The sequence below is a fragment of the Legionella stuttgartensis genome (assembly GCF_977063405.2).
Genome location: NZ_CDRUHA020000061.1, coordinates 115,344 through 157,649, shown reverse-complemented (window position 1 = coordinate 157,649; position 42,306 = coordinate 115,344). Strand labels below are relative to the sequence as shown.

The following is a 42,306-nucleotide window of genomic DNA, read 5'->3' as shown; positions in this document are numbered from 1 at the left end:
AATACACTCTGAGGAGAGAGAGGCTAAGCTATTAGGGATGTTTACAATTTCCTATCTAGGTATTGCGCGTTCTATCTGAACGATTTCCCGCAAATTTTTTCAGCCTACGTACCGTGCTTTATGCACGGTATCCAGGGCTTTTAAAATAAAAAAATATCTCAACCATTCTAGATACCGCGCATAAAGCGCGGTACGTAGGGAGATTACAACGAATATATTCTAATCTCAGTAAATTTATTTTCGTTTATGAGATTTTGTATGATGCTTTACTGCTTCACTGACCGTTGTTTTGGGATGCTTTTTCGCATATTCCTCGCTAACATAACGTCCAGAACCTGCATCTCTATATTTCCTATTGTTCATTTGCTAACTCCGTATATTAATCATTATTAATATAGGACAAGATTGTTGATTGCACAAAATGCGCAATAAAAAGGTTGTGAATGTGCAGCAAGCATCAGTTGATTTTGCTCAACTGATGCGTCGCTACATGTTTTTTTTTGCTTCCTACTGAAATTGATACGCAGTATTTTGTTCGTATTGAGTATTGATGTCTACACCGTAGGTGTCCTTACCAAATTTTCTTAATGTTTCCCATGAGTTGGGGAATTTATACGGATCAAAATAATGAAAGAAACGATACATTGTTGAACCACAGCTTATCACTTCTCCTTTGGTATTGGTTGTTATATTGAAATGAAGTTGTAATGGTTTTTTTAAGTATTCTACTTTCGCTAAAAAGTCTTCTAATGAGGTGGCTCCTTTGACGTGGGTCACAAGTGATTGTTTAAGCTCTTGCCAATCGCTTTGATTTTGTTGAGTTCTGGCATTGATTAATTGAGCTTCAAAGCTTTTTGGATCCAAGTCCATAACAATCAAAGGTGTTACAACAGAATCATCATTCGCAACGGAATTTTGCTTTTTCAATTTTGAAGTGGCCATTTTCCTAGAGTTAGGTAGCCCCGCGTACGGTAATGGTTTTTCTCCAGATAAGACTCGCTCTAAATTTCTAAAGTTGTGAAATTTTTTGTGTAGGCTTGTTTGCTCCTCTGAGGGATAATAGTCTATATTCATTAAAAATTCATTCTCATCTCGATAAGTCTTGATCAAAAGACCTGTGCCAAAATCATACCGATTTATGATTTTATCTGCGATTTTCCTCGCGAATTGCGCCGCGGTAAGTTCTAGTTTGGTTTGGACTTCTTTAGTCTTACGGTATGAAGACTCATCGCTTACTTCTTCAGTTAGGATAAAAGTTGCTTTCGCATTAACATCTGCCCCATGTGCGATTAGAGCTTGAATTATTTCAAGATGTTTATCTATTGATTGAATCGGATCGTCCATTGACTGCATCCTATCGAGATAGAAATGCAATATAGTCATGTCTTTTGCCGATACCTTTATCTTACTGATATATGGATCATTGAACGGATCGGTATAAAAAGTACGATCAATGGTTTTATTAAACTCCAGTCCCTTCTCTTTTAGCGTGGATAAGAGTTCTTGAATAACTAATGGTCTTAATTTGTTCTCTTCAAATAACTGAAAAATTAAATAACAGGGTGAAAGTTTAGCTCGATGGTTTAATGTCGTGGCATCTGCCTTGTCCAATAAGAAATAAAATAGATTTGTAAAACCTATATTCATTGCGGACATCAAGGGTACGTGGCCATTATTCGGATTCGTTACATTAAGGGTAGCTCCGTGTTCGAGCAGTGTTTTTACGAGCTGTAATACGGCATCTTCTCTTGCATTCTCACGATACAAAACCCGAGCAGATATCGCCTGCATGATTGCAGGTAAACCGAGCTCATCCGATATTTGAGGATTGGCTCCTTTTTGTAGTAAATATTTTAATATGGGTAAGGAATTTTCTTGGCGATCAAGAACGGCCATAATTGCTGGGTGAAGAACACTCATTCGACAGATATCACCCGCTTTTTGAATGCCACCTGCAGCAAAAATTACATCCTGTACTAAATCCATGCGTCCTGCTTTAATTGCAACATGGAGGGGAAGTTCATTGATATATATTTTTTTAGGGATTAAATTTGCTTTTTTAAATTTTTCAAACAACTCTTGATGTTCATAGAGTTTTTCCCAGGTAAACACAGGACTTTCGTTGCTTTTCATCACCCATTTGAAAAGCGGTGTTTTTTCCTTAGTGGAAGTTAGAGAAAAATAGTCATTTGCGAGCAGCTCCAAGGCAGAAGGAATTTCTGGTTTGGGTTTGTAAAATGGACTGGCTCCGAGTTGTATTAATAATTGGAACACGGCGACAGATCCTGAGTTTATTGCTGCTTCCAGAGGCGTATGTCCGTAAAAAGAATATTCATCAAATAGATCGAGAGTTTTGTGTTTTTTAAGGATTTTCTGCGCTTGTTCTTCAATGACTTTTAATTGCATCTTTTGGTTTTTTTCATCTACAGTTCGTTCACTGATTGTTTTTAATAATTTTTTTAAGGACTCGCTCATGAATTTTCCTAACCGTTCACGTTGATAGAAATTTAGATTTTAAAAAATCATTTTTTAATCTTCATGTGCATTTTATCACCGAAAATTGGGTGGCTCAATGAGGATTGAATTGCATATAGAAAACAGGTTGGAGGCCAAAACAACAAAATGCACCAAACTCAACTATACTAACTGCAGAAGTGTATTATTAATGACCATAATTAGGGGTGGTTAGAGGAGAGGCACATGTTAGTAAAGAATATTCAAAAGATTTTAATGATTCTCATTATGAGCAGTTTTGTATCGAGTTCTTTTGCTGCTTGGGGATACCATAAAAGCTATACTGCGTGCTATAAGGGTAATTGCCATCATACAACTGTTAATAAAGGTTGCGCTAACGGTAAATGTGGTAAGGTTCGAACTGGAACCACCTGGCACCGATAAAAGAAAATTTATTTACGTTAGCTGACCTTCTGTGTGGAAGTGAGCCGGTCCTATTTTATAAAACGTGCTGTGGGTACTATACCTTTAATCCATTGTGTTACCCGGCTCACACGAGGAAACCAAGAAAAATCTCCGTAGGCTGCATTACCACTGCCATTTGAATTAACTCCAGCAATGGCCCAACCATTTTCTGTTTGTATCCATGCAGGACCCCCACTATCCCCTGAACCTAGAATGCCACATAGTGGTGACACGGGTTTTGTCGAGTCTTTGCTGTTAAAAGGGTTGGGTAGTTTCCCATTTTCTTTGGGTAACCATATTCCCAGATAATTTCCTGCATCTCCTTTTGAAGGTATGGGGGAAACCGCCGCTACCACGGATTCAATTAAACCTTCCGCAGCAGCGGGTTTATCCTTGGTGTCGATTGAGGTATTTTGTCCTTTCGTACCGGTACCCCGCCATCCATAACCAATAAAAGTAATTATTTTACCTAGTTCAGCTGTTCCCTCATAAAGTGCGGGTTGTGTTCCTGCATGGAGTACTTCTTTTTTTAAGCGCACAATTGCAAAATCATAACCTGTGCGATCATCTAGGTTTTTATTCCATAGAGGATGTATAAACAGTGCCTCACCTTGGTAAAGAGTATGATCGATGGTCTGATACGAATAGCTATTGGCCTTAATTCCGGGCGTAAACAAATGTGCTGCGGTTAGAATATACCCATGTCCTGCATAATTGCCAATCCAAGCCCCAGAACCTGATCCTGAATCATTTTGAAGATAGATTAATGATGCAAACTGTGGAGCCAATGCCAAAGCTTCTGCTTTTTTAAAGCCAAATTGTTTAAAGGTACTGTCAAGGATAATGACCGCCCTGGCTGTTGTAACCCACATAAAAGTAAACATACACAGCGCAACGGAGACATGTAGATGCTTGGAACGTTTCAGCTTAAACTCCCGGGCTCAATCCTATTTCATTTTGATTATAGCGTATAACCAAATTTGGATTTCTTTGTACGCCCCGCCCCTATAATACGAACTCTGCTACTACTGCACAAAACAAGACAACAACCCATGCTTGAACACGCCAAAATTGCAACAAAAGGAACGCAGTCATTGCCAACAAATAATCATTCAATGAGAAAATTGCACTTGACCAAACAGGTTGGTAAAAAGCGGTTAATAACAAGCCAACTACTGCAGCATTAATTCCTAATATTGCTCGTTGCATGGATGGATGTTGACGCAAATTTTCCCATAAAGGTAATACTCCAATTATCAATAAAAATGAAGGCAAGAAAATGGCAACTAGAGCCATAATGGCACCAAGCCATCCATTCGGAGTATTAGCTGACACCGCACCAAGATAGGCTGCGAAGGAAAAAAGAGGACCAGGTAATGCCTGTGCAGCACCATAACCAGCAAGAAAAATAGAATTATCAACCCATCCAGTAGGAACAACTTTCGCCTGTAATAAAGGTAAAACGACATGTCCTCCACCAAAAACTAAAGAACCTGTCTCATAAAATGCATTAAATAATTGCAAAGGGTAATTTGCGATATAAAAAGAGAACCAGGGTAATAAGGTGAGGACAATAAAAAAAACGAGCAATATGATGATGCCAGCGCGTCTACTAAGATTAACGGTTAATTCACTTGGGGGAAGTGATTGTTTGGGGGAAAGAAAAAGTAAGCCGAAAAGTCCACCCAAGACGATCATGAGTATTTGTCCACTGGCATGAGGGATAGCGCTTGAGCCAATGCAGGCCAATACTGCAACACTTGCTCTGATTTTATCAGGGCATAAAGAGAGGCTCATTCCCCAAAGAGCTTGAGCAACAACAGCCACCGCTACAACTTTTAAGCCATGCAGCCAAGGAGGACTATTATGAAGCCCCAACTTGATAAGAGCATAGCCAAAAAGCACCATCAATAAAGCTGAGGGTAGGGTAAATCCAAGCCAGGCAGCGGTTGCACCACGAATACCTCCTTTGGATAGTCCAAGAGCAATACCCACTTGGCTACTCGCAGGCCCCGGCAAAAATTGACATAATGAGACTAAATCGGCATAAGCATGGTCACTTAGCCATTTTAATCGACCGACAAATTCATCCCGGAAATAACCCAGATGCGCTATTGGACCACCAAAGCTAATGCATCCCAGTTTCAGAAAAATTAGAAAAATTTTTGATGTTGCGAGTTGTTCTTTTTTATACTTTTGGTCAATCAATGACTTCTCCATAAGTACATAAGATTATTGTTATTTTTAAAATTTAGCAGAGAAAGAGCCTATCATTAAATGATGAGAATGCACAACGAATAGGAATTTTTCCCCTTCCCTCTCTACGGCCTGCGGTTTGTCCGCGGAGGGTCGAAGTCCACAGATTAAACATATTAAAAGGGTAATGGGACTTCAAGGCCCAACCTCGTTTGGAAAGGCCAGATGTCTTAAAAGATGATTACAAAGAACAGTTTAGGTTGCATTAAAAATTTTTATAGCAAGAGCGCTTCTGGGATATTCTGTTCTCTTGCGCATATCTTCCAAACTGGTAAAGAAATTGAATGTCCAATTGCAATCTTGATAAGCACTGGTATGGCGCCCAGATGTTGTCCCTGCGTCTCGCTCAAGGAATCCTTTTTCAGAGTTTGAATCTGCAATATTAACTAAAGCATGAATTGGATTGGATGCATCTCTCTTAACCAGGCAGATTCCTTGATTTAAACCGATCTCTTTAAAGGAGCAATCAATAATTTTATATTTCTTTTCGCTTGTTAAAGCCCGAACAAGTAATTGAATATCTACCACTTGTGTACTGGCCTTAATTGTAAAAACAGCTTTTCTTTTATTATAGAAAATCCTGATATTATTCTTATTCAACGTATCATCATATTGATGAATGAGGCTTAGAATCGCTTTTTTTTCATCGCGAGCATTCATTTTTTTAGTACTGCAGGATAATTGAATGAGATACATCACATTCTGTTTTGATTTGGGTTCAGATTCTGATTTGAAGTCCGCGACTTTATCCTGCATGGCAATGACATGCTCTGTTGATGCCAAACAAGAAACCGGTAAGGTAGGGGACTTAGATGTTCTTGAAATAAGATAGTGATTTTTATCTATCTTTTGTTTTTTTACCATAGAAGTATTCACTTCAACGTTGCTTCCAATAAACATATAGGATGAATAACCAGATTCCCGGGAGGTACGGGGAGGAGTGGTGGAGTGCCGCTTCATGAACTGATCAATTTTTCTTTGTTCTTTTTCATCATCTATGCAAACAAGGCGCTTGCCAACTTCTTTATAATAGTGCTGTTCCTGCTCACTTGATGGATATTTTCTTTTCATGGTCACCTTGGTAAAAACGAATCAAAAAGAGTAATTATAACTCAATATTGTATGGAAATTAAATGAAGAAACAATAAAAAGTTTATTTTTTAAACACTATTATTGGTATTTATTTGCTCAATTGGTTCTATAATAAAATAGATAAGGAGGTGATCTGCTATGATTTTGAATATTACTGCAGTGCAATTTCCGGATAGGACGCTTGATGATATTGAATACAGTCGAAATATCTATAAAAGTATTGATTTCAATTTCGGCAAAGATGCTAATCTTGTATTAAATAAAGCCAATATAGATAGCTTTACACGTAGATTTAAGGAAATTCATAGCACTCATGCCAAGCCTCTTGAGGGAATGGTTACGTTAGGAAGAATGGGAAATATTTCTTCAGATATCATAAAATTGCTTCTGGCTTCGGAAGATTTCGTTAATATGCTGGATCATCGAAGTTTTTTAAAGCTCGTAGTAAGCTCAGATGAAATTGCACAATTTGTACTCGATAATCCTAAACTTAAAGCGAAACTTGATAGTATCGAACCTGCGATAGACACACAAAAATTTAAAAGCTCATGTACAGCAAGGGCGATAATGAAAATACTTCTTGAACGCGGGATTATTAAGCCAAGTGATTACACTGCAAGCAAAGAATTGGAAATATATAAAGAAATCTGGTTAGAACCTGGAAAAGTTGCCTCCCCCGAAAAGATTGTGGAGTACTTCCGTAAACATAATCTTGGTGCAGTTGGCGTTGAAATTAGGGAGTTATCTAAAAACTCACTCAATAAATACTCCAAAGATACAGTAGTAACCTCACTCTACTCACTGTTTAAGACAGAGGTTCCCACGAGAAAAAAATTAACTCTTGTAGGCATGAGCGAATCTGATTTTCCTGAAGGAATGACCACACTGATTGTCATCAATGTAGGAGTGCTCCACACTTTGTTGGGTAAGAAATGCGATGGGAAGTTTGAGGTGGTCGATCCGCAATTTGGCGATAAAAAAATATATAATGGATTCATGGATTTTCTTGAAAAAGAGCGAAGAAATCTCGGTGTGTTTTTTGAGATTTCTTCAGAGCCTGATGAATCTTTTAGGCCATGAAAGCACACTTTTTGTAGCATGCCTGAAGGCAAAGATGTACCCGGGGAGTAGCAAACCCGGGATTTCGCTATGATATCACGTGGCTGTTTTGCTCTTGTGCGAGAAGATAATCGTGTTCGAATTTTTCTATGGCTTGCAGCGTGTCTGTTTCTAATACTTTAGCTGTTCTAATGATCTCCTGTTTTAAATCGAGTAAGGTTGTAATGCTTGTCTCTTTACCTATTCTTGAAAGATGAAATGAAAGACGATTTAACTCACCCATAGGGGTATGTAGATCAATTTCCAAAATTTGTTTTTTTAAGTCACGATATTCATTATTTATGGTTACTATTTCTTGTAATAAATGACAATAGACTTCAAAAAATTTAAGTTTCAACTCGCTGTGCTTGAGGAACAACATATGGGCTTGATGCATTTCGGGAGCGAAAAGACGCATTGCATCCAATTTAGAGGGTGCCACTGCAAATATACCGTTATAAGTGCATCGGAATAAAAGGGCCATATCACAAGTTAGCTCTTTATACACAGACTGATACACTTCATCGATTACGCCACAAAATGCTGGGTCGTCCGAATTTAAAGAGATCATTTCATCTTTAAATAAAGTTTGAAATTGAGTATGAGCTTGTAAATTGGGGATTGATTTTGGAAAAAATGCAACATCACTTAAAGGGCATAGTTCAAGTGTCATGCCGTCATGTTTAAGTGTTTTTTTGAGTTCGGGATAATTTGCAACATTTCTTCCATGGGCAAATCGATCAAGATATTTTTTTGCAATTTCGAGGGTATGCTCTTCTGCCTCTGGTTCGATATGGGCAGTAATGAAATACCAAGGATTAGCAACTTGCTGCCTATAATGATTGAGTTCATCAAAAAAATAAAAAAAATTCTCTAGAGGGAACCCTTCTTCTGCTCCTGCAAAGCCTATAGTAGTTACCATAGGATTGGGAAATTGTTGAATGTTCTCCCATGTGTTCTGGAAATCTTTTGGGTCTATATGTCGTTCTTGATAATAGCGTAATCTTAAAGTGGTAACCTCTCCAAATTCTTTGACCCCTCGCGCAATGCCCCGATTATAGGCGAGGTTAAAATCAATAAAAGTCATATGTTCTTTACATTGAACCCAGGATATTCCTGGCAAAGCGAAGATGACATTATGTTGATAACAATATTTATAAAATGCATAAGTAATGTCTTCGATATCTTGTGGTGTTTTCAAAAGATTCGAAATACGTCGAAAGTCGTTGACAAATTGATCCAGATCATCTGAACCAGTAAATTTCCATTGTTGGGTCTGTTCATCGACTAAATCATAAGGAAAAGGGATGTTATTACGCTCCGCTATTATTTGAGCTGATTTAACATCGATCACAAAGCCAGCCTCAGCATGAACATGTAAATCTGTTTTAGGCATTTTTTGAATAAGTAGAGTATGAATATCAATATCTTCATTACATAAAGTTTGTAAATGGTCTAACTCTTCCGAACTTAGAGATGGGAGTGAAATTGAAAAGTCAGAGCGTGCTTCCTTAAAAAATCGTTCTTGCATATAACCCTCTTAATAATATGATTCCGATCTGCTTCGCGGGGTATGCTCCCACAGTAACTTATTATTTTCAAATGAAAAAAATTGATAAGCGTTTCGTATGCGTTTATTGCCTTCAATAACGACGTCAAGATGAGATTCGGTTATTAAGGGAAATTGGCAATTGTTTTCCAATACTGTTCTTGACAAGACCACTTTGAATCACAATAATTTCGATTGATTTTTTGACAATCACCTTGCTGCACGGATTGCCGGCCCTAACTAGGAAAAAAAATGAAAAATAAAATAGTTATGTTGGCTCTGACCTCTTTATCCCTTACGTACTCGCTCGATACTTATGCTGCGGATTACAATTTGAATGGTTTATCACTAAGCACCTCCGTAGGAATTCTTTCCGGAACGGCTCACGAATATGTTTATTATCCGCAAACACATACGAAGCTAAGCCAGCTCGATTGGCGCATAAAAAATGCTGCAATAATTAATGGGGAATTAAATTATGATTTCATCGGGTGGTTGAGCCTTAATGGGAGAGGCTGGACTACTGTAGCAAAAAATAAGGCGGCTATGGATGATTATGATTGGTTCAACCCAAATCAAGACTCTTGGACTCATTGGTCACACCATGATAATACACATCTTAATTATGCCAATGAATTTGATTTGAGCTTGAGGGCATGGGTGCTGCAAAAACCCGATTATCAACTCGGCTTGGCTGCAGGTTATCAATGGGATTCTTTTCGCTGGAAAGCGACTGGCGGTTGTTATCAATACAATAATGGAACCGATATCGGTTGTTTTCCTAGCTCTGAAGTCGGAATTGGCTACCAACAAAAATTTAGAACACCTTATGTTGGTTTAGCGGGGAAATATACCATTCATAATTTTGAATTTAATGCGCTTTTAAAATTTAGTAACTGGGTTTCAGCACAAGATCATGACGAGCATTATGCCCGCAACATCACGTTTGAAGAACATGGAGCTAACTTTAGATATTATGCCGCAACAATTAATTCCGGGTATTTTGTAACACCCAACGCGAAAGTTTTTGTTGAGGCTGCCTATAATCATTATTCGAATGGACGCGCCGATACTGAAATAACCGACAACGACTCCGGCGAGTACGGCTATGAACGTAATGCCGCAGGTTTATCGAATAAAAACTATTCCCTCGCGCTGGGTTTGCAGTATCTTTTTTAGAGTTAACTCACTGCTTCAGTAGTGAGTTTGAGTTCTTTCAAAAAAGCACCGAATACATGTCATAATCAAGGATTGTGGCGAGTATTTGGTGCTAGATACTTTATTAACTATGTTTTTTTGGGCGAAAACTCGTTCTCTAGATTTTTTTCAGGAGCCACATTTTTATTCTTAAATAGCGAATAATAATTGCGAGCAGTTTTTGAAGAGTTATAGGAGATCTCTTTTTCTTCTCCTAATTTGATGAATTCTTTTTTAGCACTCACATAATCCTTATCTTTTCGAGCTTGCTCTATAACGTTTAATTGTTCTGCGACAGTTGCAGGGATTTTCTTTTTCTTACCGTCTACTTCTATAGTATGTGAAGTCCATTGCAGTCCAACATTCCAATCTTTAGCCCGTATATATCGTTCTGCTTCATCCAAAAAGTTCCTGGCTTTATATTGCTCGGATGATTCAATTTCTTGTTTTTGCTTTGTTATTTGTTCGGATAGGACCGTAAGTTTTTCATCATAATCAATCCTAGGCTCTCCGTTTAAATCTTCCGCCATATTTTGGCGGGGAGTAATTTGCTTCAAAGCGTCACATAGCTTTTCTGCAGCAACTAACTGGGAATGAATTTTTATAAAGTCACTGTTTTTAAGGTCTATTATATTTACATCGGCCTCAAAAATATCCAAAAGAGAACTTAAAGACGGATATTTCTTTTCCGCGACCGCTGCAAGGAGAACTGGGGAAGGAAAATCATCTTTAATATTAGTATCCATAGCTTCTTGCAATTGTTTAGAAACTAAATCTGCATATTGCTTCGCTATAAATTCCTTATCAAAATCATCAATTTTTTTCAAAGCAGAATGAACTTCTTGGAGATTAAAGTGATTATCCAATCGTTTTATCGACTCAGTATAGAAGACTGCTCGCGCATTATCATGAACTTCTTTAAACTGGACCGTATTATCTTCTTTTACTATCAGACTGTTGGGATTTCCTGAATATGTAACAATCATAAATCTAAGCAGATTCGCTTCAGAATCTATGAACGTAGGAGAAATTCGTTGCGAAAATTTCTTATCCCGTGTAATTACTTCATCGATTTGGGCTTTTAATTTGGATAAGGCTTCGCGAAGTTGATTAGGATCCTGCGGAGGGGATTGGATTAACTTTTGAAGTTCTTGCTCGATTGCTTTTAGCGTTTGATGCGCATCCCGATAATAAGTTGTCACAAAATCATCTTGTAATTCTTTGGGTAAGTCCATGTAATGTTCAAGGGCTGACTCAAAAAATTGTTCCTTATAACGTTTTTGGACGGTTTCGTCTTTGCTTAGGCCTGGTAATTTCGCAAATATTGTCGACATTTTAACCGTCAATACAATTGGAGAATGTCGGAATTCATAAGTTGTAAAATTTGGAATGAGATCGTTATTTAATTTGGGACTATAGTCCTTTATTTTTTTTTCTTTTTCTTCAGATGGTTCTGCAATTAAATACTCAATAACGCCATTGTATGCACCTATTTCATAATTAAATTCAACCATGTATCGAATTGACGTATCTCCTTTTTCACTAACTTTAATGGCTCTGTAATTACTAAATTGTATTGTTGGCTCAACATTAGCACTCAGATCGTCAAGGAACAATACATCCTCTTCATTCAAAACGGCAGTTTTTTCAAACTCATATTTTCGGAAAGTAAGTCGACTTCGATAAAATGATTCAATTTGAGGAAGATGTTGAATAAAATATTCTTTATTCGCAATAATTTCTTGTACTTCTTCTTCCACTGCTTTTTCTATTGCTTCAGATTGTTTAGTTGGATCAAAACCATATTTTTTGAAAAGTCTGGATTTATCGGTATCAAAAATAAGATCTTTCAATATAGTTTGTAATGAAGGTTTGGGTTCTTTAGCTGAATCCATTAACCTCTTTGCTAGACCAAATAATTTAGCCCACGTTTTATCTTTTTCTATAAAATCACTAATTCCTATTTCTTTTGTTAATCGAGGATTTTGAAAATCCTCTAAAATAGCTCCCTCAACCCGTTGATAATAATCCTGATTCTTAAGGGCATGGTAATATTTTCTTAGCGAATCTAAATGCCTGAATTTGCCTCTAATTAACCTATCGGATCTTTGTTGGAGAGAATCAATTTCTTGTTTTAAATTCTTTAACTTCTCTTCGTTTAACTCTGTGGGCTCTAAAAGTTTGATTTCCTGTTGTAATTTATCAATTTTTTCTTTGAGCGCCAGATAGATTGCATTGGTTTCGTCTGTTAAGGAAGTAAAAGCTAAAAATGTCAGTGCATCCGGAATATCGATCCCTGTAGTCTCGCGTATTTGCTTTTTTATTGTTTCAACAGATACATCATCATGAATATCCAAATCAATTGTTCGATTAGTGGCGATAGCTACTTCTATGTTATGTATTTTGGCATAGTTCAGGATATTGATTAATTCTTGTTCTCGTTTCAGTTTATTTGTATGCAAATCGAGGAGTGTCTCATCAATATCAAATACAATGAGTTTGGGAACTTTAGGAAATGGATTTGTTTTTTTGGATTTCTTTTCAATACTTGAGGTAACATAATCAATTTCATCTTGAATTCTGCGAGCATCCCCTGATTTTGTCGCCTCACGCATGGCCTTAACTTTTAGGACATCTTCCATCGATTCGCTTAATGGCGGTACAGGGGGCTGCTCCTCTTCCATATCGGGACTAGCGGTCAATTCATTAACAACTTCTTCAGCTTGGTCACTTAGATGTTTATATTTTTCTTTATATTTAGCAAAGTGTTCTTTTAATTTTTTGTGAGCCTGATTGCGTACGTCCTTGGCCTGTTCTATGGATTTGCGATGCTCATCCATTGACGATACAACAGGAGGCTCCTCTTTCTTCTCGAGATTTTCAACAGGCGCTGTCACATTAGTGGATATAAGAAATGGAGTAGGAATATGTTTTGCAATTAGTTGCAACACTTCTTGACGAGCCATTTCGTAGTCTTTATCAGTTGGTGGACGTAGAAGAATTTCCTTTTCGAATGATTGACGCTTGCTATCAGCCAATGTATTAATAGCTTCTATTAGTTGGGTGATTTCCTTAGCGTAAACACCTTTAGCACTGTCACCATAAAACTCTTGTGGAAGTTTATCGTACGCCGCTTCTAATATTACAAGCCCAAGACCCGTCACAAACTCACCAAGATTTTCTCCCCTTGGTTTTACTTGTAATACTTCCACTTGGAATAGTGGGGCTATTTGCTCTCTATTTCCTTGGAATAATTTATCTAAAGTGGATATGATACCGGGAGTCACTTCTGACTCGCTCAGCCCATGTATGGTTTTAAGTGCGGTAAACTGTTTGTTTAGTTCATTCCATTTTTCTTGAGTAAGTTTATTAGCGGCTCTTAAGTCCCCTAACTGTTGATAAAGCAAGTTCATTGTATAGATTATTTTTGAAGGTTCTATTTCAAAATAGTCATAGCCTAAAATAAACAGTTGCTCTATAAACTTACTGCGTTGTATTACATACGAATCCAGCTTATCTTCGTGCTGGCCTTCTACTTTTTCCAGTAATTCAAGATGTGGCTTCCATTGAGTGTATTCTTTTTGTAATTGATCGAATTGTTCTCTTGTCAAACTCGTTTTTATCAACGCATCAAAGATGCCATTAATTTTTTCGGAAATATTCGCGTGTATATCGATTTTGAGAGCTAACTTCTCTGATTGTTCCTCTAGATTATTCCAATTGTTTAAATAGCCATCTTGTAAATGAGCTATAAATAAAGATGCGTACTGCTTTAATTCTGCAATGGAGTATTTTCCTTCTTCCGTGCTGCCATCTAGTTTTTCTAAAAGCTCGTCTCTTTTTATATTGAACAGCTCAATAGTTTGTTCATAGCCTCTATTTCTAGCTTGTAAGTCAAAGAATAAACCCAGCTCCTGAGGATTTCTTCTCGCTTCAAATGCCTTTAATAAGAAATCGGTAGAATTATTATTCGCATTTACCGATTGTAATAATGCTTTCGTTGATTCAGAAATTAAAGGACTTTCGCAAACATCTTTAACCCAATTGTCTAATTGATCCAGGGGAGTCGCACTTAGCTCTTGATATTTTTCCATTAACTCAACAAGCGCTTTATTATCTTTGGTAACTGGAGTTTTATCTTGTTTACCAATTTGTTGGGGGTGTTTATCAAGTTCTTGCTTTAGTAACGTGCCATAAATGATATAAATTTCAAAATGTTCATCTTTACGAACAGACGCAGAGGAGCTGTCTTGTTGAATTGATGGTTCAATCCTCGCAATATGACGCTCTTGTATGTCGGTTTCTACAAACGATTTATTATGGTCTGGAGTCTTTTCAGCCCTCATCGCGGCGAGTCTCTTTTCTGGAGTTAGTTTACTATATTTTTCATTTAAGGATGCTAAAATATAAGCAATTTGCGCACTACGTCCCTTTCCCCCTCGACAATGTGTGTGGATGTTTTGCTCTGGAAGCTGTCCTATTTCTTTGACATAGGCTAATTCCTCTTCTGTTAATTCGAGTGGTTGCTTATCGCGTATAGGAAAATGATGTACTTGGATGGGTTTATTACCATTGATGCTAATTTCATAAGTGATAAATCGGCCTACTTTGTTAATGGGAATAGAAGTAACATGGAGGTTTTTGAGTTCAGGAATATCAGGAAGTATTACATTTCCATTAACATCAGGTATAAAATAATTATAGAAATCATCTATTATTTGCCCTTTTGCTATTGTTCGATCCTCACTCAAACCATCTTGTGGATAATAAGGCAGCACTCTACCCATAGCAAATACATGGGTAATATTATTATGTAGTAAATGATTTAAATAGCCTGCAATATCTTGATCCAGCTCGTAACTCTCTGGAGCTTGGGGGTTCGTAAGTGATTTTGCAGCCTTAGGCCCTGGGGAAATTGAAATATTGGTATCTTCAAATTTAAAATAGCCCATTCCAAACATGTTACGAGCTGGGCCTGATAATTCCATACTTAAAGGATTTTTAAGTAATTTAAAACTGTTGTTTGGCCAAAAATATTCCAATCCTTCTTTAGCTAATCCCATACTCGGCCGATTCGATTTCGTATACTCTTGTTCTACAGCACTAAGAGCAGATTCTAAAACGAGCATTTCCCGTAATGAGAGCAGCTTATTGAACTTAGATTTCAGTCGTGTTCGAATTCGATTCTCATCGAACGTGATACCATATTGAGTTGCAATCGCTTTATTTATAGAACCATCCGCATTAAATACGCCATAAGCGTCAAGTTCACGTAAGGATAAATAAGATTCAGATCTCGATGTACTTTTTATTTTTACAAATTTCCCATCAAAAACAGCTTTATCTATCTGATTAGGATCTAATAATATTTGATCTAATCGTCTCAAAAACTCCTGTTTTTCGTTTTCTGTAAATGGGGTCTGTTTTAATATATGTCCAGACCCTTTTTGTTTCTTGGATTCTTCGCGACTTGCCTGCCGCAGCGCACCGTCATTATTACCTTGAGTATCCAGCACTGTAATAATCTGTTGATTGTACCCTGTTTTTAATGCACCCCATTCTTTCATTTTTTTATGACTATAGGCATAAGTAAAATCCCCACAGGCATATCCATCTTGTTGGGGAATAAGGGGGCCTGTGAGTTCAATCGTGATTTGAGCCTCATTGATCCCACATTTTTTTAACATCTCCAGGGTAATTTCTTTGATTGCCTTTGCACCACTTGGACCATAAGGATCAAATAGTTCAAGCTTATATTTACCGCTGGCGTCAGCGGGTTTCGTTAAATAAATACCACGCCAATGCCCAGGGCCTATTGGGATTACAATATGTTTAATTTTTTCATCTTTAAGGGCTAAAGCAAGACCTTCTTGGGATGCATTAATAGACCCTGAGTCGAAACGGTTTAGTATGACTTGAACATCAATGTCCCCATGAGATTTGGGCATTAATAAGGTCATGTCATGATCTTGCAATTCATCGCGTATATTACGCTGATGAATAAATTTTTGATCAAAATGGCCTTGGGCGCGATGTTTACGCCTATTTTCCTCCGTTTCGCGATCCATTTGCTCTTGGAGGATAAAATAAATAGACTTAGCAACATCTGTAAGTAATGACTCATCAAAAGGCTTTCTGAGTTGTGAATCTAGAAGTTTAAGCACTTCCTCACTTTGGGCTTTTAAGCGCACACCCACTCGATTATCTCCATAATTCGCCGCTTCGGTATTAACGGCGTCGAGAAGTTTTATTTGGAGAGGAGTTAATTTTTTATAACGTTTTTTTAAAGCTTCAAAACTGTCTATCCGCATCTCATCACTTAATGGCATATAGCTGTTCCTCAAGTAAGTTGCTACTTCGTTAAAAAACTTCCGAACATTCAAGTCCTGAAAATTTGTTCACTAAATCAATATGTTAAAACACTATAAAGATTGATCCATATTTTTAGAGGGTAATCGTTGATTACCTCTCCTGATCTCTTATAGGGTATTAATTTATAATGTCAATTTATTTGGTTCTATGATGAAGTTTAGCGCACTAATATTAAGGAAATATGATCAACTTTTTTGAGTTGAAAGATCCTGGCTGCAACCAGTCCAGGCTTCTTTTGGATAAGCAATTTTGTGGTTTGTTATGGAGTCAATTTCTTATCCTCTTCTTGATTCTCTTCAGGCTTAAACGAGTCTTTATAAAGTGCCTTGAAAAATTTTGTGTCTTTATAAGTTTGGTTTGCTACTATGCCTCCAGCGACAAACAGACCTACTCCAGCAGCGGCAGCGCTTAATAGTACTAAGAGGGCTTTTCCTAGCAAATTGAGACTAGGAGTTAACTTAAATTTGTGCGCTATTTCCTGAAGCTCTTTCTTATTTTCCTTATGTGCTGGCTCTACTAAAGCCTGGGCTGTTCTTGCCAGTGCTTTTAACACATCAGTTTTTGTTTTAGGTAAGCGAGCTACATCAGTAAGAACTGCTTCAGCAGTTTCTAAAACCTCACCTAAATTATTATGAGGATTTTCCTTATTTTGTTGAAAATATTGAAGTTTAGTAATCTCTTCTTTCGTTTCCTCATTGTACACTAGATTATCCAAATAAAATTGGAACGCCTCACGTTGAATGCTTTGAGCGGTTTTTATTAAGCCATCTAATTGTTGTGCCTCTTCGACCTTATTGTCTCTCCTCAAAGAATCTTGTGTTCCTATAAGATTCTTAATCTCCTTTGCCAAGGTTAGTATCTCATTGAGGTTTTTTTTCTCTTTTTTCAATACATAATCTGCATAGGCTATTACTAGAAGAGCATTTTTTTCTATACTCTTATCAGAGTGCTCTTCTTCTTTGGGTAAATATTGAGATAGTTGTCGATCAGTTTTTCTTAATTCTTCGAGCACCTTGTTCTGTGCAATATCTTTTATTGATTCTTGTTGCAGATTATCTGAGCGAAAGGTTTTTTTCAGAAAGTTATAGCAATCAAGGGAGTTAGAAAGGTAACTCTGAAATAGTTTTTCGGCTTCACTTTTTAAGATCGGATCTAAAAGAACCAATTGCTGTTCAGATTGTATTGTTGATCGAATTTTCTGAAACTGACTTAGACTAAGAGTTCTTTGTGTCTCGGTAAAATTGAGCGCTTGTTTATCTTCAGCATTTATTTGATGCGTCTCATCCGCTGAATGGTAAAAAAGATCTCCATTGTTTTTTCGAATAAATAGATGAGCTGAGGGGGTTAGGGAGCGAGCTTGTAATGCGTTCTCTATCTTTTGATTTTTTTCGTCGATATGTGCATGGGGATCAAAATCATCGATTGGGAGGATGTGAGCAATATCTCCTTTAAATTGTTGTAAAATAGTTAGAGCCGAGTTCATCGTGGATTCTTTTGCAAAACAGGCTGAATCAACGTTACCCAAATCATATATGGTTTTCATCGAAGCATTAAGACGAGAAATGAGGGCTGCTGCCTCCGTTTGAGTGGGTTTTTCGATTATTCCAATTAATGAATTTAAAGCTGCATGTTTCAAAACGGCCTTTTTTTGATCATCTTGCTTGAGATTTTGCAAAATTATTTTAGCCTCATGAGCAATCAAATAATTGTTAAAATTAGTGGGTATCTGCATATCGGCCCCTAAAAGTGCGTCAATGCGTGCGAGCAATGCCGAGCTAAGCGCTCGTTTAGGTTCTGCTGACATATCTCTGGAGCGATTGATCCCTTCGATTAAAAGCAGACAAGATTCTAAATCTTGACCTTCAATAAATTGCTCTTTGATTTTATTTATAGTGTCTGGCTCTTGCTTATATAACTTAAGCAGTAAGTTAAGTTGATGCTGTTTCGTATCGATTTTCGGAATCTCTGGTAATGCATTGCCAGGATAAAATCGGATGTCGGTAAAGCCAGTAATTAATGAAATCATTAATGAAGCAATTTCAGGATTGCCCTTAGGATAAGTACTTTCAAGATAATTCAAATCTCCTATTAACGTACCTTCATTGTCTAGTTTAGAGAGCATCTCTTTTAACGTAGGATAGCCGATAAATTTCCAGGGTTGAGGCTGGGGTGGATTAAGGGAGGTCAGAGTTTCTAAGTTTTTCTGCACTATTTCCGGAGTTAGATAGGTCTTGAGGATCTCTTTTTCCGGGGAGGCTCTATCGAGCTCACGATAATATCTTAATAATTCCAAAAATTTTTGTGGGTTAGATGCAGTATTAGCTATTGCATCACGAATATTGGCTTCGATGAGTACGAGTTTTTCTTGTTCGCCTGGGTTTAAATCGGGTTCTTTTTCTTGTTCTTTTTTAGTGCGCGAAGTCAATACCATGAGCTTAGCTAAATCATCAATATTCTGGGACCCTTCCATAGCTAAACCAAGTTGAATGCTGGAGCGAAGTAGCACTATATCATTTTGATTATTACAGTCATTTGTTGAAATTTGCTCGATTAAACTCTTCCATTTATCCGAATCTTTTTTTGCAAGTACTTTATAACGATCAAGGGTTTTTTGTTTTATTTCCTCAATAAGCTCTTTTCTGAAAAGTGATTCTTTTCCATTAAAAGTATTCTCTATAATTACTTCAAGAATCTTTCCCCGAAAAACGGGATTCTGCAGGCTTACAGAGTTCACTACAGTAAACAATTCTTTCATGCCTTCAGAAATGGACTCTTCCGCGCTTAATTTTTGATATAATTCGACAATATTCTCCGTATCCTTTGGACGCCAACAGGCTAATATCAATTGTGCATAGATGCCTTTTTGTTTTTCCTTAATCTCTTCTTCTTGAGGTATCGATTTTAATAAGTCTAATAAAGGCTGTTTGTTATTTGCTAACTCCTCCGCATGCGTTTCAACAAATTGTATCAATTGGCTAATGGAATACCCCTGAATCAAGTTCCTGATATAATAGTCTTCGGTTTGCTTTCTATCTTTCATAAAGACTGGTACCGTATGCATGCGTCCATTTAATTCGGGGTAATAGTAATCGCTTGTATCCATCTTTTTGACCATGTTGTTCACTTCTTCTTTATCATCAAAAATGATGAAGTTTTTTGATAGTGAATTATGATGCGCCGCATGGAGAAGCATTCTTTCCTTGCCACCTCTGAAATTATTTCGCTCGGGTAAAGGAAATGACTCAGCTACAGGCAATAATTTGCTTTTGATTTCATCGACCAGTTTTTCATCTTTTTGATCACGTATCTCGTCCTTTGTAGGAGATTTTTTGGGGTTGGTTTTGGATTCTTTCGACGCAGTGTGCTCACCCGCTGCCCTTGCTTTTTGACGTCCTTCTACCGCAAGAATTTTTTGTTCCCGCTCCTTATCCGGCCCTAGTTTCTTTTTTTCTGATGCGCTAAGGTCTATTTCTTGATTTTTCCTTCGAAAATTTAATATTTTTCTCTCGAACTTTTCGATCGTATTATGATAATAGTTCCCTAGTTTGACATGGCCTCTTTCATCAAGATCTAAATAGGGTGAAGCATTTACGAGGACATAGCCTATTTCAATTCCATTTTTTTTTAATTCATCAATCACCAGGCAGCGAAAACTGTGTTCTTGTCCAATTACATCTAAATTTTTCATCTCGAATGCTGATAAGATGTTTGCCTTTTTGATGCCCATCGTTTTTAGCGCTTTAAAAAGATTCGTATTAAATTTTCCTTCGCTATCAAGACAGGTACCGTCAACGTCTAATAGAATCTCTGGAGGCTGGGGGGGGACAGGTTTTGGCATGACATTCTACCTCGTAACTTCTTTACTATAGTATAAATTATGCCCATAAGTTAGATTTTTAGCAAGTAGATTGTAGTCAGTAAATTCAACGTGTTTATTTTATAGTCAGTCCCGGGTTTGGTTGGTTGGGCATTTCTTCAAAAATTTTATGCACAAAAAAATTCATTTGCGCTGAATCGGCTTTTTTCCGAAATAACATATTAACAAACTCTGCTGCTTCGGTAGGCCAACGATCTTCAGGGTTCGACTCCTTGCCATTTTCCTCTTTGATAAGGGTATCATTTTCTTTTAAAAAGGTTTTTACTGCTTCTTCATCATAGGCTACAAGAGCTCCAGAACGTATACTTAAAAAGCCACCCTTGGGTATTACCTTGTATTCTTTCTTATCTATCATATGGATGTATTTATTTTTATTTGTGTCATAGGCATATAACTCTTCTTCAGTAGGAACCGGGATAACAAAAAGTTTTAGTCCATTTTTTTTTAATAACTGATTCACTTGGAATGGTTCAAATCCGGAACCACGGATCTGATCTAATGGCAAATAACCCAATGCTTTTGTTTTGCCAACCTGGGCCAAATCCTTCATTTCTGGATGCGAAAAGAAGTCATGAATAGATTGTGTTGGAGCAAACAGAGGTTTACTCGTACTAACTGGCTTTTCATCTGAAGGCGTAGTCGCTGCTACTTTATTTTGGTTTCCTTTATGTTTCTTTTTAAAGAGTTCTTTTAATGATTTCATGATGAGTAATTAAAGCAACATTTGTATAAATTATATGCATAATACGGAGATTCATCAAAAAAGTGACATGAGGTAGAGCCAATTAAGCTGGAGTGAGTTCAGACTGATTGAAATTTCGTTAGCTAATTTTGGTAACCATTGTGGATAAGAAATTGATTATGCTTTGAGATTTTTGTTGGAATTATCCTATACTCTTAGATAAGTAAAATAAGAGGTCATAAAAAATGAACAATGGAAGACCCGAATCCGAAACAATTAATGATGCTATCTTAAAAATTCTAAATACATTATTAGAGTTGGAAATGGCGGGCGTTGTACGTTATACCCATTACTCTTTTATGGTCTTTGGCTTTAATCGCATCCCTATTTGTAAATGGATGCGTGAGCAGGCGCAAGAAAGCTTAAACCATGCTCATTTAATCGGTGAGCTTATCACTCATTTTTCCGAGCATCCCTCACTTAAAATTGGCAAATTATTAGAAACTCATCAACACAACATTGGGAATATTTTAGAAGAAGCCCTAGAGCATGAGAAACAAGGTTTGCATTTGTATTATCAATTATTACAGCATGCAGAAAAAAAATCGGTGTTAGTCGAAGAGTTTGCCAGAAAAATGATTCAGGAAGAAGAAATGCATATTGGCGAAATCCAAAAAATGTTGACTCCTCCTGGGATGTTAAAAAATTAGAGTATCCATCCTAACTCAAATTCCTTTTGTATTTATGCTAGTAGTGACCCAACAATAGGTTTTATGTTGGGTCTAAAGAATCAACTGCTTTTGTTGCAAGCAGTTACGCTTACGGAATGGGTTATCTTAAAATGATCCAAACTTATGCATGTGATAACTCATCGAATGGGAGAATTGCTCTGTTGGTCTTCTAATGCTGCAGCTAATTTCTTTTCGTGAGCCATTCTAAAGAACGATTGCAACGTACACGCATGGCGATAGATACTCTTTGATACAAAATGACTAGGGTTTCCCTCCTTGTCAGTTTGTAATAAATATCCCTTTTCTTTAGCATCCTGGGCTTTCATAAACGATACCACACATTTATTAGTCGATTCAGAAAGCTCAAATACCGCCGCATTATGCCAAGGAGTTCCTCCTTCAGAGTGATCTTCATGCAACCATAAACCAATTTTATCAGAAGCTACTGTTTTAGGATGACATGATATTCGCAATGCATTGGGTTCAATTATTGATAGATAATCGCTAAGCGCAGCGCTCATTCGAGCTACACCTCGAGCAATATGTTCAGCTTCTTTCTTAATTTTTGACCCCGACTTTTCTGGGTAACCCATTTTTAGTTCAGTGGTAAAAAATTGGATTTGTCCTCTATATAAATTGATGCTATTTCTATCTTCATCATTTTGAGGTGTTCTTAGTCGTTGCCTGAAATGTTCTTCAGTTTCTGCATACTTGTTTAAGTCAACTTGACCCGCTAAATTAATAATTTTGATATTCTTTAAATCGTTTTTCTCTATCATGCTCTGTAATTTTGCGAGATAGTTTTCACGTTTTTCTTTGGAATGAATATCGGGAAATACATCTGCAAAAGCAAATCCATCCGTATAAATAACAATTTCAGCTCCAGGACCATAAACGGATTCTATTTTTTTACAGAGATTATTTAAGTGTTCTAAAGAAAGGAGTTCTGCCATATCCGGAGAATCACTAAGCGTCTTTCCACGAACTGGGGCTTTTTCTGGAAAAGAAGGCGCTACAATTCGTATTTTTTCTCCATTAGTGACCATAGCATCTATTTTCTTGACTGCTTTATCTGAAAACTCAGCGATATCATGACTTTTTTTTTCATCTTCAGGGATTCTTCTGTGCTCTGAAAGTATTTTCAAAATTTCACTTGTAAGAGGATGCGGCATAAATACTCCAATCAAATTTTTAAGAACGGTCATTTCAATCCGCTGATTTTTAGATTGATAAAAGCTCGGAAAGCAACAACAAAAAACAACAAGACCAAAATTTGACCGATAATGTTACAATAAATTGAACATTAAGTAAATATTTGGTTCTGGTGGATTGATTTATGAGCAATTGATTTTTTATAGGATAGGACTTCCAGAAGGGGATAAAAGACGGATTTATATTTAGTAAAAAGGAAAACAAATAGCCTGGTTGAAAAAAAAAGGAATTGTTGAGTTCGAAACTATTTTAAAAGATATGCGTATAAGGTAGTCTGCGCTTAAGTAATTAGACTGAAATTTTAACTTATTGTATATGGCGAGATATAAATTTGAAGTAACTACCTTACAGGACGAAGATATTTGTATATCAGCTCGGGATAGAGTAACAGGTGAACAACATGGTTATGTTCAACTTACCTCTTCTTTGACATTGAAAAGAAAAGAATTAATAGAAATAGCTCAGCTATATGTTCACTCCAGTAAAAGAGGTTCCGGCTTAGGGAGTATCCTTGCATCCAGAGCCATTGATTATGCTCTTAAAATGAATAAAGGCATTCATATGCTGATACAACCCGGCTCTGAAGGATTTTGGAGAAAATATTTTAATGCCCGTTTTAATGGAAAACGGATGACATTATTGGGTGGAGATACCTTAAATTCAAAACTCTTTGATGGGGTTGTATTCGAAATATCGATGGTGAGTTTAATTCAAAACTATAAGTTTCCGCGAAGTAAAGAGTTACGCTCGCCTGGAATCGAGCGAATATGTCGGATTGTGTGATGTTCCGTGATGCAAAGCCAAAACATAGCAGAGCCTCAGATTTGCTAATCCCGTTAATCAGAGAACAAACACATATTGTTGGCTTCAATGCCGTCGTACCGTATGCAGGGGTTGCTGGTGAAAGTGATATATGTTGTTACCCCGAGTAATTTTGGGGAAAGAATTTTCTTCTTAACCAAGTAGATACTGTCTTTAAAAGCGAGCTAAGTGTTTCATTAAAAGGTAGGTAGGTTGCTTTTTAACGGATGTATCTACGAGGCATTTACGGCCACGTTATCCTGGGAGTTTAAGACGAAGGATCTCCTGATTTTACTCATACCCATCTTTTGTAGATCCCTCATTGCGTTCGGGATTGACGCATCTGCCACTATTACTTTCTTGCTTGCAACCAGGTTATTAGGTCTTCAGTTAAGAGCGTAAAGTAGAATTAAGTTGTATGATTCCCAGATCCCCAGTGTTTTTTCGGCCTATAGTTAAATCAATTTTAAGCAATTGGGTTACATTACCATTTTCAAATTGATAGTTAATCTTTAAAGGAAGAGAGAGTGTCCATTGATTATCTCTCGATTCAATGAGTTGGGGCGCCCCATCTATTTGACTTATTGCGCTTAGTTTTTTGGTCTTAAATGCTTTAATGTTGCCTGACTTTTCCAGGGCATTTATAAATTCATTCCATCCCTGTTCCGTATAGCAAGATTGTAGTTTTTTCAATTGTGTATCGATGGATTCAGAATCAAAATTAAAGGATTTAGTGGCCGCATATTCAGCCCAAGCTAAAATCGTAGCTTGATTAATATTTCTTACATCAACAGGAGTTTTATAATCACAATCGATTAAGCCTACAGTTTGTTCCACTGCAGTTTGTTGCGTATTTTGTAATGTGTGTTGATTCGATTGAGTTATTGGAGATTGGTTGTTTGTTCCGGTATCTGTATTGGCCGGCTCCTTAAGTGCAGCAATAATTCGCATAATTCCAAATTCGCCGGTAAGTTTACGTCCCATAGTTAAATTAACATTCAGAAATTGAGTTACGTTAACTTGATTGTTTTGATAAACAACTTGTAAGGGGAGTTCTATATTCCATTGATTATTTTTTGTTTTAATTAGTTTGATTTGTCCATCAACCTTACTGGTCATAGTAAAGTTTTGTGTTTTAATTGCCTCAAGGTTTCCTGATTTATCTAAGGCATTCTTAAAATTCTCCCACCCTTTTGCAGTATAACAAGACTCTAATTTCTTTAATTGAGACGTTATCGATATGGAATTAAAATCAAAAGATTGGGTTGCAGCATATTCTGCCCACTTTATAACCAGATCTTCATCAATCTTTGTCATCTCGTCAGGAATTTTGTAATCACAATTAATTATCTCTGAGGATTTATTAAAGGTCATTTTGGGAATTTGAGATGGTTTAAGTGGCGTGCCATTTTGAACGAGTTGTACTTTATTATTTTGTGGTATTTTTTGAATCGGATCGGCTCGATTAGAAAGTAAAATGGCATTGGATGCCAAAGGCGCAGCCCGATTGGAGGATAAAGGAAGCACGCTAGGAAGGGTTTTCATTTGTAAAATGACGAGCTCGCCACTTATTTTCCTGCCTAAAGTTAAATTAACATTAAGTAGTTGATTAATTTGATTTTTATTATTTTGAGGCGCTATATGGATTGGCAAGGAAGTGTTCGTTTGATTGTTTTTATTTTTGCTAAGTTGCGGTTCTTTTAATCTTTGTTGATTGACGGGATTTTGGGTTTTAATTATTTTTAAATTATCTAAATTGGTCAATGCAGGATAAAATTCAGCGAGTTCGTTTTCTTTAAAATAGGCTAGTAATTTAGGCAATTTAGTATCAAAAATATCTGATTTAATCGCGATGAACTGATGATTAAGCCATTCAATTCCATTTGCCTGTGCAGGTTTTTCAGTGGGGTTTCCTTTAACATGCTTTAGAGCGTTCTTGGAAGTTAATTTTGCTACCTGAGTTTTTTTTGCTTTTCCCTGATTTAAGCCTTGATTTTTTGGTGCATCAATAAGGTGTTGGAGAAATTTTGTATTGCTATGTTCTGATTTTAAACACAATCCTGGCTGGTTTAAGACTCTATCCATCTCAGAAAACACAGTTTTTGGATTAAAGACAAATAAAGAAGTTAGAAATGAAGTCCCCAATTGTTGCAGGTTTTCCACATTATTTATTTGATCACTCACTCCCAAAGAAAGACTTTTCAGCGCCTCTCTTAGGGATGTTGCTTTTATCGATATTGAGGCGGAACGTGGTGTGGTGATCATTTGCACGATTCCGAGTTTGAACGCATTTCTCCAGCTAATAATGATGTACACATTGAGAAAATGGGTTATCTCTTCTTGATCATTCTTGTAAAAAACTTTAATAGGTACTGTCATTTTCCATTGATTTTCCTGATCATCAATAACTTGAACTTCTCCATCCAACGTACTGCTCACCGTTAAATTTTGAGTTTTAATTGAATTAATATTTCCTGAGTCTTTTAATGCATTAGTAAAACCAAGCCATCCATTTTCAGTGTAACATGCTCTTAAATTCTTCATCTGAGTATCAAAGGACGGAAAATCAAAATTAAAAGAATGGAGTACAGCATATTTTGCCCAGTTTATAATCAAGGTCTTATCAAGTTTTTGAGTGTCACCAGAAATCCTATAATCACAGTTGATTTCGACTGACTGAGGTTTTGTTGTAGCATTTGATTTTTGGGACTGAGCCAACTTTGCACGTGTAGATATTTTTTCGGAAATAGTATCTGGAGTTTGTACAGCATATACTTGGGTACAGATTAAATTAAATAATGCTCCGCAAACTATATTTTTTTTCATGAGATAACATCCTTATTAATATCTAATAGTTCTTTGCTGACATTTTGTAATTATAGTTAATATTTTTGATTTAACTCTGCTTATTTAAGTGTATTAAATAGTACAGGAATTTCAACACAGAATGGATGAATCTTATTGCTAAAATAATTCATTAATGGGGCTCTCCTGGGAGAAGCAAGCACAACCCAGGTTTTTCTTGGTACTGATTTCCCGGGTTATGGCGTACGCCTTCACCCGGCTACTATTATGTTAATTTCATTGACGCTAAAGTTGGCTCTTCAAGCTTAGTTCCTTCTTTCTTTAAATTTAGGAGCTGCTTGTTTAAATCATCTCGTTTGACTTTATTGTTCCAAATGAGCAGATGAGCTTTACTCGATATTTCTTCTTTAATCTTATCAATTTGTTTAGGTGTTAGTTCCTGTGTATGACGGTAGTACGCATAGAGTTGGGCGCAAATCTCTTCGATTTTTGCTTCCTCACTTAGACCCTCATTCTCAGATTTTAGATGAAAATCGATCACGGAACACAATGTGGCGTGTACATTGTTCATGTGAAACGCAGACATAAATGCACGATAATATGCACTATTACGAACAAATAAAGGAATGATCGGATTTTGCAAACTCCAAAAACCATCCAGTCTAATAACATGAATAGGAACTTTATTGATTAATGCAAGCTTGGCAGCTCCTGTGTAGACTCTAGGTGGTTCTTGACCTATTCGTGAAAAATTCCCTTGGGGAAACAATGCGACGCAGCCATTTTCATCAAGGGCTTTACTCGCTTCCTCTATGGCCCCGGCATTGGCAGGACGTCCAGTTTCGTTTTTAGTTGCTTTTGATTCTACCGTTATTGCATGGAACATATTGAGAAAAGGCTTCACACCAGGTATGGAATTATAAGCATCTGTGGCAAAAAAACGTGGTGGTGTGCCTTTTATTTTTGAGGCAACAACAACGGCTTCCCAACCCGTTCGATGTGGGCCTACTGCAATGAGTTGCTTTTCTGTATTAGTAAGCTCTAAGTCTCCATTTTTTGTATGCATCATTCGCGTCATAAGCAATAAAAAACCAGCTAATATTCGCGCAAAACGATTTTCATAGTTTAAGTGATTGTTCGACTCAGAAATTTTCGCAATCGCGTAGGTTACCATCGCCAGGCCAGCAAGTAAGAATAAGAGGGTAAAAGTACTTGATGCAGATTCATCATTATTATTGAGTTGTTCTATATTGGAATACATGTTGATTACTCCTTGTAAAGACTAGATATATTAAGAGCTAGCCATCCAAAATCTGTTATAGTACCTTTAAAATTGATGTTGTCAATTAAATATCCAAAAAGAAGGACTTAAATATTCAGGGGGTACTTTTAGTAAGATAGTCTTGATTATTGGGTGGCGTGAGGTGATAACGAATCTATCCTGGTTTGCGCAATATAAAGAAGAATATTGCTGCATACTCTTCCTATAACCAATGCTATAGAAGCGCTGAGTAGCCCATTAATGGGATAAAAACTATAGAATAAAACGAGTGGAAGAACTAACCCAATTAATTCCGCAAAAACAGACCATGTTAATACATGGGTTTTAAGTTGATGAATGATTACAGAACGTTGCCAAATCACTAATAATGTAAGTAGGGGATAGATGATTAATATCTTTAAAGGGAGAACCGCAGCTTGAGCTAGATCAGATTGCAGTACGTTAATTTGTGTTAAATAAACATTTAATAGAGGAGTAAATATAATTCCGGCAAGGATTGCAAACATAATGATGGTGATATAAGCAAAAAACTTTTTTAATTGTAACGCGTTAGACTCACTAAGATTTAAAAAATAAATTACTACGTTTTGTAACGACATCGCCGTTGATTTGAAAATCATAATAAACCCATTGATAACGGGAAAAACTGCAAGTGATATGGTTGGATTAACGCCATAGTTCAGAAAAACGGTAATGATAGGAGTAGTTATAATACTCGCTACGGTGGTTATAATTAATGGGTAATAGAAATGTGAAATTCTATAATAGGAAATTTTATAAGAAGAATTCAGCGCAAAAATTTCGTGTATGGATTTTCTGGCAAAAACACGGGTAATTGTCGCTTCAACGAACAAACCAATAGAGAATCCAATTGCTGCCACATAAGCACTATTTAGAGCGCTAAAATTTGCTAGGCATACTGCCGTAATCACACTCGCTATAAATCGAAAAATAATCGCATAAAATATAATGGGCTGCTTATCTCTAGAAATTAATACTCCTTGATTGAAGGCTTTGAATCCTGCAATAGCAAAAGCAGGGAGGAGAATTGTAATTACATGTTGGCTAATAACCGCAATTGATTTGTCGAATGATAATCTTGTGATGAATAAATATTGATACAGGGGCGTTAATACAAACAACATCATGCAAATTAATAAAAAACTTACGACGTAGATAAAGAAGTTTCTAACTTTTTTGTAAGAATCTTTATTCTTTATCAACTTTATAGCAACCGTATTGAACATTAATAGTGGCGATTCTGCGAGCAAGAATAGGGAGTAGCCAAGACCAAATGCGGCTAAATTAAGCTTTTTATCCGGCAGGTACGTTATGATTATGGTTAATAGAGGAAATTCAAAGGCTAGCACGAGCCATAAAAACAACAAAGGGGCCCAAAAAATAAAAATTGTTTTATTGCTAAGCACTTGTGCTGTCATAGAGTTATAATTCGCTCAATCGCTTGTAAAAAATGATCAATTTCTTCACTAGTATTCGAATAGCCCAGACTTACTCTAACAGTACCATTTGGAAAGGTTTTTAATGCTTTGTGTATCAGTGGGGCACAATGCAAGCCTGTTCTAACAATAATATTATAGTTATCGGAAAGCAACGCGCCGACGTGTGAAGGCAACATGTTATTAACGGAAAAAGAGATAAGAGGAATTTTTTTATCCGGATCTTCAGGGCCATAAATCTTTATTCGCTCAAATTGTTTCAAGCCAGCGAGGCATTTGCTGCATAACGCCTGTTTATGAGCAAACATGCTTTCAAGCTTTTGTTGCTTAATATATTCAATTCCTGCGGCTAACCCTGCTATTCCAATGTAATTTGGTGTTCCTGCCTCAAATTTCTCTGGAGCCACAATTGGATGAAAAAAGGGGGCAGAATTTGTGCCTGTCCCGCCAGTAATCACTGAATCAACACATTTTGTATCTCGAATATAAGCCATGCCAATGCCAAAAGGGCCCAGCAAACTTTTATGACCTGTCGCAAATAAAAAATCACAATTTATCTGCTCTACATCAATGGGTAAAATTCCAGCGGATTGTGAGGCATCAACTGCAACCTTAACATTAAATTGCTGTGCTATCTTTATGATGTCTTGAATTGGATTAATGATCCCTGTGACATTGGATACATGATTAACGATAATTAATTTAGTATTACTTTTAATAAGTTGTGGCAACACATCCAATTGTAATTCGCCATTGAGATCACAGGGAATACGGCTTAATTCAATATGCCGGGAATCTTGCAAATAATGCAAAGGACGAATGACTGAATTATGCTCCGTATCCGTATAAATTACATGGTCTTCATTTTTAATAAATCCCAGCAATACTTGATTGATTGCAAAAGTAGCATTCAAGGTAAAAATAATATGATCCACGCTAGGAATATTAAAAAATTCGGCAATGTTTTCTCGGGCCCGGGCAATCCCTTTATCCGTTTTGATCTTATGCTCGCTGCTGGCCCGTTTCGCGCAGCTATCCATTGTTTGCATTAATTCTACAATGGCATCAATCACTCCTGGTGGCTTGGGGAAGGAAGTTGAACCATGGTTTAAATAAATAATGTCATGATTCATTTGGCTAACCTATTGATAATAGGCATATAATTTTCAATGGCTTTATTTACTAATTCCAAATTGGTATGTGTTTCCCAATTTGAACGCTCTGGACAGCCAATTTTTTCGCAAATCAACGTCCGTAACAAATGGGACTCCACTTGACTGTCAGAGGCAGGGTATATATTGATGTGACCTGTAAAATCCTCAAAATATAAATAACTACCGTATCGTTCAAAAAATTCGAAAATTTGGGAATATTGTTCTAATTCCATCTGGATAAAAGATTTTTCCAACTCAGGATTAATTGATACTTTTATGGGTAGTACATGCAAATGAAAATGATCACATTTTATTGCTGTATTGACTATGGTTGAACAATGTCCGGCCCGTCCATGCTCATAGTAAGCGGCTGCTCCATAAGCAGTTTTTACAATTTCTCCTGCAACCTTTTTTAAGATTAGATATTCCTCACGAAGCATAGGATCGATTTCTCCAGTACACCCAATATGTGTGTTGGAAGTAATCATTAAATGTCCGTCTACAATCGGTGAAATATCACAAATCAGTGAGAAATTGGCAGTACGAGCAAGAATTTCAGTCTCTGAACCAGGTTTACATAAAAAGCACCCATGAATGAGTTCTGGAACCTGTTGCATATAACTGGGTACAATTTTATGAAGGGATACAACTGCATGATTATTTAACATGGTAACCACACTTATTAAATAACTTTAATTTGAATTATAGTTGAAGAAATTGTGATTTTGGGGAAAGAAAAAGAATAAAGCGCATCATTTTTGAGCACCTTATTCGGGGCCTATATCGGTACATGGGAAATTATTTGTCCAGAATCAGCATTGCTGTCATTCCCACCTGCGCGGGAATGATATCAATTTTGCGGAGTGACATTATTTTCACCCTATCTTGCTAACTCTGTTGCATTTTTTAAACTACAGCAAGTAAATAGGGCGTTCACTCTAAATTTCGCTCAACCCTGCTCCACTCGTCTTATCCCTGAGCGATACACGAAATTTAAACCCTACCTGCCGTGCTTCATGTGCGGTATCCAGATCACCCTGTGGTCAACATGCCACAAGAAATGCCTGTGACTGTTTTTCTTAAAAGAGGCAAATCATTTCTTTTCATCGCCTCAATCTGAATGAGATTCAAAGGATGAACCAAGGTTGATCTTAATTGAATGCTTTCCCCAAGCCAGGGTTGGTGAAAACAAAAATCATTCTCCCCTGTTATTTGTTGGAAGAATAGGATGGCTGATTCCAGTTCTGATTGAAAAGGCTTGAGATATTCATTGGAGCCAGTTAATTGGTACAAGTACTGTTCCCAGATGGGGAGGTACACCTTGGAAAGGGTTACACCCAATTGTTTTATAAAAGCAGCAAACAGAGAGTTTTCTTTATAAAGTATTTTCAGCTTATTTTTTTCAAGCTCATTAAGCTCTAACCATGTGGAGCCAAGACCCCACCACGTTGGGAAAAGAAGCCGTGTTTGAGTCCAGCATAAGATCCAGGGGATGGCTCGAAGCTTTCTTTGATCGGGTCCTGATTTGCGTTTAGTTGGCCGAGAGCCAATCTTCAGCTCCGTCAAAAAATGATAGGGCGAGGCCTGTTCGATTGTGGGCCAAAACCATTCACTTTGAATCAGTGCTTTATATTTCTGACTGACTTGGGTAGAAAATGCCACCAATTCCTCGGGATAGTCCTTATCTATGTGGTTATCTTTTTGCGAATAGATATCTATAAATTTGTCAACCTGACTTTTGAGTATGGAGCTCGAGCCAAAAAGTCTAGCGACCATCTCTCCCTGTATCGTCACTTTATAATTAGTCATCATTTCCTTAGACCAGGAGGCTGTTTGTTCTTTAATATCTCCGCCTCCTCGCTCAATACTGCCACCTGAACCATGAAAAAAAACGGGCCTAAGGTTTTTATTTTCTAGTGTAGACTGAATGCTTTTTAAGCTTTTTGCAATCATGAGTCGAGAGGGCAATACGCCATTTTCTTTAGACGAGTCGGAATACCCCAGCATGACTTCATAATTTCCATCCCACTGTTGAAGATGCTTCTGTCTAATATCTTCAGTGATCGAGTTATTTAAAATTGTATCAGCGCTGGTGAGCGCGAGCTGATTTTCAAACAAGGGGACAACGGGTAGGGCGTAGCTTTTAAAAACGTGTTTTACCAACTCAATTCCATTTTTTATATCCTCAGCAGATTCAACCATACTGAGGATAAAACCGCGGATATAATTTTTGGGCTCTGTCCCCTGGGTTATAGAATAAACTTGTTCCAGCATCTTGGTGATTGTTGTTTTTTTTATACTGGTTAAACTCTCTTTCACAACCGCTGAATCTTCCCTGAGCTCTATGGGTATCACCAGCCCCGGATAGAGCTGAAAAATACTGGAGATGATGGAAAATTGTTCGGGATTGAATTTTAGAAACTTTAGAGTATTTGTCTGTAGTACAGTTAATTCTTGTTTGAATACAGATACTTTTTCATGATCTCGTGGTTGTATTTTCCTCAATTCCTGTGCTTTTTGGGTAAGCTGTTTGATTTGATTCGTCAAGACTTTGTTTTCAGTTAATGCGGTTGAGAGTTTGACAATTTCTAGTACCTCACTTAAGCACTCCCGAATGTAGTTAATAAAAAAAGATCGAGAAAGTTCAAGACTTTTAACCATGATTTTCTCATTAACACCTGAGTGTCCGTCTTTATCGCCACCTACCCAAGTACGTAATTGCATGGGAATACCTTGGGTGAAAAAGGAATGATACAGCTTAATGTTGAGGGGATTGAGGGCATATTGATAGATGTAGCGTGCTTCATCCTCTACGCTTGGTTTTTCATGATAGGAAATATTAATTTGCAGTGAGATTTTAAGCATTTGGTCCAGATGAGTTTCATTCATCAGATAGGGGGATTTCAGCACTTCGACCAGATAGTCTCGAATTGCTTTAAACAGCGTTAAAAATTCATTGGTACGCGCTTCTGTGGGATGTGCGGTTAATACATAATGAATACCTTGAGGCTTCTCAGTATAAACTTTTTCTTTTCTTTGGTTGATACGAAAAATCCGGTAGGCACTTTCACAGGCATTAATGAGTTCCATCATGAGAGAAAACCCATGCGCAATTTGATAAAGCTGCTTTCTCTCTAGTTTGGATAGCTCAATTTGGAGACTATGAAGTGCCTTTCTAAGGACACTCGTTTCACTCCCAATCGTATCTTGCATCGATAGCCGAATTTGCTCAATTCGTTCATATGCTTCTTCCCCATAAACTTCTGCAATCGATTTTCCTAAACGAGTAAGGGACCAGGAGACCATATGGCTGAGTTCCCTGGGCAGATGGGAGATATTTTGCTTCATCGAAACTCCGTTTTCTAAAAGGGTGTCTAAGCGGTTTGATCCCGCGGATCGCCTTACACTTTTTATCCCATTCCGATTTAGTAGACACCACTACATCAACCTCTTCAGCTGGTTTAAACGAGTCTGGTGTAATTAAACCAATTGAAGAAATGCCTTTGCATGATTTTAATATACTTATACTGGAAAATACTTTGTTTTGCTAACTCTTACTGTATCTGTCCAACAAAGCCCAGCACATTCGTTCCTATTGATGTTCAGGATTTATATCTGAATTATTTTAATTATCTTTATCAATAAAAGAGGTTGCAATTTTTTCTGACAAAGCTTTTTCACAAAAAAAGCTCAAGAGTGAGTTAATTTTTTGTTCATTCACCAAGGACTTAGGACAGATTGCGTAAAGATTAATATCAGGTGATAATTCGTGAGGTAATACTTGAATTAATGTTCCTTTTTTTATTTCTTCATAAACTGAAAAATAAGGTGCCCATAGAAGCCCTGTATTTGCAACGGCAGCTTGTTTTAAAACACATGCATTATTGCTTTTAAAATTTCCTGAGACAGGAATGATTTTTTTATTAAAAACCCATATATTTTGAAGACCATAAAGCGTATTAATCAAGCAATTATGCTTTGGTAGGTTGTCGATTGTCTTCGGGGCCCCATGTTGCGCAATATAACCCGGTGAGGCAAAGATACTCCTTTGGATTGAAAATAATTTTTTGCAAACCAGTTTTGAATGCTTCACATCTTCGAATGAAATAGCCAGGTCAAATGTGGAGGAATAGAGCTCTTTTATATCAGAGCCTACAATAATATCTATCTCAATCTTCGGATGTTGTTGCATAAACTCAATACATAAGGAGGTTAAATAGGGAATGGCAGGGGTAACAGTAAGATAGAGTTTAATGGAGCCGTTTAACTCGACTTGATCCGGGGTTGCAATTCCTTTGACTAACTCTAATTGCTCGAAAAGCTTTAATGCCTGCTCATACAGCTGATGCCCTGATTCAGTTACAACTAGTCGTGTTGTAGAGCGGATCAATAAGGTAACTTTTAATTCCTCCTCCAACCAAGTTATTTGTTTGCTCAATTTAGAGGGTGAGATATATAATTTTCGTGATGCTTTTGAAAAGCTTTTACAATCAACTGTTGCAATAAAGCCTTTCAAACAAGATAAAATATTCATATTTCATTTCTTATTTGATTCTTTCTAAGTGTATAGACCTATATGATTGTTTTGTAAATCCATTAAATGATTCACTTATGTAATTACCGCCCTTACTTCCCTTAGACAAATGGACTACATAGGAGTCATTATGGTATAATTTTGCGCATTAATTAGTTTTTTATGTATTTCTTGAGTGTAAAAGCTATGCCTAATCCTATTTGTTTTATTAATCCAACCTTACCTGAAAATATCCCTACTGTTGTAGCACTCATGAATTCCGTACATGGAGGGGATCCTGGATTATTAGAAAATTATAAAGTCTATTCTTTACACACAGAAAATGGCGAAGAATCACGTTTTGTACTCACTCTCCCAGTTCTTCAATTCATTGCTGACCCATTAATTAGCTCTGGTGCACCACCAAGACGTTTAGATATTTTTGAACCTAGCTCGGATGATAAAGGCAGCTTTGGCCGCGTTTTCCCAGTTATAAAGTCGATCATTCCTCAAGGAGACAGCGGTATTTTTGATGAATCAGGCTCTTATGTAGTAAAACAGACGCATGCCGATCAACATGCTGTAAGTGATAAACCCAACAAACCCAATTGGTTTGTTCGTGTAGCGAATAAAGAACAATATCTAGGAAGTCAACATCCGACTTTAGGAATACATTATAGTTTAATAAAAACGGAACACTGTTCTTATCTGCACATGAATCGTGCTCCTGGACGTACTCTTGATTTTTATGTTGATCAACTTTCTGGCGAGGAGTTTCTAAGTCTTGCTTGTACTTTAATCGAAGAGGTTCCTAAGCAAATTCATCGAATAGTTACTGTCGGAAAACGCGAAGGTCGGACGATCATTCATTGTGATCTAAAACCAGAAAACATTATGGCTCAATTAAATAAAAATGAAGATGATGGGCATAGTGAATGGACGGTTACGGTGATTGACATGGGTTTAGCCAAAACAATAAAAAACGGTGAGCAATATTCTACCTTACAAAATTATGGTAATCGCATGGTATGGGATACCGATATGCTCCTTGCGAGGCTGAATGGAAGGCCGAGAAACTATGATATTCAAAGCGATTTATATGCGTTATTTGTCAGTATTGCTGAGCTAGCAGGAGCACCTCGTCGAGGTGGTAAAACAGCACTCGAAGATGCAGAAAATCCAGATTTTACAGGTATCTTCTGCGATATGGAGCTTGATCCAATCCTAGAGGAGCAACTAACCGATGCTCTTAGAAGTACACTTCATCCTGATAAAACGCAAAGAATGAAGCCTGAGCAAGCCTTAATAATTTTCCAAAGCGTATTAAACACCGTACGAGAAAATACCGCTGAAAGCCCCTTTGAAGGGCCAACTAAAAAGAAAAGAACGGAACAGACGACTACTGCTGAAGACTTAAAAAAATGTCTAGAGCAACCCCTTGATGAGATAGTTAAGAGAAAGGAACAAGAAAAAGAAGAAGAAAATAGACAACCAAGAAAAGCAACGCTGAAAATATGGCTTAATCAGTTTAACGAATTACGTTCTACGGCAAGCCCTGAAGAATATGAACGATTCAAAGCAATGCTTACTAACATCAGAAACTTTGATATCAAAAGCTCTTTTATTTTCGATTTGTTACATTTTAAATTGTTTGAGGAATATAATACAGATGCATGTATTCGTCTCATTTTACGTCATGAACAACTCACTAGCTCTTTAAGAAAGCATTTTCCTGCTCTATCTCCTCTACCGGATCTTTGGCAGATGCGCTTTCAAATGCTGATTAATACAATCCCACTACAATTGACCCAGAGCCAAGCTATAGCATGTACACAAATAGGACTCCTCAAACAAAATATAACCGTATTACTTGCGTTAAAAAGCAAAGAGTCTGATCCTGAACTCGCTAAAGTAATGCGGCACGAACTAGAAAAACAATTACAATTGGAGCCTAAAGTTTGGTACCAACAATTACCCCAATTTGCGCGATTGTTTAACACTCAGTATTACTGCCTTAGTCAGGTAAATGCATTGACCCAAAAATTGACGCCGCATTTTTCTTGGTTCAATGTTCTTCCACAGCAATTTACCGAGTGGAGTAATGATCTCTTTAATAATGCCTTGCAAGGAAAATTCCCTGAAAACTATGAGAAGTATTTTTCCAGTTATCACGTTATGATTGCGTTCCTCGATAGGTGTGTGAAGGATAGTGACACTTTAGCTTTTATGTATAACGTGCTTCCTACTTTATCGCAGTCAACTTTGGGACCGGCAGGAACTGATTCTGCTATTCAACAACTGCGATTGACTGATCTAAAAACAGTTATTCATCTGACGCAACAATTAGAGTTAGTTTTTTTAATACATGATGTCTTTTGTCAATTAATGGACCCGAATAAGAAAGAATATAATGCCATTATTCAAACAAATAATGCCAAATTTAGCATTCTTATCCATCAATTCAGTCAAGGGAGTTTGCAACAAGAGGAATTGAAAACACAATTAGAACCTATATTCGATTCTTTTAAAGCATTTAATAAATTACGTCTTTTCATAGATAAGTGTTCTTCTCATTCCAATATTCAGAAAGCTCTAGATATATTATTAAAAAATAACTTTAGAATCGAAGAAATTGCAAACATTGTAAAAGATAATTATATAGAAATCAGTGCCGTGAAAAAGTTAGAGAGAGGTCTAAACATTGTTCTTTCTGAAGAATCAGGTCAATCACTAAACGAGAAGCTTTTTGCCGAAATTACACGGTATTTTTCTATGCCTGTTAGATACTTACCACCTGGACCTAAAATTCATAGTCAGGCAAATACAACCCAGATGTTATTCCTGGCTTCTCCACAAGAGGATTCAGAGGAAATACCTACTCCTGGAAGTAACTACTCCATTTGATAAAACGCAGCAACTGTTTAAAGTTTTAATTCAAAACAGTTGCTATCCCTGCTTGTTTTATCCTCATACTCATTATAAGGATGGGCCCAATATGGGTCTTAAGCCTTAATCATTGCACACGTTTATTTTGCAAGCAGAAATCTCAAATAGTTTACAAAAACCTAGAATAATTGTATTTTTCGCTGGGATTCTTACGATACTCGAATTGAATCGAATTTGTCCTATACGCTCCATGGAAAAGTTAATCATAAAGCGTATTCCTTTATCTTTATTCAAGAGGTTTTAATATGAAATTATTACGAATGATGTTACTAGGCTGTTTATTTTCTCTCTCTTCAATCACTCCAGTTTCTGCTGCTTCAATAGCGGATCATGCCTCAGTTGTTCCGGTAGATGATTATGATTTTCAACAAGAGCGAATGAAGCTCACGCCTGATTCTGTAATGGTTCTTTCAACCTTTGATAGTCAAGATCACGTTACTGCCTATACATATGCTGGAGTCCGTTTATGGAATGTTCCTTTCCACGCTAAAATATTATCATGGCAAATTGCAGGTGATTATGTTTTCGTTTTTTCAAAAGATCGTAGTGGCTCAAAAACTTATATTACCTGCCTTAACAGACATACTGGTGCCCCAATTTGGCAAAAACCTTAAGTAAGTTGGGTCATTTTGACCCGAGGTAGGGTCACTTATTTTGTACCATCAAGTCTATATATGTTGTCATTCACGCGCAGGCGGGAATCTATCCGACAAATTAAACTTAACTTTGTTTGTGGATGGATTCCCACCAACGTTGGAATGACATACATTTCTCAGGATCTATTAAAGTTAGTACGAGTCGGGATATTTTATCATTCGTTATCACACACCATCCCAAGAATATTTTTTTAAATCAACACGACCATTTGTAATTACAATGTGTTCCTTTTCTAATAATTCTTTTTGAAGCAAATAGTGAGGGCTTCCAACCGGAAAAGAAAGTTCTCCACTGGATTTTAGAACGCGCTGCCAGGGAAGATGATGTTTCCTGGTAGAAGAGTGAAGAAGCCATCCGACACCACGTGCTCCGCGTGGATGACCTGCGAGTCTGGCAATGTCCCCATAGGTTACAACCTTACCCCGGGGTATTGATTTAATTAACTTAAGCACTTCTTTTGAAAATTCAGTTTGCATGTTCACTCTGTAAAAGTCGATTCGTCATTTTTTAGCTGATAATTATAAATAACATATAATTAGTATTAACTATGCGGAAACAAGTACTTCTTTATTGGCACATTTTAATATGGAGAAAAAAATGAGCTCAATAGTCATTTTTTTTAATGCAATTACTAATTTTAAAAGTGATTTGAGCCCATTAAAATCTACCGATGAACGCACTATTTTATTAATTAACCCAACTATTTATGAACAATTAAAAGAAAACCAAAAATGCTTTTTTGAAACAATTCACATTATTAATCCCATAACCTTTGATACGACTTTACCCATAGTCACTCACTATTTAAAAGAAACAAATCGAGATAACTTAAGATTAGTAACTAATGATGAATCCTGCACTCTTATTGTAGGTAAACTTATTGATCATTTAGGTTTAAAAGGGGAGGGCGAACGAAACTTAGTTAAATTTGTGGATAAAGTTGTAATGAAAAATATATTGCATGCCCAGGGCATTCGTACCCCCCACTATCAAGAGTTTAACAAAGAAAGCTACTTTCAAAACAAGGTACTTTACCGTAAGGAAGTTGAAAAAAAATTCAATTATCCTTTTGCGGTGAAACCAATCGCATTATATGGGAGTGCCAGTTTCAAGAAAATACATAATCGAACGGAATGGATAACTTATGCGGAACAAATAGCGCACTCTGAAATCTCTTTTCAAATTGAGGAGTTTATCGAGGGCACTTTATTTCACTGTGATGCAATTATTCAAAATAAAAAAATCCGATTTATTGCAATTTCAGAATACCTTTGGCCTATGGCATTATTTAAAGAGGGTTATCCCATGGGGAGTATAGTCCTTCCTGAAACCGATCCACGCTGGGATAAATTGAATTCAGTTCATGAACAAATCATAGCTTCTTTACAACCTCCTGATGGAGCTACTCATTGTGAATTATTTTTAACGAAAAATGATGAAATCATTTTTTTAGAAATAGCCGCCAGACCTTCAGGAGCATTAGTGGTTTCAATGATTGAGGAGATTACAGGAGTAAATATAGAATTAGCCCATTTCAATCTAAGACTGCAAAAGCGCATTCATATCCAACTAAAACCACCGATAAATTTTTCTTTTTTCTGTTATATACCTAAAAAAAATGGCACGGTTATAAGTTTAGAAGTACCTAACTTCAATAGTAAGCTCAGTATTGAGTGGAATGTAACGCCTGGTGATGTAATTCAACCGCGAGCCACAAAAGAAGATGATATTCCGATAAAACCAATTAATATCGCAGCAACACTTATCTTATCCAACGCAAACTTTGACAGTCTTTATCAAGATTTTCTCACTTTAAAAACAGCACAATTGATAACAACTCAACCTTAAAGCTCTTCATAAATCAGCTCTTTTTGTCTTGCTAGATGCTCTAGAACATGCTCATTAACATCAATCCCCAGACCCGGTTTCTTAAAAGGTATTCTCATGCCCTCAGCATAGGGAGATTGAGTAAAAATGGGTTCTTTAAAATTCTGAAATAAAAATAAATCGCTATCTAAATCAGTAAATACGACATTAGGCATTGATGCTGCAAAATGAATTCCTGTTGAAACGCCCAAAGGACCTTCCATCATGCAACCAACCATTACTTTTAATCCAGCTTCGTGAGCTCTTTGCGCCATAAGTCGAGCCTTCCAAATTCCTCCTGCTTTTTGGATTTTAATATTGATTCCATTTACCGCATTCATGCGAATCAATTGTTCCAAGTCATCCATGCCCACTATGCTTTCATCAGCGTAAATATCGACTCCATCCAACTGTTTTTTTATGTCGAATAATCCTTGATAGTCATGTTTTTCCACGGGTTGCTCTATAGCAACAACAGACCCCAAAATCGCTTGTATTTCTTTCAATAGGTCTATTGCTTGGCGAGAATCTTTAAAACATTGATTGGGATCAATTACATAAGCTACATTTTTAGCAAATACACCTTTAATTACTCTTGCGATGTCATGAATATTTTTATCATTATTTAATTTAATCTTAATTAATTGGACTTGAGGATGATTTTGACGAATGTTTATTGCAAACTCTTGAGTTTCTTCCAAACCCAAAATCGGTATCGTCAAGCTATTGGGAGTGAGATTCTTTACAGCACCAAAAAGTTCATACACTGGTTTATTTTTTATCTTTCCTAACAGATCATGAAAAGCACTATCCAAAGCAGCTGCCGCATGCGAGCTTTGGATGTTTTCCTGGAGGCGCTGATAAAAAACGTGCGGTGCGTCCGTAGGATTAATCGAGCAATGTTTAAACTCGTGTAACTGAGAAACCACATAGTCATAAGTTTCACCCGTCATGAGCGCAAACGGGGCTGCTTCTCCCATTCCTACAAAATTATTATAACGAAGTTGAACCAAAATGGTTTCTACATGAGTCCAGGTATAGGTAGCAATAGAGAGGGGCTGTGGCAGTTTATATTTAAGCCTATATATTTTTAATGAAGCGGAATCCATAAACCACTCCTTAAAATGGACTGCAAAACTCTTCTATAATTAGTTTACTTGCAGCAATTATGTCTATAACTCCAATATTATAGACTTGTTTACGAGTGCTCGAATGAATGTACTTTTTCTTATAGGCAACGATTTATATTCGTATAATATGGCGAATGAGATTTGTCTTCAATTTGCAAGACATCATTTTAAAGCATCGTTTTTAGTTTTTAAAAATGAGTTAGCATTTAAGCCAGAAAAAATACAAGATGAAATAAAAGAGTTAATCTTTTATGAACGCACCCTATTTAGTGAGGTCTTACTTCCTTATCTCAAAAGTCATTCCAATAAAGGCAAATATTTAGGATTGGAAGGTTTGGCAAAGCAGTATCATATTAACTACGATTATTGCAGTTTTATTGATAGTAGAAAGGGATCAGAATTTATTTTAAAACAAGCAAAAGCTTGGAATATTAATGTCGTAATTTCCATTAGATGCATCGTTAAGCTTGATGAACACCTTATAAATCATTTTACTGAGGCTAATGAACAGTATTTGTGGAATGTTCATCCAGGTTTATTACCCCAATACAGAGGAATTATGCCGGTTTTTGGTGCGATGTTTAATCAAGAAAGAATACATGGAATTACCTTATTGAGAGTATCAGCAAATCTGGATGCAGGCACAATAATCGACTCACGAACTTGTCCCATTGATTATTCCAAATCGATGATACAAAACGCATTAGATC

General features: G+C 36.8%; 28 protein-coding genes (1 of these 28 cut by a window edge). 9 read left to right on the top strand and 19 right to left on the bottom strand.

The features are described 5' to 3' along the window. Positions 1-234 precede the first annotated feature (234 nt). Together ACWTEW_RS23025 and ACWTEW_RS23020 are read right to left on the bottom strand one after the other, a co-directional pair. Entirely contained in the window at positions 235-363 is a 129-nt protein-coding gene (locus ACWTEW_RS23025) for a multidrug transporter (protein ID WP_454783389.1), read from the bottom strand. Between the two features lie 144 nt (positions 364-507). Further along, positions 508-2,475 (bottom strand): ankyrin repeat domain-containing protein, encoded by a 1,968-nt coding sequence (locus ACWTEW_RS23020; protein WP_454783388.1) that lies wholly within the window; start codon positions 2,473-2,475, stop codon positions 508-510. Between the two features lie 225 nt (positions 2,476-2,700). On the opposite strand from ACWTEW_RS23020, the gene ACWTEW_RS23015 reads away from it, so the two are divergent. After that, complete coding sequence (locus ACWTEW_RS23015; protein WP_454783387.1) at positions 2,701-2,898, top strand: hypothetical protein; 198 nt, start codon at positions 2,701-2,703, stop codon at positions 2,896-2,898. Between the two features lie 50 nt (positions 2,899-2,948). Here ACWTEW_RS23015 and ACWTEW_RS23010 read toward each other — a convergent pair whose 3' ends face one another. The 3 genes from ACWTEW_RS23010 to ACWTEW_RS23000 form a co-directional block, all read right to left on the bottom strand. Further along, the gene (locus ACWTEW_RS23010) at positions 2,949-3,803 is read right to left on the bottom strand and encodes a trypsin-like peptidase domain-containing protein (protein WP_454783386.1); all 855 of its coding nucleotides are present in this window, start codon (positions 3,801-3,803) and stop codon (positions 2,949-2,951) included. Between the two features lie 121 nt (positions 3,804-3,924). Next, positions 3,925-5,127: a chromate efflux transporter gene (gene chrA / locus ACWTEW_RS23005; protein ID WP_454783385.1), complete on the bottom strand. Its 1,203-nt coding sequence runs from the start codon at positions 5,125-5,127 to the stop codon at positions 3,925-3,927. A 243-nt stretch (positions 5,128-5,370) separates the two neighbouring features. Further along, positions 5,371-6,246: a hypothetical protein gene (locus tag ACWTEW_RS23000; RefSeq protein ID WP_454783384.1), complete on the bottom strand. Its 876-nt coding sequence runs from the start codon at positions 6,244-6,246 to the stop codon at positions 5,371-5,373. 159 nt (positions 6,247-6,405) lie between these two features. On the opposite strand from ACWTEW_RS23000, the gene ACWTEW_RS22995 reads away from it, so the two are divergent. Further along, the gene (locus ACWTEW_RS22995; RefSeq protein ID WP_454783383.1) at positions 6,406-7,347 is read left to right on the top strand and encodes a dehydrogenase; all 942 of its coding nucleotides are present in this window, start codon (positions 6,406-6,408) and stop codon (positions 7,345-7,347) included. Between the two features lie 67 nt (positions 7,348-7,414). Here the strand turns inward: ACWTEW_RS22995 and ACWTEW_RS22990 are convergent, their stop codons facing one another. After that, on the bottom strand, positions 7,415-8,896 hold the full coding sequence (locus tag ACWTEW_RS22990) for a hypothetical protein (RefSeq protein ID WP_454783382.1): 1,482 nt from the start codon (positions 8,894-8,896) through the stop codon (positions 7,415-7,417). A 270-nt stretch (positions 8,897-9,166) separates the two neighbouring features. Between ACWTEW_RS22990 and ACWTEW_RS22985 the strand changes: the two genes are divergently transcribed. Beyond that, positions 9,167-10,093 (top strand): omptin family outer membrane protease, encoded by a 927-nt coding sequence (locus ACWTEW_RS22985; RefSeq protein ID WP_454783381.1) that lies wholly within the window; start codon positions 9,167-9,169, stop codon positions 10,091-10,093. A 107-nt stretch (positions 10,094-10,200) separates the two neighbouring features. On the opposite strand, the gene ACWTEW_RS22980 is transcribed toward ACWTEW_RS22985, so the two are convergent. The 3 genes from ACWTEW_RS22980 to ACWTEW_RS22970 all read right to left on the bottom strand — a co-directional run bounded on the left by ACWTEW_RS22980 (position 10,201) and on the right by ACWTEW_RS22970 (position 21,063). Then, on the bottom strand, positions 10,201-16,440 hold the full coding sequence (locus tag ACWTEW_RS22980) for a hypothetical protein (protein WP_454783380.1): 6,240 nt from the start codon (positions 16,438-16,440) through the stop codon (positions 10,201-10,203). A 302-nt stretch (positions 16,441-16,742) separates the two neighbouring features. Beyond that, positions 16,743-20,321, bottom strand: a complete 3,579-nt coding sequence (locus ACWTEW_RS22975; RefSeq protein WP_454783379.1) for a hypothetical protein — start codon at positions 20,319-20,321, stop codon at positions 16,743-16,745. A gap of 94 nt (positions 20,322-20,415) precedes the next feature. Then, positions 20,416-21,063, bottom strand: a complete 648-nt coding sequence (locus ACWTEW_RS22970) for a hypothetical protein (RefSeq protein WP_454783378.1) — start codon at positions 21,061-21,063, stop codon at positions 20,416-20,418. 224 nt (positions 21,064-21,287) lie between these two features. Here ACWTEW_RS22970 and ACWTEW_RS22965 point away from each other — a divergent pair, with 224 nt between their 5' ends. Next, positions 21,288-21,752 carry a ferritin-like domain-containing protein gene (locus ACWTEW_RS22965; RefSeq protein ID WP_454783377.1) on the top strand — a complete coding sequence of 155 codons (465 nt, stop codon included), beginning with the start codon at positions 21,288-21,290 and terminating at the stop codon, positions 21,750-21,752. Positions 21,753-21,910: 158 nt separating this feature from the next. Here the strand turns inward: ACWTEW_RS22965 and ACWTEW_RS22960 are convergent, their stop codons facing one another. Next, positions 21,911-22,945 (bottom strand): L-tyrosine/L-tryptophan isonitrile synthase family protein, encoded by a 1,035-nt coding sequence (locus tag ACWTEW_RS22960; protein WP_454783376.1) that lies wholly within the window; start codon positions 22,943-22,945, stop codon positions 21,911-21,913. Between the two features lie 355 nt (positions 22,946-23,300). Between ACWTEW_RS22960 and ACWTEW_RS22955 the strand changes: the two genes are divergently transcribed. Further along, entirely contained in the window at positions 23,301-23,768 is a 468-nt protein-coding gene (locus ACWTEW_RS22955; RefSeq protein WP_454783375.1) for a GNAT family N-acetyltransferase, read from the top strand. A gap of 408 nt (positions 23,769-24,176) precedes the next feature. Here ACWTEW_RS22955 and ACWTEW_RS22950 read toward each other — a convergent pair whose 3' ends face one another. From ACWTEW_RS22950 to ACWTEW_RS22920, 7 genes are all read right to left on the bottom strand, one after another. After that, entirely contained in the window at positions 24,177-26,612 is a 2,436-nt protein-coding gene (locus ACWTEW_RS22950; protein WP_454783374.1) for a DotI/IcmL family type IV secretion protein, read from the bottom strand. Between the two features lie 244 nt (positions 26,613-26,856). Then, positions 26,857-27,852: a lysophospholipid acyltransferase family protein gene (locus ACWTEW_RS22945; RefSeq protein WP_454783373.1), complete on the bottom strand. Its 996-nt coding sequence runs from the start codon at positions 27,850-27,852 to the stop codon at positions 26,857-26,859. Between the two features lie 146 nt (positions 27,853-27,998). After that, positions 27,999-29,021, bottom strand: coding sequence for a hypothetical protein (locus ACWTEW_RS22940; protein ID WP_483099555.1), 1,023 nt, complete (start codon positions 29,019-29,021; stop codon positions 27,999-28,001). Positions 29,022-29,308: 287 nt separating this feature from the next. After that, on the bottom strand, positions 29,309-30,463 hold the full coding sequence (locus ACWTEW_RS22935) for an aminotransferase class V-fold PLP-dependent enzyme (RefSeq protein ID WP_454783371.1): 1,155 nt from the start codon (positions 30,461-30,463) through the stop codon (positions 29,309-29,311). After that, complete coding sequence (locus ACWTEW_RS22930) at positions 30,460-31,152, bottom strand: HIT family protein (protein WP_454783370.1); 693 nt, start codon at positions 31,150-31,152, stop codon at positions 30,460-30,462. Before ACWTEW_RS22930 ends, ACWTEW_RS22935 begins: the two co-directional genes overlap by 4 nt. A gap of 364 nt (positions 31,153-31,516) precedes the next feature. Continuing rightward, a complete protein-coding gene (locus ACWTEW_RS22925; RefSeq protein ID WP_454783369.1) occupies positions 31,517-33,832 on the bottom strand; it encodes a phosphoenolpyruvate carboxylase in 2,316 nt (771 codons plus the stop codon). A 277-nt stretch (positions 33,833-34,109) separates the two neighbouring features. Continuing rightward, a complete protein-coding gene (locus ACWTEW_RS22920; protein WP_454783368.1) occupies positions 34,110-35,018 on the bottom strand; it encodes a LysR family transcriptional regulator in 909 nt (302 codons plus the stop codon). A gap of 186 nt (positions 35,019-35,204) precedes the next feature. Between ACWTEW_RS22920 and ACWTEW_RS22915 the strand changes: the two genes are divergently transcribed. Next, complete coding sequence (locus tag ACWTEW_RS22915) at positions 35,205-37,901, top strand: protein kinase domain-containing protein (RefSeq protein WP_454783367.1); 2,697 nt, start codon at positions 35,205-35,207, stop codon at positions 37,899-37,901. 287 nt (positions 37,902-38,188) lie between these two features. Further along, positions 38,189-38,557: a hypothetical protein gene (locus tag ACWTEW_RS22910; RefSeq protein WP_454783366.1), complete on the top strand. Its 369-nt coding sequence runs from the start codon at positions 38,189-38,191 to the stop codon at positions 38,555-38,557. A 207-nt stretch (positions 38,558-38,764) separates the two neighbouring features. Here ACWTEW_RS22910 and ACWTEW_RS22905 read toward each other — a convergent pair whose 3' ends face one another. Further along, on the bottom strand, positions 38,765-39,076 hold the full coding sequence (locus ACWTEW_RS22905; protein ID WP_454783365.1) for an MGMT family protein: 312 nt from the start codon (positions 39,074-39,076) through the stop codon (positions 38,765-38,767). A gap of 121 nt (positions 39,077-39,197) precedes the next feature. On the opposite strand from ACWTEW_RS22905, the gene ACWTEW_RS22900 reads away from it, so the two are divergent. Then, the gene (locus ACWTEW_RS22900) at positions 39,198-40,448 is read left to right on the top strand and encodes an ATP-grasp domain-containing protein (protein ID WP_454783364.1); all 1,251 of its coding nucleotides are present in this window, start codon (positions 39,198-39,200) and stop codon (positions 40,446-40,448) included. Here the strand turns inward: ACWTEW_RS22900 and ACWTEW_RS22895 are convergent. After that, positions 40,445-41,575, bottom strand: a complete 1,131-nt coding sequence (locus ACWTEW_RS22895; protein ID WP_454783363.1) for an enolase C-terminal domain-like protein — start codon at positions 41,573-41,575, stop codon at positions 40,445-40,447. The genes ACWTEW_RS22900 and ACWTEW_RS22895 overlap by 4 nt on opposite strands. A 103-nt stretch (positions 41,576-41,678) precedes the next feature. On the opposite strand from ACWTEW_RS22895, the gene ACWTEW_RS22890 reads away from it, so the two are divergent. Further along, positions 41,679-42,306, top strand: partial view of a formyltransferase family protein gene (locus ACWTEW_RS22890; RefSeq protein WP_454783362.1) — the 5' portion only. 269 nt of this gene lie beyond the right edge of the window; 628 of the gene's 897 nt are visible here — the first part of the coding sequence; the start codon lies at positions 41,679-41,681; its stop codon lies beyond the right edge, outside the window.

Coding starts and splice junctions, on each gene's coding strand:
- ACWTEW_RS23025 (WP_454783389.1), bottom strand. CDS start 363: ATGAACAATAGGAAATATAGAGATGCAGGTTCTGGACGTTATGTTAGC.
- ACWTEW_RS23020 (WP_454783388.1), bottom strand. CDS start 2,475: ATGAGCGAGTCCTTAAAAAAATTATTAAAAACAATCAGTGAACGAACT.
- ACWTEW_RS23015 (WP_454783387.1), top strand. CDS start 2,701: ATGTTAGTAAAGAATATTCAAAAGATTTTAATGATTCTCATTATGAGC.
- ACWTEW_RS23010 (WP_454783386.1), bottom strand. CDS start 3,803: ATGTTTACTTTTATGTGGGTTACAACAGCCAGGGCGGTCATTATCCTT.
- ACWTEW_RS23000 (WP_454783384.1), bottom strand. CDS start 6,246: ATGAAAAGAAAATATCCATCAAGTGAGCAGGAACAGCACTATTATAAA.
- ACWTEW_RS22995 (WP_454783383.1), top strand. CDS start 6,406: ATGATTTTGAATATTACTGCAGTGCAATTTCCGGATAGGACGCTTGAT.
- ACWTEW_RS22990 (WP_454783382.1), bottom strand. CDS start 8,896: ATGCAAGAACGATTTTTTAAGGAAGCACGCTCTGACTTTTCAATTTCA.
- ACWTEW_RS22985 (WP_454783381.1), top strand. CDS start 9,167: ATGAAAAATAAAATAGTTATGTTGGCTCTGACCTCTTTATCCCTTACG.
- ACWTEW_RS22980 (WP_454783380.1), bottom strand. CDS start 16,440: ATGCCATTAAGTGATGAGATGCGGATAGACAGTTTTGAAGCTTTAAAA.
- ACWTEW_RS22975 (WP_454783379.1), bottom strand. CDS start 20,321: ATGCCAAAACCTGTCCCCCCCCAGCCTCCAGAGATTCTATTAGACGTT.
- ACWTEW_RS22970 (WP_454783378.1), bottom strand. CDS start 21,063: ATGAAATCATTAAAAGAACTCTTTAAAAAGAAACATAAAGGAAACCAA.
- ACWTEW_RS22965 (WP_454783377.1), top strand. CDS start 21,288: ATGAACAATGGAAGACCCGAATCCGAAACAATTAATGATGCTATCTTA.
- ACWTEW_RS22960 (WP_454783376.1), bottom strand. CDS start 22,945: ATGCCGCATCCTCTTACAAGTGAAATTTTGAAAATACTTTCAGAGCAC.
- ACWTEW_RS22955 (WP_454783375.1), top strand. CDS start 23,301: ATGGCGAGATATAAATTTGAAGTAACTACCTTACAGGACGAAGATATT.
- ACWTEW_RS22950 (WP_454783374.1), bottom strand. CDS start 26,612: ATGAAAAAAAATATAGTTTGCGGAGCATTATTTAATTTAATCTGTACC.
- ACWTEW_RS22945 (WP_454783373.1), bottom strand. CDS start 27,852: ATGTATTCCAATATAGAACAACTCAATAATAATGATGAATCTGCATCA.
- ACWTEW_RS22940 (WP_483099555.1), bottom strand. CDS start 29,021: ATGATGTTGTTTGTATTAACGCCCCTGTATCAATATTTATTCATCACA.
- ACWTEW_RS22935 (WP_454783371.1), bottom strand. CDS start 30,463: ATGAATCATGACATTATTTATTTAAACCATGGTTCAACTTCCTTCCCC.
- ACWTEW_RS22930 (WP_454783370.1), bottom strand. CDS start 31,152: ATGTTAAATAATCATGCAGTTGTATCCCTTCATAAAATTGTACCCAGT.
- ACWTEW_RS22925 (WP_454783369.1), bottom strand. CDS start 33,832: ATGAAGCAAAATATCTCCCATCTGCCCAGGGAACTCAGCCATATGGTC.
- ACWTEW_RS22920 (WP_454783368.1), bottom strand. CDS start 35,018: ATGAATATTTTATCTTGTTTGAAAGGCTTTATTGCAACAGTTGATTGT.
- ACWTEW_RS22915 (WP_454783367.1), top strand. CDS start 35,205: ATGCCTAATCCTATTTGTTTTATTAATCCAACCTTACCTGAAAATATC.
- ACWTEW_RS22910 (WP_454783366.1), top strand. CDS start 38,189: ATGAAATTATTACGAATGATGTTACTAGGCTGTTTATTTTCTCTCTCT.
- ACWTEW_RS22905 (WP_454783365.1), bottom strand. CDS start 39,076: ATGCAAACTGAATTTTCAAAAGAAGTGCTTAAGTTAATTAAATCAATA.
- ACWTEW_RS22900 (WP_454783364.1), top strand. CDS start 39,198: ATGAGCTCAATAGTCATTTTTTTTAATGCAATTACTAATTTTAAAAGT.
- ACWTEW_RS22895 (WP_454783363.1), bottom strand. CDS start 41,575: ATGGATTCCGCTTCATTAAAAATATATAGGCTTAAATATAAACTGCCA.